This is a genomic window from Plantactinospora veratri (genome assembly GCF_036421995.1).
GTDB classification, from domain to species: Bacteria; Actinomycetota; Actinomycetes; order Mycobacteriales; family Micromonosporaceae; genus Plantactinospora; species Plantactinospora veratri.
In genome coordinates, this window is record NZ_JAZGQL010000031.1 from 1 (window position 1) to 55,984 (window position 55,984).

Genomic DNA, 55,984 nt, shown 5'->3' on the forward strand with positions numbered 1-55,984 from the left:
GAGCCCTTTCCAAGCTGATCTTTGCAGCTCAGGGCGGGTGCAGGCGGCCCGGCATCGATGAGGGCGAGGCTCCAGGTAAGACAGCAGTCGACCAAGATCCGATGCCCCGACCGGGAGCCTCGCCTGTGCTGTCTTACCCCTCGACGATCTCGCTGTCCAGCCGCACCCTGAATCACCTCGCCGAACTCGTCCGCCAGCGCCGGAACCAGCGCCGCTCCCGGTGGAGGCGCCTCGCGCCGGGACGGCAGGCACTGCTCGCGCTGGCCCACCTGCGCAACGGCGACACCTATACCCGACTGGCCGCCGGGTTCGAGGTCGGCGTGGCCACCGCGTGGCGGTACGTACAGGAAGCGATCGCCCTACTCGCCGCCGCTGCCGAGGACCTGGCCACGACCATGCAGCGGGTCCGAAGCCTGGCCTACGCGATCCTGGACGGCACGCTGATCCCGATCGACCGGGTCGCCGAGCAGAAGCCGTACTACTCCGGAAAGCACAAGCGGCATGGCGTCAACGTGCAGGTCATCGCGGATGCCGCCGGTCGGCTGGTGTGGGCGTCACCGGCTTTGCCAGGCTCGGCACACGACCTGACCGCAGCCCGCACCCACGGCATCGTCGATGCCCTGACCAGGGCAAGCGTGATGACCTTTGCCGACAAGGGCTACCAGGGTGCCTGCGGCAGCGTGCGGACGCCGTTCAAACGGAGCCGATTCCGACCAAAGCTGTCACGCCGGCAGAAGGCAGTGAACCGGGCGCACGCGAAGATCCGTGCCCGCGGCGAACGCGCCATCGCCACGCTCAAGACCTGGAGAATCCTTGCCAAGCTGCGCTGCTGCCCACGTCGAGCGACCGCGATCGTGCAGGCCATCCTCGTCCTGCACCACGTCGAAGCCGACCGCTACGCAGGATGAAAATGGCTCATAGATGTAGATGGCCGCAGTGGTGACCGGGCTCGCGTGGCCCATGTCGTGCTGGATGATTTTCAAATCTACTCCGGCCGCAGAGGCCACAGCCGCAGCGGCGTGCCGCAGGTCATGCAGCCGCACTGGCGGCAAGTCCATCTGCTTCACTAGCTTCGCAAACCGACGGGTCAGCCAGTCCGGCTGCACCGCGCGGCCATTCGCGTGGGTGAAAACGCGTCCCTTCGGATCCACGCCGCAGCGCCGACGTCGCTGCCCGTGCCACAACTCCCACAACAGCCTCACCGTTGCCTCGTCGAGCGCCAGCGTTCGCACTCCGGCAATCGACTTCGGCGGCCCGAGATGCTCTTGCCCGCCGAGGACGATAATCTGTTCGCGGATCCGCAGTTCACCCGCAGCCAGGTTGATGTCCTCCCAGCGCAGTCCCGCCATCTCGCCCCGGCGTGGTCCCCGCAACGCGACCAGCCACCACAGCACGAACAGCGGGTCATCACGTACCGCTTCAAGAAACCTCGCCAAGTGATGCAGGTCCCACACCGCAACCCGCGGACGGACGCCGGTTGCGCGCCACGCCGCTTCCTGCTCGTCATCCCAGACCACAACATGCGGCCGCGCGCCGTTAGGCAGCCGCAGATTCCGGGCAGGGTTGTGACCTACCATTCCCTGCCGCCATGCCTCCGACAGCGCGCTTCGAAGCACTGCGCGGTGTCGGCTCACGCTCCCCGGCGAAATCAGCCGTCCGCCACGAACCACCGTATGGGAAATCACATCCATCGCCCGCTGGACATCCCGCACACGCAGCTTGCTCAGCCGGTGATGCCCCAGATGTGGGATCAAGTAGGTCCTCACGCTGCTGCGGTAGTTGACCATTGCTGAGGGCCTCAGCCGGCCCTCCATCTCCGATAGCCAGAACTCCAGCCATCGCCGCACCGTCCACATCCGCGCCAACGCCCTTTTACCCGGCACCCGGGCCAACTCCCAGCAAGCCCGCTCTGCTTCGGCAAGCGTGGCGAACCCACCTCGCCGTATTCGCACACGACCACCAGCGGGAGATGGCAATTGCAGGGAGAAGTACCACCGGCCGTGACTAGCGTTAGCCAGTCTGGGACACCGAGAACCGAGCTGCTTACGTGTATCGGCGCTGCGGCAGCCACATCGACGAATCATTTTTCCAGGCCCGTCGGATGCGCCCAACGTGTAGGTGACCTTGCTCGGGAGGCGGCCGCTGGGCCTCCCCTCGGTGCCATAGACGCGACCATCACACCCTGCGGCATCGATGGTTCCGACGCGACGATCGAGGAGGTCCGTCGACGGGCGGGTGTTGCGCTGTTGAGCGTTGCGGCCTTGTTCCCGCAGCGCATCGACGATGGGGCGTGCGACCGGTCCAACTGCCCGAGGCACGGGGTACCGGTGAGCGGCATCCTGCGGTGAGCGGTTGCTTGGCAGTCGCCGCCAAGCGCACCCGCTACGGTCGGTACGCAGAGTGGCCGCGACGATCGCTCGAAGGATGCTCGCCTCTGGCCATCCGGCCCGACGGAGTGCGGGTGGCAACTGCGGAGCGTGCTGCCGCTGCTCGTCGGTCAGATTGAAAAAATGCTCACTCTCATGGGGCATGCCCCCGTCAACGAGAAAATCAAGATCACGAGTCGCACACAGAGTACGCCGTACTGCTTCGAAGCATCTACAGCCCGTCCAACAACCCACCGTAGCCGGACATCCAGACTGTGATCATCTGGTGAACCCGCCGCGCGGGGTTACCAGTCAGCAGCTCAGAGCCTTTGGGGGGCTTGAAATCGTGTGTCCCAGCCCTGACCCACACGTGACTCACACGACTCCAGGGCATATAGCCATCTGGCTATATGCCCTGGTCAAACTTGCGCGCCCGAAGGGATTCGAACCCCTAACCTTCTGATCCGTAGTCAGATGCTCTATCCGTTGAGCTACGGGCGCAGGTGCCGGGTCAGTCTACACACCAACCTCAGCGCGGAGACTCCGGGATTCGAACCCGGGAGGGGCTTTAAGACCCCAACCGCATTAGCAGTGCGGCGCCATAGACCAGACTAGGCGAAGTCTCCCCGTGGTCTCACCAGACCACGTCGGTCGAGGATACAGGGAGGCCACCCGGCGGAGCAAAACGACTTCCCGAGGGTACGCCCGGCCCGGGTCGGCCCGCCCCGCCAGGTTGAACGTTACGACCCTCGCCGATTCCTGTTCGGTGCCGATCCGCCACCGAGACTAGGCTCACGTGATATGGAGGAGCAGCCGCCCACCGAGCCGCCACGACGCCGCCCGGAGCCGAGGTCCACGCGCCGCTCCGGCCCGGCCAAGGCCACCTTCACCCCCGCTCCGGACCCGGAGACGGCCTCGGAGACGGCCGACCGGCCCCCGACGCCGCCCCGCCCCCGTGCCCGCAAGACGCCTCCGACGGTGCTCTTCCAGCCGCCTCCCGAACTCGAGCCACCGACGTCGGGGCGACCGCCCGCTCGACCCGCCCAACCGTCGGGAACGCCCGCCCAGGCGCCAGCGAGCCCCGCGCAGACGTCGGGAACACCCGCGCAGCCGGGTCCCGCCACACCGCCCTCGGCCGCACGACGGGCCGTCCGGGTTCCGCCAGCCACGGTGCCACCGCCGACCCACCCGCAGCCCACCGGCACGACTCCGGCTGAGGGATCCGGCGCGGCGACTGGATCCGGCGCGGCGACCACGGACGCAACGGCCGCCCCAGCAGCCAAGCCTGCCGCCGCCGACAGGGACACCGTCGACGGGGAGACCACGGCGGACGGGCAGACCACGGCCGACGCCGGGTCGCAGGGCGGCACCACGACGGCGCCCGCCGCGTCCAGGGCCGCCGGCAAGAAGACGGCCGGGACCAAGGCCACTGCACAGAAGATCGGCACGGCGAAGAAGGCCGGCACCGCCAAGAAGGCCGGCACCAAGAAGGCCGGCACCGCCAAGAAGGCCGCCGCCGCGAGCAAGGAACCGGTGGAAAAGGTCGGCGGCGTGACGAAGGCCACGGCCAGGAAGGCCGGTACGGCGAGGAAGACCACCGCCGAGAAGGGCGTCGGAACGCCGTCGTCCGAGCCCGCCACCGACGCGGTCGACCCTTCCGTGAACAGGATCACGACTCCCGTGGCAACCGGTACGCCCGCAGAACCCACCGGCATCGGCACGTCACACCCGGTCGGTGCGCCCGACGACACCGTCCCGGCCGACCGGGTGGCTTCGGGGCGTACCTCTGGCCGGGAGGCGCGCCCCTCGACGGTCCGGCTGATTCTCGACCACCCCGGGTACGCACCCGAGCTGCTCGCCCTGGCCGCCGTACGCGGACTGGGTCCGGAGGCCCGCGCCTGGGCGGCCTGGGTCCGGGCCACCTACCCGGGTGCCACCGCCGACGGCCTGGTCCGGCTGGCCACCCGGCGGTACGTCCGGCTCGCCGCCACCGGTGCCGCTCTCTCCACGGCGACCGGGGTACTCGCCCCGCTCGCCGAGCTGGCCGCCGTCTCCTGGGCGCAGGCCGGCCTGGTACTGCACCTGGCCGCCGCCTACGACCATGATCCGACCGGGTCGGAGCGGGCGGCCGACGTGCTGGTGCTGACCCGGGTCCACCCGGACGTGGCCAGTGCCCGGGCCGCGCTGGCGGCCGCCGAGGCGGCGATCGCCGGACGCCGGCAGGACCCCGGCCCGGCTGCGCCGACGGACGACGCCCCACCCGCAACGGACGACGCCAGGCCCGCGAGGGACGACGCCAGGCCCGCAACGGACGACGCCTCGGACGAGGATGTCGACGCGGAGGTGGGCCGGCTGGTCGAGGCGGGCTGGCGGCTGGGTGCGCCGATCGTCGCCCGGACCGCGAACTGGCTTGCGCTGCGGCTGGCCGTACGGCGACTGCCCGGGGCGATGACGTTGGCCGCCGCGTTGCAGGGTTCCGCCGACACCGAACGGCTCGCCGCCCGAGCCGTCGGGTACTACCGCTCGGGAGCGGGTCGCCGGATCTGACCGGACGTCCGGCGGTGACCGTCGGGGACGAAGCGGGCGCCTACAGCCAGTCGAACCACTCCTTGGGCAGCAGCGCGTAGCCGACGAAGGCGGCCACGTCCAGCAGGGTGTGCGCCACCACCAGCGGCAGCACCCGCTTGGTGCGCAGGAAGAAGAGCGCGAACACCACTCCCATGACCGCGTTGCCGACGAACGCGCCGAAGCCCTGGTAGAGGTGGTAGGAGCCGCGCAGCAGCGCGCTGGCGGCGACAACGGCACCGATCCGCCACCCCAGCTCCCGAAGTCGGGTCATCAGGTAGCCGACCACGACGACCTCTTCGAGGATCGCGTTCTGCGCGGCCGAGAGGACGAGCACCGGGACCGCCCACCACAGGTCCGGCAGGCTCGCCGGGACGACACTGGCGTTGACTCCGAGGTGCGCGGCGATCCAGAAGAGGCCGAGCCCGGGCAGGCCGATCGCGGCGGCCAGCGCCGCGCCCCAGGCCAGGTCCGGGCCGGGCCGGCGGGCGTCCAGGCCGAGTACCTCCCGGGCACCGCCCCGGCGCTGCTCGGGCACGGCGTCCGGGGCGAGCAGCCCGTCGCGGTCCAGGATCCGGTCCCGGTCCAACAGGTGTACGGCGAGCAGCACCGGCACGAGGGCGAAGGAGATCCCGAGGAGCTGGTACGTGAGGTCGAGCCAGGGCCGCGCCGACTGCGAGGCGTTCAGCGTGGCGGTCTGCTGGGAGAGCGGCCGGTCGGCGGTGAGCCGGGCGACGATCGTCACCGCCGAGTAGACCGCGGACTGTCCCAGGGACAGCCCGAGGACCAGGAGCACCTCGGTGCCGAGCACCCGGCGGGAGAGCGGGCGGGCGAGATCAACCGTCACCCGACAACTGTGCCCGATCCGACCGCCCGCCGGGAGCGTCCGACCGGTGTCCCGGCACCGCCGTTTCGGACCCGGTCTGGTCTGGTCCCGCCCGTCCCGCCTGGCCGGGTCCGGCCGGGTCCGAGCCGAACCACATTTCCGGCCGGCTCGCAGCCATTCCGGTCCCGATCGGAGTCGGTTCTCCGACAACGACCGATCGAGCGTCAATCGCACACTCTGTGCGACCGGCACTGACTCACGGTATTCATTCTTATTCGCGCAGTGGCCCCGACCGAGAAGGTGTCATGGACAACCTCGCGCAGCTGTTGAAGGAGAGCTGGACCCTCGTCGAAGACCGGCGGGACAAGATCGGGGAGTACTTCTACGCCCGGATGTTCCTGTCCGATCCCGCCCTGCGCACGTTGTTTCCGGTGCAGATGAGCGGCCAGCGGGACCGCCTGCTGGAGGCGATCGTGACCGCCGTCCAGACCATCGACGATCCGGAGAACTTCGACGACTATCTCCGGTCGCTCGGTCGTGACCACCGCAAATTCCACGTCCGGCCGGCGCACTACGACACCATGGGCACCGCGCTGCTGGCCGCGCTGGCCGAGGTCGCCGGTGAGCAGTGGACCGTCGAGTACGACCAGGCGTGGCGGGACGCCTACCGGGTGATCGCCGAGCGCATGCAGGCCGGCGCGGCCGACGACCCGAACCCGCCGTTCTGGCACGCGGAGGTGATCGGCCACGAACGCCGGGGCAGCGACGTCGCCGTACTCAGCTGTCGGGCGCTCCAGCACCCGCTGCCCTACCGGGCCGGGCAGTACGTCAGCATCGAGGTGCCCCGATACCAGCCCCGCCTGTGGCGGACGTACTCGATCGCCAACGCCCCGCGCCCGGACAACACGCTCGACTTCCACGTCCGGGCGGTCGGTGCCGGCTGGGTCTCCAGCGCCCTGGTACGCCGGGTCAAGGTCGGTGACCTGCTGCGGGTGGCCGCCCCGATGGGCGGGATGACGCTGGACCGGTCCTCCACCCGGGACGTGCTCTGCGTGGCCGGCGGTGTCGGTCTCGCCCCGATCAAGGCGCTCGCCGAGGAACTGGCCGGCTACAACCGCACCCGCTGGATGCACGTCTTCGTCGGCGCGACCAGCCGTGACGAGTTGTACGGGCTGACCGAGCTGCACGAACTCGCCGCCGCCCACCCCTGGCTGTCCGTCATCCCGACGTGCAGCGCGGATCCCGGCTTCTCCGGTGAACGGGGCGAGATCGCCGAGGTCTTCGCCCGGTACGGCCCGTGGACCACCCACGACTGCTACGTCTCCGGATCGGCCTCCCTGGTCCGGTCCGCGCTCCGCGCGCTCGCCGCCGACGACGTGCCCCCGGAGAACATCCGGTACGACGCCTTCGGCGACCTCTAGACACCCTCCCTCTCCCCCCAAAGCCGGGTCTCCGTGCCCTCCTCTCCGTAGGGCACGGAGACCCGGCTCCCGTTTCGGGGGCTGCCGCCGGGCGGGTCAGTAGCGCCAGGGGTTGCCGGTGTCCCGGTATTCCTCGATCGGCACCAGCGGGACCTCCGGGTCCATCCGGTCGACGTAGAGCCGACCCTCCAGGTGGTCGATCTCGTGCGCGACCAGGCGGGCCATGGCGAGTTCGAACGATGTGATCATGCGCCCGCCGTCCCAGCGCGCGTGCTCGACGTCGAGCCGCAGCGGCCGGGCCACCAGGCCACGGAGGTCGAAGAGGGAGAGGCAGCCCTCGTACTGCTCGTCGGTATCCAGCGCGGCGTCGACCACCCGGGGGTTGAGCAGTACGACCGGTTCGGCGTCCCGGTCCGGTGGGCGTACCACGGCGGCGGCCCAGGGCAGCCCGATCTGCGGTGCGGCGAGCCCGACCCCCTTGCTGAACGGGTGCAGCTCGTCGAGGCGTTCCAGGGCGGCCCGGAGCCGGGCCACCACGTCCCGGGCGTTGGCGTCGTCCCGGGGCAGGTCGAAGTGCCGGGCCGGCTGGCGGAGCAGGTCCGCGCCGAGCTGCACGATGCCGGCGGCCCGCATCCGGTCGCTGGCCCGGCCCTCCGCCGATTCGGCGGGCGCGGTCGCGGGGGTGGCCGGCTGGGCCCGGTAGCGCCACTCCAGGCGGTAGCGGGCGTTCAGCGGCGGGTCGTCGGTCGACCACTCGAAGAGCGCCCGGCCGCCCTCGTCGTGCCGGACCAGTGGCGTACGCAGCGGCCCCTCCTCGGCCGAGAGCGACGTCTCCACGCCCCAGACCTGCGGATCGAGGTCGAGCGGCAGGTCGAGCCGGAGCGCGAGCCGGCGGGTGGGCAGCCGTACCGCCCGCTGGAACCACTGCCCCCACTTGTCCTGGTTGACCCGGTAGGAGTATTCGGTGGTGACCCGCTCGCCCGGGTACAGCGGAAACCGGCCGTCGCCGTTCTCGAAGAGCAGCCACACCTCCTTGAACGCGTCCCGGTCGTGCTTCTTGCGCCACTCCATCGGCTCGCGGCTGCCCTGGTCGTCGCAGAACGCCTGGAGGTCCAGCTCGGCGAAGGTCAGCGGGTTCTCCCGGTGGTGCCGGTTGGACCGGGCCGGGTCGTTGGGATAGCGGTCCACGGCTATCCGCACCAGGTAGCGGGTGACCGGCTCCGTACCGGCGTTGTAGAGCGCCCGCCGGATCACACAGCGGTACGCACCCTCGTGGTAGGCGAGCGTCGCGGTCTCCTGCTCCACGATCAGGCCGGTGCCGGGCGGCATCCACTGCTCGGGTACGGGCGGGTCGCGGTGCGCTACCGCACTGGAGCGGGCCTGCCGCAGCTCGTCGTACTCCTGGAAGCGCTGCCAGATCGCTCCGGCGGCGCCGAGTACCGCCTCCGCGCGCCGGGCGAAGTCCTCGGTCGGCCGGTGTCGCCGACCCTCGACATGGCTGACGTAGGAAGGGTCGAACCCCATCCGGGCCGCGAGCTGTTTCTTGGTCATGCCCCGCTCGACCCGCCGACGGGAAAGCTCGGCCGCGAACGAGTCGGCAGCCCGCTCGATTGGCGTGGTCATCAGGTTCCTCTGGCCGGGAATCTCAGTTTGCTGGCCGAGCCGGCCAGTCTGACAGAACTGGCGCGTTAACGACAATGGCTTGACATTCCGGTCTCCGTGGATGATCCTCCACCGCCCGCTCCTGGCGTACCGGTCAGATCTTCGACGTGTCGAGGGCGAACATCGCGGGTCGGGATGCGCGAGCCCCCTACTCTGGTTAGCCTTGCCTTAGTAGGCTATGGTGACGGTCGGTGTCAGACATGGGGGGTTGATCCAGGTGTTCCCGAGGCAGACCAGTCCGGTTGCGGCCGTCGTGCCGGGCGCCTGCCCGTCGACCGGAACGCCCCGAGACGGCGACCCAGCGTGACCATCCTGATCGGCGACCGCGCCGCCGCGCCGCTGGCTCCGGTCAGCGCGACCCTGCGGGCCGCCTTCGGCACCGACGAACTGCCCGGCCTCGCGACCGGCCTGCTGGTCTCCGACGAGACCGGCTGGTCCTCGGCGACCGAGCTGGTGGACGGCACCCGGCTGCCCGAGCTGTTGGCCGTCACCCGGCAGCGCTGGGGTGCCACCTCGCACGCCGCCGCCGCACTGGCCTGGAAGTCCTACACCTACTGGCTGCTGCTGCCCGTGGTGCTCGGCTGGGCCTCCGCACGCCGGGTGCCGCTGCTGCGCCCCGCCGACGTGCTGGTCCGGTTCGAGGACCATCGGCCGCTGCTCACGCTAGGCATGCGCCGCAGCACCGAGATCGCGGTGCTCCCCTCGGACCCGCTGGCCCTGCACGGCCTGCCCGAGGTACGCGTGGTGCTGGGCGAGGCCGAACTGCTCGCCGCGCTGCGCGCGTCCCTGCTCGACGCCCACCTGACCCCGATGCTCGACTCGCTGCACCAGCAGGTCCGGGTCGGCGCCCGGACGCTGCTCGGTTCGGTCGCCTCGGGCGTGGCGCACGGCGTGCTCCGGGCCGCCGACGCGCTGCCCGGCGGCTCGGCCGAGACGATCGGGACGCTGCTGGAGACCCTGGGCGTGGCGGACCTGGTCGAGCTGGTGCCTGGTCCGACCGGCGAGCTGACCGTGCAGCGCAAGACCTGCTGCCTGGCCTTCACCCTGCCACAGCCCAAGGTCTGCGCCGGCTGCTGCATCCGTACCCCCTGAGCCCGCCGTCAGCGCTCCGACCCGGCTCCACCGCCCCGACGAGCCGAGCCGTCACCGGAGGATCCCGGAGCGTGGCGGCCGATCGGGAGATCGACACTGGACCGTTATCCCCGCGTCACGCCGGACGAACGTCCTGGGGCTATGTTCGGGTGGTCTGGAACGAAAACGCCCCCGAACTGGTCACAACCGATGCCTGAAGTCACGAGTTCGGCTCGCACGAGTGCCCCAATTTCCCTACGGTCGTCGTAGATGGTTCACTCTGTCGGTCCAGTGCAGGTCGAGTCAGAGCGTGAGGGATCTACGCATGGCAGAAATAACTGGAGATCAACGTATTCAGGAAGAGGTGCTCGAAGGCCTCGCCACCGCCGTCAACCACCGACGCTGGTTCGTCGAGCTGGCGCTGCCCTACCTGGGCAACAACCCGATCGAGATCGGCAGCGGCCTGGGCGACTACGCCATCGAGTGGGCACCGTTCCTGGAGCGGTTCACCGCGACCGAGGCTGACCCGGACCGGCTGGTCGCGCTGAAGGAGCGTCTCGCCAGCGAACCGACCATCGAGGTGCGGCAGATGCTGCTGCCCAACACCGAGCAGGGTGACTACAGCGCGGCCGTCTCCTACAACGTGCTGGAGCACATCGAGGACCACGTCGGTGCGCTGCGGAGCATGCGCAACCTGGTCCGGCCCGGCGGGGCGATCGTGCTGATCGTGCCGGCCTTCCAGTTCGCGATGAGCCCGGCCGACATCGCCACCGGGCACGTCCGGCGCTACACCAAGAAGACCATGCGGGCCGCGCTCGAAGAGGCCGGCCTGGAGGTCGAGACGCTGCACTACGCCAACGCGCTGGGCCTGATCGGCTACTACATGGCGACCAGCGTCTTCCGGCTGATGCCCAAGGAAGGGCCGATGGTCAAGGTGTACGACAGCCTCGTACTGCCGGTGACCAAGGCCGCCGAGCGGGTGGTCCGGCCGCCGTTCGGCCAGTCGGTCTTCGCGGTCGCCCGAGTGCCCGCCTGAAGCCACCGCGGGCCACGGGCCGGCATCGGCTCGTCTCGCCGGATGCCGGCCCCGCCGCCAGCCTCAGCCCTTGACCTGGTACGTCGGCCGGATCACCGCCCGAGCCAGGGTGTGGAAGGTCAGGTTGAACCCGACGTACGCCGGACTCGCCTCCGGGGTGAGGTCGAGCTTCTCCACGTCGAGCGCGTGCACGGCGAAGACGTACCGGTGCGGGCGGTCTTCGGCCGGCGGCGCGGAACCGCCGTACGTCTGCTCGCCGTAGTCGTTGCGCACGCTGAACGCGCCCTGGACCCCGGCCGACGACTCCTGCCCGGCCCCCCTGGGCAGCTCGGTCACCTCGGCCGGCACGTTGACCAGCACCCAGTGCCAGAATCCGCTGCCGGTGGGCGCGTCGGGGTCGTAGCAGGTGACGGCGAAGCTCCTGGTCTCGGCGGGGAAGCCCGTCCAGGCGAGCTGCGGCGAGAGGTTCCCGCCGCCGACGCTCGGGTGGACGAACTCGGCCGCCATCGGCTCGCCGTTCTGGACGTCGTTACTGGTCAACGTGAATGCCGGAACGCTCGGCAACATCTCGTACGGGTCGGGTGGAACGGGTCGGTCGAGAGTCATCGCGATGTCCTTTCCGCACAGCGGGTGGCTCGGGCCGGGCAACCGGCACCGTGCCCTTTCTACCCGTTCGACGGGTAACCACCCGCGCGGACCTCACCGGGACCGGTACGCCGGCCGCCGTGCCGCCGCTACGGCTCGGTGTCCTGCGGCACCGCGTCGGCGGCGATCCGCAGCGCGGTGGCGGTGACCCCGGGCGGCGGTACTGCCGCGCGGCGGTGGATCTCCACCACCATCGGGCGGCGCGGCTCCTCGACCCGGGCCAGATAGCCGCGTGCCGCCGCCAGCGCCTCGCAGTGCAGGACACCGCAGATCCGGCAGATTCCCTCGGCGTCCGAGGCGTGGTCGGCGACGATCCGCCGGGCCACCAGGATCAGTCGGTTCCGCACCTGCACCGGGGTGAGCCGCAGCTCCATGGCGCCCTCGCTTCGCTCCGTACGCCCACTCGGGCTTGACTGTCGCCAGCGGCCCCGTACCGCCGATTTTCGTGGAAGATGTGCACGAAGAATCACCGCGCGATTACTACGCGTAGAGCGTAGGGGTACGCCCCGCGTAGTCGTCAACAGAGTGTGGAACATCTCCCAGGTGGCGGACCAGGCCCCACACGGACAGATCCACAGCGGCAGAAAACGGAGACATCGGAGGTCCTCCTCGAGCGCCCCTCGACGAGGAGGTGCCGTACGCCGAGGTTGTGTACCGTCCGAAGTGGTGCTCCGGGGTTAGGGCCCGGACCACCCACCCAGCTCTAACCTGGGACGGTTCCCATGTACGACGTCGACCCGTACCTCGCCCCGCTTCTCCGCCGACTACGACAGGAGCGAGGACTCTCGGTCCGTGCCCTCGCCCAGCTCGCCCACCGGTCGAAGAGCCACCTTCACGAACTGGAGACCGGCCGCAAGTTGCCGACGATCCACGTCGCGCAGCACCTCGACCAGGTGCTCGGTGTCGGCGGCGCGCTGGCCGCCTGCCTCACCCCGGCACAGTCCGCCCGAGACGAGACCGAGGCCGCGTCCCTCGCCCACCTCGTCGACGCGACCGACGTCAGCACGGAGGTGCTCTGCGCCGTTTCGGCCAAGCCGGCGCGGTTCTGAACCTCTAGACGTGGCGAGCGAGCGCAGTCGCCGGTGGACGGCGTCAGGGCTGGTACTCGCCACGGGTGCGGGGCAGCCATTGCGGATGGGTGTTCCGCAGGTAATGGATCAGGCCCTCGCGAAGGTCGCAGCGGAGATCCCAGGCGCTCGGCCCGTCTGCGGCGGAGGCCTGGACCTGGATGACCACGGTCTGCGGGGTGGCGTCGACCATCTGCAACACCCACTGGTGCCGGTCCCACAGCGGCGACGACTCGACGAGCCGTCTGGTCACCTGCCGGAGGTCGTCCAGGTCGGCGGTGTGATCCACGTGGATACGGATCTCGCCGACCACCCGGGTCTCGTGCCGCGTCCAGTTCTGGAAGGTGTGTTCGGTGAAGTAGGTGGTGGGCAGGACGAGCATCCGGTCGTCCCAGAGCCGGATCACCACGTTGGTCAGCTTCACCTCCTCGACCCGTCCCCATTCGCCGTCTATCACCAGCACGTCGTCGACATGCAGACTGTCCGCGAAGGCGACCTGGATGCCGGCGAAGGCGTTGCCGAGCGCGGTCCGGGCGGACAGGCCGATCACCGCGCCGATCACGCCTGCCGAGGTCAGGAAGGTGAGCCCGAACGAGCGTACGGGCCGGAAGGTGACCAGGATCAGGCCGACCGCCACCACTATGACGACAGCCGACGTCAGCCGGCGTACCGGGCGGATCTGGGTACGGGCACGGCGGATTCTGCGGTCGGCGACCGTTTCGCCCGGCAGCCGGCTAAACGCGACGCCCTCGGCGACGTGCAGCGCCTTGACCACCAACCATCCGGCGCTAGCGATCAACAGCAGCAGGATGACATGGCGAACCACGCGGACCCACTCGTTCCCACCCGGTGGCAGCGCGATGTACACCGCCGCGAGCAGCAGCACCACCGTGGTCGGGCGGCGGCAGGCCTGGCGCAGTGGGGTCAGCAGCCACCGGTAGCGGCCACGGGCGAACCGGCGGACCAGCACGCCGGTCAACAGGTCCACCACCACGGCCGCGCCGACCGCGGTCAGGACGATCAACGCTGCGCGCAAGAGGTCCCGTCCGCTGCGGTCCTGGTCCCCATCCTTCGCGGCTCCTCACTCCGTGGTACCGCATCAGCTTGACACCGAGCGGTGGCGACGGGGCGCGTATCGCCAACGGTCGCGCCTTCCGTGGACCGACCGTGCCGCCGGGTCGGCGAGAAGTCTGGCTGATCAGGACCCGCCCAGGCCGGTCACCAGGTTCACGGCCACGGCGAGGATGACCGTGCCGAACAGGTAGGACAGCAGTGCGTGGCCGAGGGCAGTCTTCCGGATCCGCGTACTGGCCGGTTCGCTCTCCGACACCGCAAAAGACATGCCGACGGTGAACGCCAGGTAGGCGAAGTCGGTGTAGGCCGGTAGCTCGCTCTGTTTGAAGTCGATCCCGCCATCCTCAAGGTAGAACATGCGTGCGTACTTGAGGGCAAATACGGTGTTCATCAACCCCCAGGACAGGATCGCCGTGATCACACTCACGATGACCAGAGTGACCGCGAGCGCGTCCTGATTGCTTGACGAGTGAACGAGGGCCCAGGCCACGGCGCCGAGGCTGGCCACCGCGGCGATCAACACCGCGCCGTCGGTGGAGCGTGACCGGCTCTCCTCCTCGGCGAGTCGTTCAGTGCCCTCCGGCCCCTGATGCCAACTGATCCGCCAGACCCAGAACAACACGACGGTAGCGGCCACGTTCCAACCGACCAGCGGAAACAGTTCGGGGAACCCGAACACCGCGACGACCGCGGCGACGACGGCGCCGGCGGCCAGCGAGATCGACAGGCGCCGTACGGAGAGGATCCGGTCCGGCGTTCGCATTTTGTCCTGACCCATGGGGCTCAGGATTCCAGGCGGTCGGAGGAAGGTCGGCCAGCCATGCCGCGCTCCGCCCGGATCGGTCGGAGCGCGGCACTCCCGGCACCGCTTGCGCCCTCGCCTTGGCCGCCCCACCATCCTCGCGATGTGCGCCGCCGCCGACGTAACCACCAAGCGCGGAGACCTCACCGAGCAGGACATGATCCGACTGACCGTCAACGGAATGCCGCCCGATCAACACCCATCTCCGAAGCACTGATCCGCTGGGCCGCCATCAACGCCATGACCCGCAGCCTTACCCGAGGCGCACCAACCACCCACCAGCAACGCCGTACCGACCATCAGCGGCCCTGATGGCTCCTTCTCAGACACCCTCTTAGGCAGAGGAAGAACTAGGGGGGCCTAAACTACGATACGACTCCACCATTGATAACTGTTCCCCAAGCAGTCATTAAGTCGAAGCCCCTGCGAAACGCTGTAATCGAGGCATAGCCCACTCTGCGGATGGAATAGCAAGTCATCCAAGTCAGTCAGGTGTCTCCACTGCTGCTAGGGGTTGCCGACTTCACACAGCACCAGGCGCACACCCTGCGAGACGCTGGCATCAAGACATAATCCCGTGCTCGGATGAATGAGGTACCAAGTAATAAGTGCTTCGCTAGCTGATCCCGGTCTCGCGTCACGTTGCTGCTCGGACGATGCCTGAGAGGGCGCAGCGACGGCAACTACCCCGGTCAGGGTTATCGCCACAGTGATAGAAGATCGTTTCAGGACGTGCTTGATTCGCGTCATGCCCCGTTCTCGCGTCGGATCGAACTGTACGATGAGGTTGATCAACGCTCGGACTTAGAGTATGCAGGTGATTCCTACTCGTCAATGGGTAGCTATCGTGGGGTGACTAGTTGTTACCGTGGTAGCTAGACAAGACCGCTAAGCTCTGCTAGGTCAGTCGCCGCGAGCATGTGGTGGAGCAGTCGGACTTTTCCGCAACGCTGCCGAACGGCTCGGCTTGCCGGTGATCACCCTGCACATGGGTCGGCACACGGCGGCGACGCTGGCGCTGGCGGCGGGGTGCCGGTGAAGGTCGTCAGCGACCAGGTGGGTCACGCCACGACGACGATCACCGAGAACCTGTACCAGCACGTCCGCCGGGCCATGCACGACGGGGCGGGCGGAGGCGGTCGTGGCGCTGTTGCCGGACCGTGAGCGTCGGGATGTGGCCCAGTGACGGCGCGTCGTGTCCATGGCGTGTCCAGAGCAAAGGGGCACCGGCCGGGCGGTACCCCTCGGGTCCTCGACATGATCTGTATTGCCGCAGGTCAAAGCGGAGGGCGTGGGATTCGAACCCACGAGGACGTTGCCGCCCTACCGGTTTTCAAGACCAGCGCCATCGGCCACTAGGCGAGCCCTCCCGGACCGTGGCCGTCCTGGGACGGCGCTGCACGGCCGTGCCTAGTGTGCCATGACCGGCGGCCGGCCGGGCGTACCAGCCCGGGGACCGCCGACGGATCGACGGGCGTACCCGGCCGAGAGCCACGGGACCACCGGAACGATCACGGGCTCGCGGGTCGAGTCTTGGGGCGGAAGGGAGATCGGGTAAGACTGGAGCGATGAAGGCGATCACGATTCCCGAGCCGGGTGGACCCGACGCGTTGGTCTGGGCCGACGTGCCCGAGCCGACCCCCGGGCCGGACGAGGTGACGCTCGACGTCCGGGCGAGTGGGGTCAACCGGGCGGACCTGCTGCAACGCCAGGGACACTATCCGCCGCCGTCGGACGCTCCGCCGTACCCCGGTCTGGAGTGCGCGGGCGTGGTCAGCGCGGTCGGCGCCGAGGTGACCGGCTGGAGCGTCGGCGATCCCGCCTGCGCGCTGCTCAGCGGCGGTGGCTACGCCGAACGGGTGGCGGTGCCGGCCGGTCAGCTCCTGCCGGTACCGGAGGGGGTCGACCTGGCCGACGCGGCGGCACTGCCCGAGGTCGCCTGCACGGTCTGGTCCAACGTGGTGCAACTGGCCCGGCTCGGCATCGGGGAGACGCTCCTCGTGCACGGCGGCGGCAGCGGCATCGGCACCTTCGCGATCCAGCTCGGCGCGGCCCTCGGCGCCACCGTGCTGGCCACGGCCCGGGGCGGCAAGCACGACCAGCTCCGCGAGCTGGGCGCCAGCGGTCTGGTCGACTACGCCGAGGAGGACTTCGTCGAGGCGACGAAGCGGCTCACCGACGGCCGGGGCGCCGACGTGATCCTGGACATCATGGGCGCCTCCTACCTCGGGCGTAACGTCAAGGCGCTGGCCACCGGCGGCCGGATCGTGGTGATCGGCCTCCAGGGTGGCCGCAAGGGCGAGCTGGACCTGGCGGCGCTGCTGGCCAAGCGGGGTTCGGTGGCCGCGACCGCGCTGCGCTCCCGGCCCGCCGCCGAGAAGGCCGCGATCGTCCGGGGCGTACGCGAGGAGGTCTGGCCGCTGATCGAGTCGGGCTCGGTCCGCCCCGTGATCTACCGCCGGCTGCCGATGTCCCAGGCGGCCGAGGCGCACCGGGTCGTGGAGTCCAGCGACCACGTCGGCAAGGTGCTGCTCACGGTCGACTGAATCACCCGGTCCCGTCGGCCGGGTCCGGCTCCGGGGACGGGAGCGGGGACGGGGCGGGCAGCATCCGGCGCGGGCCGCTGCCCTCGGCGGCCAGCTCGTCGCCCGGGTTGTAGAGGTTGCAGCTGCGCAGCGAGAGGCAGCCGCAGCCGATGCAGTTGGTCAGGTCGTCGCGCAGCCGGGTCAGCAGCTCGATCTTCTCGTCCAGCCGGCGACGCCAGCGGGCGGAAAGCCGTGCCCAGTCGGCCTTGGTCGGGGTACGCCCGTCCGGCAGCTCGGCGAGGGCCTCCCGGATGTCCTCCAGCGAGACGCCGAGCTGCTGCGAGATCCGGATGAACGACACCCGGCGCAGTTCGGCCCGGTCGAAGCGCCGCTGGTTGCCGCCGGTACGCCGGGCCCGGATCAGCCCGAGCCGCTCGTAGTAGCGCAGCGCCGAGGTCGCCACGCCGGAGCGGGCGGCCAGTTCCCCGATGGTCAGCCCCTCCTGCCGCACGTCGATCCTCCCCCGTCCCGAAGGGCTTGAGTTGAAGCGCACTTCAACTTGCAGGGTAGAGGCATGACGACCACAGCAGCCCCGCCGGGGCGTACCCGCCGATCCGCGCCGAACCTGCGGCGCTCCGAACTTCCGGCCGAACTCTGGCCGCTGCTACGCCGGCTGACCGGCGACGAGAAACACGCGCCCAGCGCACACTCGACCCTCGACGTGCTCTGGGTGCTCTACGACCGGATCCTGCGGGTCTCCCCGGCGACCGCCGACGAGCCCGACCGGGACCGCTTCCTGCTCTCCAAGGGGCACGGACCGGCCGCCTACTACGCGGTGCTCGCCGCCAAGGGCTTCATCCCGGAGCACTGGCTCGACGACCTCGCCGGCCCGGAGAGCCGGCTCGGCCACCACCCGGACCGGGTACTGGTCCCCGGAGTCGAGATCGGCACCGGCTCGCTCGGCCACGGCCTCGGGCTGGGCGTCGGCACCGCGCTGGGGCTGCGCGCCCAGGGCCTGGACCGACCCCGGGTGTACGTCCTGCTCGGCGACGCCGAACTCGACGAGGGGTCGAACCACGAGGCGATGGCGTACGCCGGGGCGACCGGGCTCGGCACGCTCACCGCGATCGTGATCGACAACCAGTCCGCCAGCCACGGCTGGCCGGGCGGGATCGCCAGCCGGTTCACCGTGCACGGCTGGTCCGCCAGCACCGTCGACGGCCGCGACCACGACGCGATCGAGACCGCCCTCACCGCCGCCGGACCGGATCGGCCGCACGTGGTCGTCGCGGTCGTCGACGCCAAGGAGTGACCGACGATGCGGGACACCTTCATCGACACCGCCACCGCGCTGCTGGACGAGGAGCCGCGCACCGCCGTCGTGCTCGCCGACATCTCGGCGTCGAGTTTCGCGCCCGCCGCCCGGGCGCACCCGGACCGGGTGCTCAACGTCGGCATCCGGGAGCAGTTGATGGTCGGGGTGGCCGGCGGGCTCGCCCTGACCGGACTGCGCCCGATCGTGCACTCGTACGCCACCTTCGCCGTCGACCGGGCGTACGAGCAGCTCAAGCTCGACCTCGACCACCAGGGGGTGGGTGCGGTGGTGGTCAGCGTCGGCGCGTCGTACGACGGGGCGAGCATGGGCCGCACGCACATGTCCCCGGGCGACGTGGCCCTGCTGGACACCCTCACCGACTGGACCGTGCACGTGCCCGGGCATCCGGCCGAGGTGCCGGGGTTGCTGCGGGCCGCCGTCCGGCACGACGACCGGGTCTACCTGCGGCTCTCCACCCAGGTCAACGAGGCGCCGCTGCCCGGGGCGGGGCGGCTGACGGTGCTTCGCCGGGGCTCGGCCGGCTCCGCCCTGGTGGTGGCGGTCGGCCCGATGCTCCGGCCGGTGCTGGCGGCGGTCGCCGGGCTGGACGTGACGGTCGCGTACACCCACACCCCGCGCCCGTTCGACGTGGTCGGGCTGCGGGAGCTGGCGGGTGCCGCCACCTCGGCCGGCACCGCCCCGGCGGTGGTACTGGTCGAGCCGTACCTGGCCGGTACGTCGAGCGCGCTGCTCGGCGCGGCGCTGGCCGGGGTACCACACCGGTCGCTCTCGCTCGGCGTTGGCCGCACCGACCTGCGGCGTTACGGCGAGCCGGCGGACCACGCCCGGTGGCACGGCCTCGACCCGGCGGGGCTGCGCCGGTCGATCGTCGAGTTTCTGGGCTGACCACACGCCACGGCCACAGCCGCGCCCCTGACCGCGCCCTGGTCGGGGGCGGGTGCCGGGCGGGCGGTCAACGCCGGCCGGAGGTCTCCCGTCGGCGGGTACGCTCCCGGCCGAGGATCAGCAGCGCCTCGACGCCGTCCTTCCAGGTGATCTTCTTGCCCTCTTCCCGGTTGCGGGCCCGGTAGCTGATCGGCACCTCGTAGGGGCGGATCCGGCGGCGCAGCAGCTTGCCGGTCACCTCCGCCTCCATCCCGAAGCCCCGGGACCGGACGTCCAGCGAGCGGTAGAGCGCGACCGGCATCAGCTTGAAGCAGGTCTCCAGGTCGCCGATGTAGGAGTTGAAGAGCACGTTGGCGGCGGTGGTGACGGCCTTGTTGCCCATCACGTACCAGAAACTGTAGGCGCTGTGGCTGCCGAACGTCCGATTTCCGTAGACCACCGTGGCCCGGCCGTCCAGCACCGGGGCGAGCAGCTTCGGGATGTCCTGCGGGTCGTACTCCAGGTCGGCGTCGAGGATCACCATGTACTCGCCCTCGGCGTTGTCCACCGCCGTCCGGATCGCCGCACCCTTGCCGGCGTTGCGGGGATGGGTGATCACCCGGAGCCGGGTGTCGTCGGCCCGGCCGAGGATCTCTCCGGTACCATCTCGGCTACCGTCATCGACCACGACGAGTTCGATCTCGCACGGATAGTCGACCGCGAGGGCCTGCTTGAGGGCGTCCGCGATGCGTTCTTCCTCGTTGTAGACCGGCATGAGGATCGAGAGCTTCACGGGAGTCTCCACGGTGCCGACGACAAATCGGCCCTAGCCTAGCCTGATTACCGGCCTGGGCCATGCCTGGCATCCGCACCCGGCCTCGCCGGTCACGCGTGTTCGGCAGGATCGGCGCGGGCCGGCGGCGGGGTCGCCCGAGCCACCGGCAGGCCCGGGGTAAGGGGCGCCGACCCCTGCGACCGGTGACCGGTCCAGTGTCCGGCCGGTAGCCGGACGGTGAACCGGGCGCCACCCTCCGGCGCGTGTCCGGCGGTGATCCGGCCGCCCAGCCGGCGCACCAGACCAGCGGCCAGGGCCAGCCCGAGACCACTGCCGACCTTGCGTACCCCCTGGTAGCGCTGGCGCAGCGCGCCGCGCTCGAAGGCCACCGCCAGATCGTCGTCGGTCAGCCCCGGCCCGCCGTCCCGGACCTCCAGCACCCCACCCGGCGGCTCGGCCGGCCCCGCCGGGCGTACCGCGAGCACGATCGCCGCGCCCGGCGGTACGACCCGGAGCGCGTTCTCCAGCAGCCCGTCCACGACCTGCCGGATCCGGCCCGGATCGGTGTACGCCGAGATCGGCCCGGCCGACGCCTCGACGCGCAGTACGACGCCGAGCGCGGCACAGCGGGCGCTCCACACCTGCGCCGCGTCGGCGGTCAACTGGTTGAGGTCCACCGTCACCGGCTCCAGGGCGAAGTCGGCCGCCTCCAGCCGGGCCAGCGACAGCAGGTCGCCGATCAGCCGGTCGAGGTGTTCCGCCTCGGTCAGCATGGTCTGCCCGGCCCGCTGGGCACCCTCCGGGCCGACCACCCCGTCGGCCAGTGCCTCCGCGTAGCCACGGATCGCGGTCAGCGGGGTGCGCAGCTCGTGCGAGACGGAGAGCAGGAACTCCCGCTGCCGCCCCTCGCTCTGGGCCAGCGCGGCGGCCAGCTCGTTGAGCGCGTACGCCAGGTCGGCGGCCTCCTCCGGCGGTTCCACCGGCAGGCGTACCGCCCGGTCGCCGGAGCGCAGCCGGGCCGCCGCTGTCGCCGCGTGCCGGATCGGCCGGGCGAGCCGGCGGGCCAGCAGCGCCCCGGCCACCACCCCGGCGGCCAGCCCGGCGAGCAGCGGCAGCCAGAGCAGCCCGGCGACGTCGCCCCAGAGTCCGGTGGTGGCCGGCCGGGCCAGCACGACGCCGTTGCCGCCGGGCAGCCAGCGCCCCTCGACCATCGCCGGCTGACCGGCGACGGTCCGCCGCCCGGAGAAGTTCCGGCCGGCGGCGACCCGCTCGACCACCTCGGCGGGCAGGCCGGGCCGGTCGGGGCTGCCGGCCCTGATCAGGTACGCGTCGATGCCCTGGTTGCGCAGTTGTCGGACGATCCGTTCCTCGTCGGCGGCGCGCCCCCGGTCCAGCCGGTTGCGCAGTGCCTCGGCGGCGAGCCGGGCCTGGGCGGTCAGCGCGTCCCGGGCCTGCCGTTCCGCCGAGCGGGCGGCCAGCGGTACCGCGACGACGGCGGTGACCAGCACCGACACCAGGGCGACCGCGCAACTGACCGCGACGGCGCGGGCGGTCAGGGTACGCCCGAACCGGCGCGGCCGGTTCTGCTGCGGCGGGTCGCCGGTCGGGTCTGCCACCGGCTGGCCCGCCCCGGGCAGCGGGTCAGCCGACACAGGCGTACCCGACGCCGCGATGGGTCCGGATCACGTCGGCGGCCGGGCCGAGCTTGCCGCGTACCTGCGCGACGTGCACGTCGACGGTGCGGGTGCCGGTGTGCGCGGCGTAGCCCCAGACGCTGGCCAGCAGCTCCTCCCGGGTGAAGACCCGGCCCGGCCGACCCATCAGGTGGGCCAGCAGGTCGAACTCGGTCGAGGTGAGCTGCACCGGGGCGCCGGCCACGGTGACCTGCCGGCGTACCGGATCGAGGGTGACCGGGCCGACCACCCGGGGTTGCTCGGCGGCGTCCGGCGCGCCGCCGGTGCGGCGCAGCACCGCCCGGATCCGGGCGACCAGCTCGCGCGGGCTGAACGGCTTGGTCACGTAGTCGTCGGCACCGAGTTCCAGCCCGACGATCCGGTCCACCTCGTCGTCCCGGGCGGTCAGGAAGATCACCGGCGTCCAGTCCCCGGCCGCGCGCAGCCGGCGGCAGACCTCGGTGCCCGGCAGGCCCGGCAGGGCGATGTCCAGTACGCAGGCGACCGGCCGCAGCCGGCGGGCCGCGGCGAGTCCGGCGTCGCCGTCGTGTTCGACGTGTACGCCGTAGCCGTCCCGGGTCAGATAGAGCCGGACCAGGTCGGCGATGGACCGCTCGTCCTCGACCACCAGGACGAGACCCCGGTGCGGGGAGGTACCGGGTTGCGCGGTGTCGACGGCCACCGGCCAATGATGTCCGATCGTCGGCCCGGTGCCCCCGCCGGCAACGTTCGGATCCGGTACGGATTGCCGTGGGCTCGCCGGGAGGCCGGGTGCGAGGCCGGGCCGGCCGGCGACGGTGGTGCTGACCGGCGACTCAGACGGCTACGGCGGGGCTGAGTCGCGGGGCGCGGGCCGGGGCGGTGAGTCGGGCCGGCGGGGTCGCCGCCACCGCCGTCGGGATCGGGTGCTGGTGCAGGGTGCCGGGCACGACCGGGCGGTCGAGGGGTGCGGCGGGGTCCGCCACCCGGGACCGGGCCGCCATCTTCGGCCGGAAGACCTGGCTGAACAGGGCGTCGAGCTGCCACAGCTGGCTGGGCCGGTCGGCCCGGATCAGGAACCGCTCGCGTACCCCGTCGACGGCGGTCGCGGCCAGCTCGACCATCGAGGCCCGGGGGTCGGGGTTCCAGGCGACGTTGTTGAGGTGCCGCAGCTCGGTGTTGAGGTGCAGCCGCAGCCGGTGCAGCAGCCAGGTCTGCTCGGTCACCACCAGCCGGCGGGTGGTGAGCAGCAGCAGGCAGCCGTTCGTGGGCTGTTCCGGGCGGGTGCACCGGGTCACCAGGACCGTGACGTCGCCGGCCGGTACGCAGTTGCGCAGCACCGGCAGGTGCCGACTCACCGTCGGGCTGGCCACCCCGGTCTCGGCGGCGGCCGGTAGGAACGTTCGACAGAACACATCCACGCCTCTTCCAACGAGATCCGGCCGGGGATGACGCGGCCGAGGCATGGATGAGAATGAAATTATAGAAGTTCCACGATGGTTGCGTTGGCCATCCCGCCGCCCTCGCACATCGTCTGGAGGCCGTACCGGAGGCCGTGGTCGCGCATGTGGTGCAGCATCGTGGCCATGATCCGGGCACCGGAGCCGCCGAGCGGGTGACCGAGGGCGATCGCCCCGCCCCGGGGGTTGAGCCGGGCCGGGTCCGCCTCGGTCTCGGCCAGCCAGGCGAGCGGCACCGGGGCGAACGCCTCGTTGACCTCGTACACCCCGATCTCCTCGATGCCGAGCCCGGCCCGGCGCAGCGCCCTGGCGGTGGCCGGGATGGGTGCGGTGAGCATCACTACCGGGTCGTCGCCGGTGACCACGGCGGTGTGGATCCTGGCCAGCGGCCGCAGCCCGTTGCGCCGGGCCCACTCGGAGGTGGTCACCGCGAGCGCGGCGGCGCCGTCGGAGATCTGCGAGGCGGAGCCGGCGGTGACCACCCCGTCGGCCCGGAACGGGGTCTTCAGCCCGGCCAGCCGCTCCAGGCTGGTGTCCCGGCGGATCCCCTCGTCGGCCCGCACCTTGGCACCGTCCGGTACGACCACCGGGACGATCTCCGCGGCAAAGGCACCGGCGTCCTGCGCGGCGGCCGCCTTCTCGTGGCTGGCCAGCGCGTACTCGTCGAGCTGCCGCCGGGTCAGCCCCCAGCGCTGGGCGATCAGCTCCGCGCCGACGCCCTGGTTGAACGGCACCGGATCGTCGGCGGCGAAGCCGGGCGTACCCCGGTAGCGGTCCCGGACCAGGTCGCCGTAGGGCAGGCCGGTGCCGGTCGAGCCGCCGGGGGCGATGCTGCTGCCCATCGGCACCCGGGTCATCGACTCCACGCCGCCGGCGACCACCAGGTCGGCCTGGCCGGAGGCGACCGCCGCCGCCGCGAAGTGCAGCGCCTGCTGGCTCGACCCGCACTGCCGGTCGAGCGTGGTGCCGGGCACCGACTCCGGCCAGCCGGCGGCGAGTACGGCGTTGCGGCCGACGTTCCAGGCCTGCTCACCGACCTGGGAGACACATCCCCAGATCACGTCGTCCACCTGCGCCGGGTCCAGTCCGGCGCGTTCGGCGAGCGCCGTGAGCACCCGCGCCGACAGGTCGACCGGGTGTACGGCGCCGAGTGCTCCGCCGCGCCGCCCGACCGGGGTACGTACCGCACCGACGATGACCGCGTCCGCCATGTCTACTCCCCAGTAACTTGGCTGACCCCGATACTACGTCGTCGCCGGGCGGTCTTCCGAGGAGGTCCCGGCCCCGCCCCGCCGGCAGCCCGGCGACCGGGGCCCCGGACGGTCGCACCGGCAGCCGAACCGGTGGCGGTGGCATCCTGGACCCGTGCACTCCGAACCGGACACTTCCGTACGCCACTGGCGGGTCGAGACCGCGCTGCCGGTGTGCAAGCTCGGCGTCGCCGCCCTCTTCGTGGCGCTCGGCGTCCTCTTCGCCGACGGCGACCCGGTACGCCTCGGCGCCGGACTGCTGGTCGGGGCCGTCCTGCTCGGCTGGGGCGTACGGGACCTGGTGGCGCCGGTCCGGCTCGCGGTGGACCCCACCGGGATCACCGTGATCCAGGGCTTCGCCGGACGGCGGCACATCCCGTGGTCGCAGATCGACCGGATCACCGTGGACACCCGGTCCCGCCTCGGGCTGGCCACCGAGACGCTGGAGATCGACCGGGGCGCCTCGCTGCACCTGTTCAGCCGGTACGACCTCGGGGTCGCGCCGCGCGAGGTCGCCGAGGTGCTGCACGCCGTACGCCCGGGCGGCCCGGCGTACTGAGCCGCCGGGCCGAGGCGGATCAGGCGAGCAGGGCGGCGGACTGCATCAGGGTCAACCCGGCCAGCACCAGGCCGATCAGCGCGGCACCGCCGACCTGGAAGAGGGTGCGGCGGGACCGGGGTGCGTAGGCGAGCACCACGGCCATCGCCGCACCGGCGGTCAGCCCGCCCAGGTGCCCGGCGATGGAGATCCCGGGTACGGCGAAGGTGAAGACCAGGTTGATCACGAGGATCGGGATCACCGACGAGGTGTCCCGGCCCAGCCGACGCATGATCACGAAGAGCGCGGCGAAGAGCCCGAAGATCGCGGTCGACGCCCCGACCGTCCTGGCCTGCGGCACGCTGAACAGGTATGCCGCGACGTTGCCGCCGAACCCGGCGACCAGGTAGAGCGCCAGGAACCGCAGCGGCCCGAGGGTGGCCTCCAGGGAGCGGCCCAGCACCCAGAGCGCCCACATGTTCATCAACAGGTGCAGCAGCCCGTAGTGCAGGAACATCGCGGTGAAGAGCCGGTAGTATTCACCGGCCGCGATGCCCTCCTCGACACCGAACGGGCCGACCCGGTCCAGGCCGAGCACGGCACCCCAGTCGGTCAGCGGCGTCGCCCCGCCGAGCAGGCCGCCGAAGCCGGCCCCGGCCACCGCGTCGCCACCCCGGGCGGTGTAGATGGAGAGCAGGATCAACGCGACGTTGATCGCGATCAGCGCCCTGGTGACGTAGCCGCGGTGGCCGGCGGCACCGCCACCGAAGACGGTGCGCGCCGGCCGCTGGCCGCGGCGGCCCACCGCGACGCACTCCGGGCACTGGTGCCCGACCGATGCCTCCCGCATGCAGTCCGGGCAGATCGGCCGGTCGCACCGGGTGCACCGGACGTAGGTCTCCCGGGACGGGTGGCGGTAGCAGACCGGCGTGGTCGGCGGGGACTCGCTCATGCCGGCACTCCGCGCGGTCCCACGCCGGCACCGGACGCGTCGACGCGCAGCCGCCCGATCCGCTCGCTCATGCCGGATCCCCGCCGTGCCCGTTCATTCCCGACCTCCGCCCGCTACGAGTCATGCAGGCAAAGGTACCCGGGATCGACGTCAGCCGTCCTTACGCTCGATCTCGACGCGCTCGATGACCACATCCTGGAGCGGCCGGTCCTGGGCGCCGGTCGGGGTGTTGGCGATCGAGTCGACGACCTTCGCCGACTCCTCGTCCGCGACCTGCCCGAAGATGGTGTGCCGGTTGTTCAGGTGCGGGGTCGGCGCGACGGTGATGAAGAACTGCGACCCGTTGGTGCCCGGGCCGGCGTTCGCCATCGCCAGCAGGTAGGGCCGGTCGAACCGCAGGTCCGGGTGGAACTCGTCGGCGAAGTTGTAACCGGGGCCACCCCGGCCGGTGCCGGTCGGGTCACCCATCTGGACCATGAATCCGCTGATCACCCGATGCGAGATGGTGCCGTCGTAGTACGGCCCGCTGCCCGGCTGGCCGGTGCGCGGGTCGGTGTACTGCCGGGTCCCCTCGGCGAGTTCGACGAAGTTCCGCACCGTCTTCGGGGCGTGGTTGGGAAACAGCTCCAGCCGGATCGGACCGGCGTTGGTGTGCAGGGTTGCGTAGGCGGCCTCGGCCACGGGTACTCCTCGCTCGACAGGCCGCCGGCCGCGAGGTGCCGGCCGGCGGGACGGTCCGCCGGCCACGAGGCGCAGGCCGGCGCTGGTAGGTGGTTCTATGCGGATCCTCCCATGTGCCCGTTCTGGCAGTGCGGGCGCATCCGAGGGTGCAGGATGACGGGGGAACAACACCCAAGGAGGTGGGGACCGGTGTTTGGATTCGGGGGGCGCAGATCCCACAGGAAGCTCGTCAAGGCCGAACTGGGCGAGAGCTTCGATCACCTGATGCGCGCGGCCACCCACGCGGCGTCCGGGGTCGGGGCAACGGTGGGACCGCGGGCGTACGCCGCGCAGGCCTATCTCGCGCCGACGGCGACCAGGGTGCGGGCGACGGCGTCGGACGGCTGGGAGTCGGCGATGACCAGGTTCGCACCGCTGGCCACGGCCGCCACGGACGGCGCCCGCCAGGCCGGCTCGGTCGCCCGTAAGGCGAGGTCGAGGAAGATGAGAGCGATGCGGAAGAAGAACTCGATGATGCGTCGACGCTGGCCGGTCCTGACCGGGCTGTTGGTCGCGGGGGCGGTGGCCGGCGCCATGGGCGCGGTCGTGGTGCGGCGACGCGGGCAGCGCCCGTGGGACGAGTACGACCCGGCGGCCACGCTGGACGCCGTACGCGACGACGCCGCCACGATCATGGGCAGCTCGGCGGGCGACACGACCCGGGAGACCACCGGGGGCAAGTCCGTGCCGGCGGAGAAGCCGAAGGACCGTGCGGCGACGGCCGGCGAGAAGATCTCGACCGGACCGATCACCGACGGGGCCAGGAAGGCGTCGACGAAGAGCGGCGACAGGTCCGACGGGCTGCTCGGTACGGCCGCGTCCCGCAACAGCGGCAACTGAGCGACCCGGATCGCCCGGACCACCTGCGGGGAGGTGGCGTTCGGGGACCGTCACGGCGGTGTGGGGCGGAAGCGCCCCGCGCCGCCGTGACCGTCCCCGGCGGCGCGATCAGAGCCAGCGGTTGCGGCGGAACCAGCGGTAGAGGCCGAGCGAGATCGCCAGCATCAGCGCGAGTACGACCGGATAGCCGTACTTCCAGCCGGTCTCCGGCATGAAGTCGAAGTTCATCCCGTAGATGCCGGCGATGGCGGTCCAGACCGCGGCGATGGCGGCCCAGGCAGCGATCTTGCGCATGTCGTTGTTCTGGTCGACCGTCACCTGGGCCAGCCGGGCCTGGAGGATCGAGTTGAGCAGGTCGTCGTAGGAGTTGACCTGTTCGACCGTGCGGGTCAGGTGGTCCTGCACGTCCCGGAAGTAGCGCCGGATCTCCTTCGGGATCTCCCGGTTGACCTGGGCGGTCAGCGTCATCATCGGCCGTTGCAGCGGTACCACCGCCCGCTTGAACTCGACGAGTTCCCGCTTCATCTGGTAGATCCGCTGGATCCGGCCGTGCGCCTGCCGGGCGAAGACCTCGCCCTCCAGTACGTCCAGGTCGTCGCCGACCTGGTCGGTCACCTCCAGGTAGATGTCCACCACCCGGTCCATCACCGCGTACGCCACCGCCCACGGCCCCTGGCGGAGGATCTCCTGCCGGGCCTCCAGCTCCGAGCGGACCGGCGCCAGCCGGCAGGCGTCCCCGTGCCGGACGGTGAGCACGAAGTTCGGCCCGATGAAGAGCATCATCTGGCCGGTCTCGATCACGTCGGAGTTCTCGGTCAGCTCGCCGTGCCGGACGTACCGGACGGTACGCAGCACCAGGAAGCTGACCTCGCCGAAGCGTTCCAGCTTGGGGCGCTGCTCCGCCTTGACGGCGTCCTCGACGGCCAGCTCGTGCAGCCCGTACGCCGCCGCGATGCCGGCCATCTCCGCCTGGCTCGGCTCGTGCACGCCCAGCCACACGAAGGCGCCGGGCTGCTGCCGGGCCGCGTCCAGCGCCTCGGCGTAGCCCAGCTGTCCCGGCTGGCGTACCCCGTCGACGTAGAGCCCGCAGTCGACGATGCCCTGCCCGTCCGGCCGGGAGTCGGACGGGGTCCGCTGCCCGCCGGTCTCGGTGCTCAGCATCCGGGTCATCGCCGCCCGGACCGGCGCCGTCCAGGCCCGGGGTCTCGGTCGGCTGTTCCCACTGACCGCCACTCGGTCGGAATCGGTCTGATCCGGCATCGCCACCGCCCCCTTTCGGCCCGTTCGGGTGCGCGTTGCAGCGTACGCCGCCGATGCTCGGCACCGGACATGTCGCGGATCACCCCTGGTGGCGCCGCCGGTGGCGGTTCGGCCCCCCGATGGCGCGGTGAAAAGTGGCGCCGGGTGGACCGTCCACGTCGGGGGGTAAGGTGCGGACGGCCCACCCGGCGCCGTGGGGGCGGGGGTTCTGCTCGTGGGCGCCAGCCACGGCCGGAGAACCGCCGTCCGGTGCCGGAACGGACGGCCTCCACGCGAGTGGCGCTCGCAGCATTGTGGGCCGGCTACCGGCGCGTAGGAAGCCCCGAATTCGCCATCGGCCACTATTGTCGGATATCTGACACAAGATTCCCCAGAAGCGCCTGGTCAGCTAGGAGACGGTCACTCCCGCACCGCCCGTACCGCGTCGGCGAGCCGGCGGACCCCTTCCTCGATCTGGTCGGTGGTCACCCCGGAGTACGCCAGCCGCAGCGCGTGCTGACCCCCCTCGACCAGGAAGTCGCTGCCCTTGACCACCGTGACGCCCCGCTCGGCCGCCGCCGGCGCCAACCGGTCCACGTGCACGTTCTGCGGCAGCTCGACCCAGAGGAAGTAGCCGCCGTTCGGCTCGGTGAACCGGGCGTCCGGAACGTGCTCCCGCAGCGACGCGGCCAGCGTGGCGGCCCGCTCGCCGAGGGCGGTGCTGACGGTCCGGATGGACCGCTCCAGGTCGCCGTTGACGCAGAACTGGTACACGATCGCCTGGGCCACCAGGCCGGGCGAGATGTAGAGGTTGGTCGCCTCCTTGGCGATGTGGGCGATCAGCGGGGCCGGCCCGACCAGGTAACCGACCCGGACTCCGGGGCAGACCGTCTTGGTGAAGCTGGAGGCGTGCACCACGGTCCCCTGCCGGTCCAGCGAGAGCATCGAGGGCAGCGGCTCGCCCCGGAACCGGACGTCCGCGTACGGGTCGTCCTCGAAGACCGTGAAGTCGTACTCGGCGGCGAGGTCGAGCAGGGCCTGCCGCTTCTCCGGCGACAGGGTCACCCCGGCCGGGTTCTGGAAGTTGGGGATGATGTGCGCCAGCTTCGGGCGTACCCCGGACTCGAGCAGTTTGCCCAGCTCGTCGGTGTCGATCCCGTCCGGCTGGATGGTGACCGGGTGCAGCTCGGCGCCCTGGCGTTGCAGGTTGAGCAGGGTCCGGTCGTAGGTCGGCCGCTCCACCACCACCGCGTCGCCGGGGCGTACCAGGTGCTGGAAGAGGAACGCGTCGGCCTGGAGCGATCCGTTGGTGACGAGAACCTGGTCGACCTCGACGCCGTGCTTGTCGGCGATCCACTTCCGCAGGGGCGGGTATCCGACGGATGTCCCGTACCCGGTGATGCCGGCGGGATCGGCGTCGAAGGCGCGCCCGGCCGCGGCCTTCAGCCCCTCGATGTCGACGATGTCCAGCGACGGCGCCCCACGGGCAAAGGAGATCAGCTGCTCGGCAGTCATGACTACCCAGCGTACGGGCGCCGCCAGCGTCCCGGGCGGAGGCACGACAATGTCCGTATCTTGGACGGCCGAAACCGCCCGGCGGGCGATCCGCCCCGGTTGCTGCCGATCCGACGGCCGCCGGACAGCGGGTTGACCCCGGTCAGATCGAGGCGACCGCCGGGGCGCCGACCCAGACCCGGACGATGTCCCGGACCGAGATCATCCCGACCACCTCGTCCTCGTCCAGCACCACCAGATGCCGGAAGCCGCCCCGGGACATCGCCTCGGCCGCCTCGTGCACGGTCCAGTCCGGTCCGGCGTAGACCACCTCCGGGGTGAGGTGCGCGGCGGTCCGTTCGACGTCGACGTCGAGGCCGGCGCCGACCGCCTTCAGCACGTCGCGTTCGGTCATGATGCCGACGCCCTCGGAGTCGGGGTCGACGACGACGGCGGACCCGACCCCGCGCTGCGCCATCATCTCGGCGGCCTGCCGCAGGGTGTGCTCGGGACCGACTATCAGGACATCGCCGGACATCGCTTCACGTACCCGCATCACTCATCACATCCCTGGGACGGGGACACCGGTCAGGGACAGACTGGACGCTCGCCGGGGGAACCACAAGCGGCGGTGTGGGTGACGGGACCGGGGTGGCTAGTCTCGACCCGTGTCCACAGAGCCCCTACGCTGCGCCGGAGCCCTGATCGTCGACGACGAGGGCCGGATCTTCTTCCAGCGACGGTCCCCCAACCGGAAGCTCTTTCCCAACACCTGGGACATCGTCGGTGGTCACCTCGAACCGGGCGAGACGGTCGAGGAGGCGCTGTTCCGTGAGGTCACCGAGGAGACCGGCTGGACGGTCTCGCTCGTGCTGGGCACGGTCGGCGAATACCGCTACACCCCCGACGACGGCATCGAACGGATCGAGACCGACTACCTCGTCCGGGTCGACGGCGACCTCACCCGCCCCCGGCTGGAGGCCGGCAAGCACACCGAGTTCCGCTGGCTCACCGAGGACGAGACCGGGCTGCTCGACGAGCACCGCGACGTCAACGACGGCCTGATCCGGCGGATCGCGGAGGACGGTTTCCGCGCCCTGCACCTGATCGGCCTGTGAACGACCCGGTCCCGCTCGCTGCGCACCAGGCCGCCGCGCTGGCCTGGCCGGCAGTCGACCGGGTCTTCCGCGGCGTCATGGCGACCGCCCGGGTGCGGGGTGGCGCCGAGCTGATCCAGAGCTACGGCGGCCCGGCCGCGACCGGCTTCCTGATCGACTTCCGGACCAGGCTCGCGGCCCCCGGCGGCACCATCGACAGCGCCGGGCTGACCGCCCTGCTCCGCTACGGCGACCCGGCCGAATGCCAGCGCGTGCTGGACAAGCAGGTCGCGCACGGAATGCTGCACCGGCAGCCGGACGGCGGCATCCTGGCCACCGAGCGCGGCCGGGCCTTCCTGGCCGAGCTCGCCGAGGTGCACGCCGAGGTGACCGGGGAGCTGTGGGCGGCACACCCCGAACGGGTACGCCGGCTCGTCGGCACCCTCGGTCTGCTGCTCTCCGCCGCACTCGACGAACTGCGTCCCGCCGAGACCCCGGCACCCGGCATCGGGCAGGGGCACCTCCCACCCGGGCCGGTCGAGACCGGCCCGGTCGAGGGGCCGACCGACGGGCGGGCCTTCGAGGCGATGGCGCCGCCGTACGAGCCGGACGGCAGCCCGCCGGGCGTACTGCTGCTCAACCGGCTCGGCACGCTCCGCTACCACCGGGCGGACGCGCACGCCGCCGCCTGGCAGGCCGCCGGGCACACCGCCCGGAGCATCGCCGAACTCGCGGCCGGGCCGGAACGGCTCGCCATCGAGTTGGAGACGGATCGCCGGGCGGCCGGCCCGTACGCCGTACTGACCCCGCCGGAGCGGCTGCGTCTCCTCGCCGACCTGGCCGCACTGCCCGGCTGACCACCCCGGGTCCGGTAACCGCCCGCACGGGCGGTTTCCGTCCGGCCACCCGCCGTCGCATCGACCTGGGTTGGCCCGGCGTTCTCCGGGAATTCGTACTCCGGACACGCGGCGCTATCCTCCCTGCGTCGGACGTGTCGCGAGGAAGGACCCGGAATGATCGGTGTGGTACTGGCCGCGGGGGCGGGTCGCCGGCTGCGGCCGTACACGGACACCCTGCCCAAGGCACTCATTCCGGTCGACGGCGAGACGACGATCCTCGACATCGCGCTGCGCAACCTGGCCGAGGTCGGGCTGACCGACGTGACCGTGGTGGTCGGGTACGCGGCCGAGGCGGTCGAGGCCCGGCAGTCCGCCCTCGCCGACCGGTACGGGGTGAAGCTCACCCTGGTGCACAACGACAAGGCCGAGGAGTGGAACAACGCGTACTCGCTCTGGCTGGCCCGGGAGCACTTCGCCCAGGGCGCGCTGCTGGTCAACGGCGACACCGTGCACCCGGTCGACGTGGAGAAGACCCTGCTCGCCCGGCGCGGTCCCGGCATCCTGCTCGCGGTCGACACCGTGAAGAAGCTCGGCGAAGAGGAGATGAAGACCGTCTTCGACGACTCCGGCCAACTCGTCCGGATCACCAAGCTGATGGACCCGGCGCAGGCGTACGGGGAGTACATCGGGGCGACCGTGATCGAGTCCCGGGTCGCCGGTGAGCTGGCCGACGCGCTGGAGGCGACCTGGCGGCGCGACCCCAACCTCTACTACGAGGACGGCTACCAGGAGTTCGCCGAGCGCGGCGGCGAGGTGCGGGCGGCACCGATCGGCGACCTGTCCTGGGTCGAGGTCGACAACCACGAGGACCTGGCCCGAGCCCGGGAGATCGCATGCCACTACTAGCCCGTACCGTCAACACCCCGCTGGTGATCGACGTGCGCCGCGGCGCGGTCGCGGACCTCGGCGCGCTCCTGGCCGACCGGCGCATCTCGGCCGGCGGCGAGGTCGCGGTGGTGGTCGGCCCCGGGCAGGGCGAGCGGATCGCCGAGCTGTGCCGGCCCGGCCTCGGCAACGCCGACGTCTTCACGGTGACCGGCGGCACCCTGGACGCCGCCCAGGAACTCGGCGAGAACCTGCGCCGCCGCTCCTACGACGCGGTGGTCGGGATCGGCGGCGGCAAGACCATCGACACCGCCAAGTGGGCCGCCTCGCGCTACGGCATCCCGATGGTGAGCGTGGCGACCAGCCTGGCGCACGACGGGATCGCCTCGCCGACCGCCTCGCTCGACCACGACGGCGGCAAGGGCTCCTACGGGGTACACATCCCGATCGCCATCGTGGTCGACCTCGACTTCGTGGAGAACGGTCCGGACCGGCAGACCCAGGCCGGCATCGGGGACGCGCTGAGCAACCTCAGCGCGATCGCCGACTGGGAGCTGGCACACCGGGTACGCGCCGAGCCGATCGACGGGCTCGCCGTCACGCTGGCCCGCTCCGGCGCCGAGGCGCTGATCAACCATCCCGGAAAGATCACCGACGACGCCTTCCTCACCACCCTGGCCGAGGCGTTGATCCTCGGCGGGATCGCCTCCTCGATCTGCGGCTCGAGCCGGCCGGCCAGCGGCGGCTGCCACGAGATCTCGCACGCGCTGGACCGGCTCAACCCGGGTACGGGGTCGCACGGCGAGCAGGTCGGGCTCGGTGCCCTCTTCTGCACCTTCCTCCGGGGCGACCTGGAACGGTTCGGCCAGTTCGCCTCCTGCCTGCACCGGCACGGCCTGCCCACCACCCCGGCCGAGCTGGGGCTCGCCGACGAGGAGTTCGTGGCCGCCGTCCACTATGCCCCGCGTACCCGGCCGGACCGGTACACGATCCTGGAACACCTCGACCTGCCTCCTGCCGCGATCGGTGAACGGCTGGCAAACTACCTCGATGCAATCCGTGAACATCTCGGCTGACCTGGTGTCCCCACCCACCGCCGCCGACTTCTACCGGGTCAACCGGGGTGGTGGGCTGTTCAGCGAGGCGATCAGCCAGCGGATCGGTGCCGCCCTGGCCCTGGCCGCGCACCGGGCCGGCCTGCCACCCACCGCGCTGACCATGGCCAACCTGGTACTCGGGCTGGCGGTCTCGGTGACCGTGGTGACCCTGGCCGGGCCCGTCGCCGCCGGGGAGGTGCCGGCCTGGGCGGTCGGGCTCGCCGCGCTGCTCGGCTGGCAGTTGGCGTACGCCCTCGACTGCGCGGACGGGCAGCTCGCCCGGGTCACCGGCCAGGGCAGCCCGGCCGGCGCCCGGGTGGACGTGCTCTGTGACGTGGCCGCGCAGATCGCGCTGGTCACCGCGCTGTCGGCGATGGCGGTGGCGCAGCGGCCCTCGGCACCGATCTGGCTGGTCGCGGCGTTCGCCGGCACCTGGATGGTCAACCTGGTGACCTCGGTGATGGCGGCCGGCCCGAACGCGGCCAGCATGGTCACCTCGACCTCGCTGCCGGTCCGGCTGGTGAAGCTGGTCCGGGACTACGGTGCGGTGATCTTCCTGGCCGGGCTGGTGCTGACCGTCGTACCGGAGTGGACGACCTGGCTGGTCGCCGCGTTCACCATCGTCAACGGCGGCTTCCTGCTGGCCAGCATCGCCTTCTCCGCCCGCGCCTCACTCCGCTGAGGTGTAAGGAAGGGCCCCCTCTTATCGTTTTCTGTTGTAGAGGGGGCCCTTCCTTACACACCCTCACAGCTGGGCGTAGACGTCCAGGAGTTGCTTGGTGACCACGTCGGGGTGGAAGGTGCGCTCGTAGCGGGAGCGGGCCAGCGGGGCGACGGCGGCGGCGGCTTCCCGGGCGGCGGGCAGCGCCCCGGCCAGCGCGGCCGGGTCGGCCGGTACCAGCCAGCCGGCCGCACCGGCCGGGTCGTCCGCGCCGACCAGGTACGGAATGCCGCCGAGCGCGGTACCCAGCACCGGGCGGCCGGCGGCCAGCGCCTCGATCACCACCGTGGGCAGTACGTCGTGCCAGGTCGGTACGGCCAGCACCACGGCGGTGGCCCGGAGCGCGGCGGTCACCCCGGCCCGGTCCAGCGGGCCGAGGAACTCGACGTCGGCGCGTTCGGCGGCGGCCGCCTCGGCCAGCGGCCGCAGTTCGCCGTCCCCGGCGATGCGCAGCGGCCCGAGCGCGCCGTCCGGGTGCCGGCGCCAGGCGTCGAGCAGCAGTCCGACGCCCTTCTCCGGGGAGAGCCGGCCGAAGAAGAGGAAGCCCTCGCCGAGCGGGGCCGGCATGCCGGGGTCCGGGATGCCGTTCGGCTTGACCACGATCCGCTCGGCCGGGATGCCGTAGTCGCGCAGGTGCGCGGCGATCCCCGAGGTGAGCGCGATGTAGCGGTCCACCGAGCGCCAGGTCGGCCGGTGTACGGCCAGGGTGGTCGCCATCAGCGCGCTCTGTGCCCGGGAGCCCCGGTAGCAGCGGTGCACGATCGCCGGCACGCCGAGCGCCCGGCCCCGGCAGTCCTGGCAGATCTTGCCGTCCCGGAAGTAGAGCCCGGAGGAGCAGACCTGCCGGTAGTTGTGCACCGTCTGCACCACCGGCACCCCGTGTTTGTGGGCGGTCCGGACCACCCAGGGCGAGAGCAGCGGGTACGGGTTGTGCAGGTGCAGTACGTCCGGCCGGTGTTCCGTGATCAGCCGGCTCAGCTCCTGCTGCGCCTTCGGCGCGTAGATCGGCGAGATCGGCAGCAGCGCCTTGGCGGCCGGGGAGAACTCCGCGATCTCGTCGGAACTGCGCAGGAAGGGCTGGACGGTCACCCCGGCGGCCCGGAGCTGGGTGATCTCCTGGTCGACGATGGTGTTCTCGCCGGACGGCTGCGCCTCGCGGTAGCGGTTGTGCGCCACGATCACCTGCACGCCGGTCGCTCCTCCTCCATGATCACGTCCTCCCCCGTTCCGCGCGTTCCGCGCGGGGCCGGGATTGAACGCTACCGTTTATGTCGTGCCTGAGTTACCTGAGGTGGAGGCGCTCGCCGGCTACCTGCGCGAGCGGGCGGTCGGCCGGCGGGTCGACCGGATCGAGGTCGCGGCGATCAGCGCCCTGAAGACGTACGACCCGGCGCCGACTGCGGCCGCCGGGCGCCGGGTCGTGGACGCGGGCCGGCACGGCAAGTTCCTCGACGTGACGCTGGCCGGTGACGGTGGGCCGGAGCTGCACCTGGTGACCCACCTGGCCCGGGCCGGCTGGCTGCACTACCGGGAGTCGTTCAACTCGGCGGTGCCGCTCAAGCCCGGCAAGGGCCCGATCGCGCTGCGGGTACGCCTCGACGACGGGTCCGGTTTCGACCTGACCGAGGCCGGTACCCAGAAGAAGCTCGCCGTGTACCTGGTGACCGATCCGGCGCAGGTGCCCGGGGTGTCCCGGCTCGGGCCGGATGCGCTCGCCGCCGACCTGCCCACCTTCGCCGAGCGGCTGCGCGGCCGGAAGGGCCAGGTCAAGGGCGTGCTCACCGACCAGGAGGTGCTGGCCGGGGTCGGCAACGCGTACTCGGACGAGATCCTGCACGCGGCGAAGCTGTCGCCGTTCGCGCTGACCAACCGGCTCACCGACGAGCAGCTGGCGGCGCTGCACGAGGCGACCCGGCAGGTGCTCGGCGACGCCGCCCGGCGATCACTGGGGCAGCGGGCGGCGGAGCTGAAGGGGGAGAAGCGGGCCGGGTTGCGGGTGCACGCCCGGACCGGGCTGCCCTGTCCGGTCTGCGGCGACACGATCCGTGAGGTGTCCTTCGCCGACTCCAGCCTCCAGTACTGCCCGACGTGCCAGACCGGCGGCAAGCCGCTCGCGGACCGCCGCCTCTCCAGGCTGGTCCGCTGACCGGCGGTACGCGTTGAGTGATCGGGTTCGCCCGTTGCGTGGTGCTGCTTGTAGGTTGAGCGATCCTGCTTGTACGTTGAGTGATCCCGGTCCGTACACCGGGTCAAAAACGCCCACTGGGCAAGAAACCGGCAACGGCCGGGCTCTACCGCCACGGTTGTCCGTCGGTATAGTGACCCCGGTCTGCGACTCCGCGGCGCTCCGGACCGAATGAGGATCGGGGCCTGCATGGGAGAGACTGAGACGGTGGGCGACCCGAGCCCTTACGGCAAATGGGCGGCACGTGTCACGCGGGAGGACGTGGGTGAGGTGACGACAAGCCTCCAGCGCCCGGTAGGCAGCGGCCGACCGAGTACTCTGCGTCACGTCGACAGCTTCGAGATCCAGCCACCGACCACTCCGCAGACGAACGGGGTACCCCGTTCGGCGTGGGCGCGGGCGCGGCGGCGGGTCTCCCGCTGGCACCGGCCCTACATCGCGATCCTGCTGCTGCTCGACTTCGGCGCGGCGGTGCTGGCGAGCTGGACGGCGATCCAGTGGTTCGACCAGGCGGCGGCCGGTTTCACCGACGCGGACAAGGACCCCACCTGGTTCCACACCGTCTCCTATCTGTTGCTGCCGCTCGGCTGGCTGATCGTGCTCTGGGCCAACGGCGCCTACGACCGGCGCTACCTGGGGCTCGGCACCGACGAGTTCAAGCGGGTCACCCGGGCCGGGGTGGCGGTCGCGGCCAGCGTGTCGTTCCTGGCCTTCGCCACCAAGACCGACCTGTCCCGGTGGACCGTCGGCACCGCGCTGCTCGGCACCCTGCTGCTGGTGCTTTTCGCCCGTTCCGCCGCCCGCCTGCTCCTGCACACCGTGCGGCGCCGCGCCGGCCAGGCCGCGCAGCGGATCGTGCTGGTCGGCACCCTGCCGGAGGCGCTGGAGGTCTACACGGCGATCAACCGGGTGCCGGCGGCCGGGCTGATCCCGGTGGCGATCCACCTCACCGACGGTTACGCCGCGGCCCGGGGCCTCGAGACGCCGATCCCGGTCTACGCCGGCCGGGACATCCTCTCGCTGGTCCGCGAGGTCGGCGGCGACACCATCGCGGTCTGCGGCTCGGCCAGCACCGAGCCCGGCGAGCTGCGTCGGCTGGCCTGGCAACTGGAGGGCTCCGGCGTCGACCTGATCGTGGCGCCGCAGCTCACCGACATCGCCGGCCCCCGGGTGCACATCCGCCCCATCGAGGGCCTGCCGCTGCTGCACGTCGAGGAGCCGACCCTCTCCGGCCCGGCGCTGCTGGCCAAGAACCTGCTCGACCGGTTCGCCGCCGGGCTGGGGCTGCTGCTGCTGATCCCGCTCTTCGTCGCGATCGCGATCGCGATCAGGATCTCCGACCCCGGGCCGGTCTTCTTCCGGCAGCCCCGGGTCGGGCACGAGGGCCGGACGTTCCGGGTCTGGAAGTTCCGGACGATGTACGTCGACGCCGAGCAGCGGCTCGCCAGCCTGGTCGACCAGAACGAGACCGACGGCATGCTGTTCAAGATCAAGCAGGATCCCCGGGTCTTCCCGGCCGGGCGGTTCCTCCGGGCCAGCTCCCTCGACGAGCTACCCCAGTTGATCAACGTGCTCTGGGGCGAGATGTCCCTGGTCGGTCCCCGCCCGCTCCCCGCCGACGACGGCGACTTCCTCGGCGACGTACGGCGCCGGCTGCTGGTCCGGCCCGGCATCACCGGGCTGTGGCAGGTCTCCGGCCGCTCCGACCTCTCCTGGGACGAGGCGGTCCGGCTGGACCTCTACTACGTCGACAACTGGTCCCTGGCGTACGACCTGAGCATCCTGTGGCGGACCGTCGGGGTCGTACTGGCCCGCAAGGGCGCGTACTAGGCACCACCCCGGGCCGGCCGGCGGCGGATCCGGCCGGATCGGTGGCTTGGCGAACCGGCCGACCAACCGTCAGGATCTCTGGGTGGGGTGGCCCAACCTGTCCACGGCGGTCGCCGTGGTGGCGATGATCAGTGCGTTGGCGGCTGCCCTCTTCGCGGTCGTCCGGCTGCGCGCCCGGCAGGGCATCGCCACCGCCACCCAGCGGGCCACCTACGACGTACTGCACACCGCCGGGCTGGCCGCCGAACCGCTGCGCGCCGGCCTCACCCCGGCCGGCGCGGCCAAGGCGGTACGCCACCTGCGTACCCTGGTCGGCTCCGCCGGACTCGCGCTGGCCGACCGGGACCGGCTGCTCGCCCTCGACGGGCGCGGCGGCCACCACGGCGAGCAGCTCCTCGCCGCCGCCGCCAACACCATCCGGACCCGGCGGTCGACCGTGCTCGGCGAGTCGGAGCTGCGCTGCGACCGGGTCGACTGCCCGGTCCGGGGCGCGGTGATCGCACCGTTGACCGGGCCCGACGGCCGGGCCGGGGCGGCGCTGGTGGCGATCGCGGACGACCAGCCGGCCCCCGGCCTGGTGCAGGCCGCCCTGGAGACCGCGCACTGGGCCGGCGCCCAACTCGCGCTCGCCGAACTCGACTCGTCCCGGGAGCGGCTGGCCCGGGCCGAGGTACGCGCGCTGCGGGCCCAGATCAGCCCGCACTTCATCTACAACGCGCTGACCGCGATCGGCTCGTTCGTCCGGACCGACCCGGAGCGGGCCCGGGAACTGATCCTGGAGTTCGCCGAGTTCACCCGCTACTCGTTCCGGGCGCACGGCGAGTTCACCACGCTCGCCGAGGAGCTGCGTTCGATCGACCGCTACCTGACCATCGAGCGGGCCCGGTTCGGCGACCGGCTCCAGGTGAAGTTGCAGATCGCCCCGGAGGTGCTGCCGGTCAGCCTGCCGTTCCTCTGCCTGCAACCGCTGGTCGAGAACGCTGTCCGGCACGGGCTGTCCCGCAAGCCCGGGGTGGGGATGGTCAGCATCGAGGCCCGGGACGCCGGGGCGGAATGCCACATAACGGTCGAGGACGACGGGGTCGGGATGGACCCGGCCGTGCTGGCCGCCGGCATCGCCGACGCCGCCGACCCGGCCGACGACTCCGGCCAGCACGTCGGTCTCTCCAACGTGGACGAGCGGCTCCGGTCGGTCTTCGGGGATCAGTTCGGCCTGGTCGTCGAGACCGACCTCGGATCGGGTACGAAGGTGAGCATGCGGATACCGAAGTTCCACCGCCACGTCCGGGCGAGCGCGTGACCGGCTGCCCGCACCCGCGCCCGGACCGGCGAGCGACCCGGAGGGCTGCCCCGTGACCGGTTTCCTGCGCGTCCTGGCCGTCGACGACGAGCCACCCGCGCTCGACGAGCTGGCGTACCACCTGCGGGCCGATCCACGGGTCTCCCGGCTGCACACCGCCGGGGACGCCACCGAGGCGCTGCGGGTGCTCCGGGACGCCGACGTCGACGTGGTCTTCCTGGACATCCGGATGCCCGGGCTCGACGGCATGGAGCTGGCCCGGGTACTCCGCCGGTTCGCCCGGCCACCGGCGATCGTCTTCGTCACCGCGTACGACGACGGGGCGGTCGACGCCTTCGACCTCGGCGCGACCGACTACGTACGCAAGCCGGTCCGGGCCGAACGGCTCGCCGAGTCGCTGCGCCGGGTGGTCGGCTCCCGGGTCGTCTCCACCCATCCGGCGGCACTGGCCCGGGCCGAACCCGACCCGACGATCCCGGTCGAGCTGGCCGGCACCACCCGGATGCTGCCCCGCTCGGCCGTACGCTGGGTCGAGGCGCAGGGCGACTACGCCCGGCTGCACACCGCCGACGGCTCGCACCTGGTCCGGGTGCCGCTGGCCACCCTCGCCGAGCGGTGGGCCGACGCCGGCTTCGTCCGGATCCACCGCTCCTACCTGGTGCAGCTCCGGCTGATCGCCGAACTCCGGCTCGCCAACTCCGGGTACGTCGTGGTGGTCGACGAGACCGAGCTGCCGGTGAGCCGCCGGCACACCCGGGAACTGAAGGACAAGCTGGTCCGGGCCGCCAAGCAGGACTGGAACCGCTGACGCGCCGCCGCAGTACTGCTGCTGGTGCCGCTCGCGGCCTGCGTACCCGGTCAGGGGTGTTGTCCGGCGGCCAGCTCGGCGGCCCGGCCGGCGAGATAGCGGCGCTCGGGCAGGCTCGCCGTCCGCCGGGCGGACTCCCGGTAGTCGGCCGCCGCCCCGGCCGGGTCACCGGAGAGTTCCCGCAACCGGGCCCGGGTGGCGAGCAGCCGGTGGTGGGTCGCCATCCGCCGGTCGGCGGCGAGGGTCTCCAGCAGGGCCAGCCCGGCGGCCGGCCCCGCCACCATGGCGAGGGCGACGGCCCGGTTCAACGTCACCATCGGGTTCGGTGCGAGCTGTTCCAGCAGGTCGTAGAGGGCGAGGATCTGCGGCCAGTCCGTCTTGTCGACGTGTTCGGCCTCGTCGTGCAGCGCCGCGATCGCCGCCTGCACCTGGTACGGCCCGACCGGTCCCCGGGGCAGCACCTCGGTGATCAACGCGATCCCCTCGGTGATCCGCTCCCGGTCCCAGCTGTCCCGGTCCTGCTCGGCCAGCGGCACCAGCGCGCCGTCCGGACGGGTCCGCGCCGGCCGGCGGGCGTCGGTGAGCAGCATCAGGGCGAGCAGCCCGGCGACCTCGGCGTCGTCGGGCAGCAACCGGCGCAACCAGCGAGTGAGCCGCAGCGCCTCGTCGGAGAGGCCCGGCGCGGTCAGCTCCGGCCCGGTCGACGCGGTGTAGCCCTCGTTGAAGACCAGGTAGAGCACGTGCAGCACCGCCCGCAGCCGCTCGCCCCGGTCCCGCCCGTCCGGCATCGCGAACGGCAGCCCACTGCTCCTGATGGACTGCTTGGCCCGGCTGATCCGCTGCGCCATCGTCGCCTCCGGCACCAGGAACGCGGCGGCGATCTGCCCGGTGGTCAGGCCGCCGACCGCGCGCAGCGTCAACGCGATCTGGCTGGCCTCCGAGAGCGCCGGATGGCAGCAGAGGAAGAGCAGGGTCAGCGAGTCGTCCCGGTCCGTGGCCGGGTCGGCGTCCGCCGGCCGGCCCAGCAGCTCGGCCTGCGGCGTCGCCGCGACCACCGCGTCCTCCCGGCGCCGCCGCGACGCCTCGCTGCGCAACTCGTCCAGCAACCGGTGTACGGCTACCGTCACCAGCCAGCCCCGGGGATTGTCCGGAATCCCCTCGGCCGGCCAGCGCAGGGCGGCCCGGAGCAGCGCCTCCTGGGTGGCGTCCTCGGCCGCGTCGAACCGGCCGTAGCGGCGGACCAGCGTGCCGAGAACCTGCGGCGCCAGCTCGCGCAGCAGTTCCTCGACACTCCGGTCCACGCTCACCCTTCCTCGCCGCCCCGGTCCCCGGTCACCCCTCCTCGCCGCCCGGCCTGCTGTCAGGCCAGGTCGGCGGCGGACTCGTGCAGGATCGGCCAGACCTCGACCGGTTCCTGGTCGGCCCAGGGCATGTCGGCGGCGATCTCGTACGCCCGCGCCTCGCTTTCGCAGTCCAGCAGGTAGAAGCTGGCGATGTACTCCTTCGTCTCCAGGTACGGTCCGTCGGTGACGGCCGGGGCGCCGCCCTCGCGGCGTACCAGCCGGGCAGCGGCGGCGTCGGCCAGGCCATACCCGCCGATCAGTTCACCGGTCTCGTGGTACCGCCGGTTGAACTCGTCCTGCTTGGCGATCTCCGCCGGCCACGACTCGGCCGGCATCGAGTCCCACTTCTCCTGGTTGCCGTAGATCAGCAGCAGGTACTTCACCCCGGGTCCTCCGCTTTCGTCTCCGCGTACCCCGTCGGCACGTCGTCACCCTACGGACGGTGCCGCCGGGGCGTCCTCTACATCGCCTGGCGGGTGAGATCCACATCACCTCGCGGGGTGGCGACCCTGGCCTGTTGCGGGCTGCGCAGGGTACGGACCCGGCGGCCGAGCATCGGCAGGGCGGAGACGACCAGCCCGAACGTGCCGACCGCGACCCCGGTGCGGGCACCGGCCGCCTGTCCCAGCACCCCGCCCAGGGCGCTGCCCACCGGCAGTACGCCGTAGATCAGCAGCCGGTAGCCGCCGTTGGTACGGGCCAGCGAACCGCGTGGCGCCACCACCTGGCGCAGCGTCACGGAGAGGACGTTGGCGCAGCCGAGCCCGACCCCGCTGACGACCTGCACCACGGCGAGCGAGGCCGCCAGCGCAGCGCCCCGGCCGGGCAGTACGGCGATCAGCAGCGGGGCGCCGGTGGAGAGGGCCAGCGAGGCGGCGAAGGCCCGGCCGTAGCCGAGCCGGTCGGCGAGGCGGAGCGCGACCACGGTGCCGGCGAAGGCGCCCACCCCGGCCGCGCTGAGCGCGACGCCGAATAGTCCGGCTCCCAGGCCACGGTCGGTGACGGCATAGACGACCAGGTTCACGGTGACGACCTGGGACGCCCCGTTGTAGATGGTCGCGTGCGCGGTGAGCGCCCGCAGGAACGGACTGGCCGCCACGGTACGCAGCCCGGCCAGGATGCCGGTCGGCACCTCCTCCGGAGGCGGTGCCGGTTCGGGCCGGCGGGCTCCGGCCACCCCGAGCGCGCTGCCGAGATAGCTGAGCGCGTCGACCAGTACGGCGAGCGCCGGCCCGACGAGCTGGGCCAACCCGCCGGCGAGCCCGGGTCCGGCCACCTGGGCGGCGGTGGTCGAGCCCTGGGTGGCCCGGTTGGCGGCGGCGAGATCGGCGTCGTCGACCAGGGTCGGTACGTACGCGAAGCCGCCGATCTCGAAGACGACGCTCGCCGAGCCGACGGCGAACGCGACGGCCACCAGCAGCGGCACCGAGAGGACGTCGGCGAGGTACGCCGCCGGCACCGTCAGCAGCACGGCGGCGCGGACCAGATCGGCCAGCACCATCACCCGACGCCGACGACGCCGCTCCAACCAGTGCCCGACCAGGAGCGGCAGCACCAGGTTGGGCAGGTACGACGCGGTGGCGATCGCGGCCACCGCGCCCGCGCCGGCATCCAGGGTCAGGGTGGCCAGCAGCGGCAGCGCGACGGCGGTGACGTGGGTGCCGGCCACCGAGATGGTGTGGCCGAGCCAGAACCGGCGGAAGTCCTGGTTCCGGCGCAACAGTCCGGGCCTCGTTACCGTCACAGTCCCTCCTTCCGGTAACGGTTACTGGATGATGCTGCCACAGCGGTAACGTGTTGTCATGCGGCAGCCCGGTGACCGCGCTCCCGCCCCGGAGGCGCTGGCCCTCGTCCAGGACCTGGCGAACACCATCGACATCGAGATGGATCGGGACGGTCTGCGTACCGTCGAGGACCTGGCGGCGTTCTGCGCCGCGCACGGACTCGACGGCCTGACCCTCGACGAGGCCGACGTCGCGGGCGCCCGGCGGCTGCGCGAGGCGTTACGGGACGTCTGCCAGGCGCACGCCGGCATCGACGTGCCGCCGGCCACCCTCGGGGTACTCGACGAACTCTTCGGCCGGGCCCCGCTGCGGCTGGTGGTGGACGCCACCGGGCAGGCCGGCGCGCTGCCCGGGCATGGACTCGACGGGCTCTCCGCGCTCACCGCGCAGCTGGCCCGCGGAGTGCTGGTCGCGGTGGCCGACGGCACCTGGGCACGGCTGAAGGCCTGCACCGCGCACGGCTGCCGCTGGGTCTACTACGACCGCAGCCCGGCCGGCCGGAGCCGATGGTGCACCATGAGCATCTGCGGCAGCCGGGCCAAGATGCGCGCCTACCGGCAACGGGCCCGCTGACGGCCGCACCGCACGCGGGCGGTCCGCCGCCCGGGCAACTCAGCAACGGGGGAAAGAAGAATGGCACGATCGCGTCCGACCGTCACCCGCCGAGCCCTGCTCGGCGCCGTCGCGCTAGCGCCGCTGGCCGGCTGCGCGAAGGGCACGACCACGCAACCGCCGCAGGATTCGACGTCACCGTCCGCCACGGCTCCGGCCACCACAGCTCCGGCTACCGCCGCGCCGTCACGCCGTCACGACCAACTGCTCCGGTTGGAGCGCGAGTTCGACGCGCGCCTCGGGGTGTACGCCCTCGCCACCGGCACCGGCACCGTCGTCGCGCACCGGGCGGACGAGCGGTTCGCGTTCTGCTCGACGTTCAAGGGGCTCGCCGCGGCGGCGGTGCTGGCCCGCAACCCGCTGACCCACCTGGACACCGTCGTCCGGTACGGCAGGCGTGACCTGACGGCGAACGCCGTCATCACCAGGCGACACGTCGACAGGGGGAGGATGACGATCCGGCAACTCTGCGACGCCGCGGTCCGGCACAGCGACGGTACCGCCGGCAACCTGCTGGTCCGGGACCTCGGCGGCCCGGCCCAGTTGACGGCGTACGCGCGCAGCCTCGGCGACACGGTCACCCGGATGGACCGGATCGAACCGGCGATCACCCAGGCGACCCCGGGAGATCCGCGCGACACCACCTCCCCACGGGCGATCGGCACCGACTACCAGAAAATCCTGCTGGGCGACGCGCTCGTACCCGAGAAGCGGGCCTTCCTCCGCGACCTGCTGGAGCGCAACGCCACCAGCGTCGGCCCCCGACGCATCCGGGCCGGCGTGCCGAAGGGTTGGACGGTGGCGGACAAGACCGGTACCGGCGGCTACGGCACGGTCAACGACATCGGTGTCGTCTGGCCACCGAACTCCTCGCCGCTCGTCATCGCGATCATGGCCAGCAAGGCCACCCGGGACGCCGACCACGACCAGGCGATCATCGCGAAGGCCACCGAGTACGCCGTGGCGACCCTCAGCCAGGGCTGAGCCGACCGACCGCCGACAACCGCCGGCGCCGGCACCAACCGCGCGACAGCCACCCGCCGGCCGGGCCCGGTCGAGTCGGCCCGCCGAGCGTCCCGCCGGCCCCTTGTCCACTCGCCGGCCTCCTTCGGCAGTTGCGGTGCGGTGCGACAATGCACTACTTCGACCGCGCGAGATGCGCTGCCCCGGACCTGCCGGCGCGCACCCGGCGCGGCGAAACGACATCAGCGTGCCGACCGCACCGTGCGGCGGCCGGCACGCCACACGGGGGAGATTTCACCGATGCTCGACTCCGCGACGACCCAGGTCCTCGAACCTGTGCCGCCACCACCGCCGAAGCGGCGCCGCACCCGCAGCCACTGGCTACTGATCAGCGGGCTGCTGATCGTGCTCCTGGCCGGCGGCACGCTCTTCGCGATCACGCCGCTGCGCGACCCCCTGCCGGCGGCGACCGTCACCCGCACCCTGCCCGAGTCGACCACCATCCCCGGCAGGGCGCCGGTGGTGCCGTGGCCGAGGACCGGGCAGGCGGCGCTCTCGGTCGATCCGGTCGGCTCGCTCGGCACCTCGGGCGGCAGCGAACCGGTGCCGATCGCCAGCGTGACCAAGGTGATGACCGCGTACGTCATCCTCAAGGAGCACCCACTCGACCGGGGCGAACACGGGCCGAAACTCACCGTCAGCGCCGCGCAGGCCGCCGCGTACCCGGCGGAGCTGGCCCGGGGCGAATCCCTGGTCCCGGTCGTCGCGGGCGCGGTCTTCACCGAACGCCAGGCACTCCAGGCGGTACTGCTGCCGTCGGCGAACAACATGGCCCGGATCCTCGCCGCCTGGGACTCCGGCAGCGTCGCGGCCTTCGTCGAGAAGATGAACGCCACCGCCGACGCGCTCGGGATGAAGGACACCCACTACACCGACCCGTCCGGACTCGACCCCGGCACCGTGAGCACCGCCGTCGACCAGGTGATCCTGGCCCGCGCGGCGATGGAACTGCCGGCGTTCGCGGAGATCGTGGCGCAGAAGAAGGCGACCCTGCCGGTCGCCGGCACGGTGAAGAACTACAACTCGCTGGTCGGCCGGGACGGCGTGGTCGGGATCAAGACCGGCTCCACCGACGAGGCCGGTGGCTGTCTCGTCTTCGCCGCCGTCGTCAAGGTCGGCGGCCGGAAGATCACCATCGTGGGCGCCGTCCTCGGGCAACCCGGCGCGAACACCCCCGTGCAGCTCGACCGGGTGTTCAAGGCGACCCGCCCGCTGGTGCGCACCGCCACCGCCGCGCTCGGCGTACATCCGGTCGTCCGGACCGGCGACCAGGTCGCCACCGTGCAGGGGCCGCTCGGCACCGGCACCACGATCCACGCCGGCCAGGACCTGGCCGTGGTCGGCTGGCCCGGCATGCGGGTACGTCTGGACGTCGACCTCCCGGCCGTACCGGACCGGCTGCCGGCGCAGACCGAGCACGGCCAGCTGACCGCGGTCGCCGGCGACGGCGCTCCGGTCACCGGCGCGCTGCACAGCGGGGCGCGGTTGGAGCCGCCGAGCAACTGGGAACGGATCCGCCGGCACCGCTGACCGGACCCGTGCCGCCCGCTTCGTTACGAGCTGACAATCGGATGTGTCAGATCGAAGGCCCCGGTCGGGACTCGCGTCCCGGCCGGGGCCTGCCGTGGATGGATGACGGGATCACTATTTCGGCTGCGTGAAGCGGATGCTGTTGCCGAAGGGGTCGCGCAGGCCGCAGTCGATGCCGTACGGGCGCTCGGTCGGCTCCTCGGTGAACTCGACGCCGCGGGCCAACAGCGTCTCGTACGTCTTGCGGCAGTCGTCGACACTGAAGATGAGCCAGCCGCCCGTGGCCCCCTTGGTGAGCAGCTCGCGGACCTGCTGCGCCGTCTCCTCGCTCAGCACCGGCGGGCCCGGCGTCGTCAGCAGGATCTGCCGCTCCGGCTCGCCCGGGACGTTGACGGTGAGCCAGCGCATGATTCCGAGGTCGGTGTCGGTGTTGACCTCCAGGCCGAGCTTGCCGACGTAGAAGTCAAGGGCCTCGTCCTGGTCGAGGACGTAGATCTGCGAGTGCGTGATGCTGTTGAACATGTCCCTCACGCTACGGCGGGGGAGGGCCGAAAACTTATCCAAAACTGATCAGTGTGCGGGGCTGTACCGGCAGGTCAGCCGGTCAGGCACTCGGCCGCATCCAGGCCATCGTGAAGCATGTCGGGACGTTCGCCGGCACCGCCTCCTTGCGGTACTCCCGGGGCGATCGCCCGACGATGTCCCGGAAAGTACGGCTGAAGGTGCCGAGGCTGCCGAAGCCGACGTCGAAGCAGATGTCGGTCACACTGCGATCGGTCTCCCGGAGCAGGAACATCGCCCGCTCCACCCGACGCCGCTGGAGGTAGCGGTGCGGCGTCTCGCCGAACGTCGCCCGGAAGGTACGGGCGAAGTGCGCCTCCGAGACATGTGCGATCCGGGCCAGCGCCGGTACGTCCAACGGCTGCGCGTACGCCCGGTCCATCGCGTCCCGGGCCCGGAGCATCCGGCGATTGGTGTCTTCCACGGCCCGACCCACGGTTCCATCACACCACGCCCGCCCGCGACCTCCCCACGCTGCGGGTCGCCGGCCTCTGTGAGCATGCCGAATGTGCCTCTTCGTGGTCATCTCGACGGCTCCCGGTCGGGATTTGCCGGTTGACGAATCCGGCCGCCGATCGATGAGTTTCGGGTCGTGTGGACGTCACAATTCGCAGGACCCGCAGGACTTGACGCGTTCGAACCCGGAGGAGACGCATGGCAAAGCTCATCTACTCGATGATCACCTCGCTCGACGGATACGCCGAGGCGACGGAGGGCGGCATCGGCACCGGGGCCGACGACCAGCAGGTGCACACCTTCATCAACGACCTCTTCCGCCCCGTCGGCACCTACCTCTACGGCCGACGGATGTACGAGACGATGGTCTACTGGGAGACCGCGCACACGGAGCCCGACCAGCCGCCGCACATCCTGCAGTACGCCCGCGACTGGCAGGCCGCAGAGAAGATCGTGTACTCCACGACGTTGAAGTCGGTGTCCAGCGCGAAGACCAGGATCGAGCGGACCTTCGACCCGGACGCGGTACGCGAACTCAAGGCCGAGGCTGATCACGATCTCACCGTCGACGGCCCGAACCTCGCCGCCCAGGCCATCGCCGCCGGCCTGGTGGACGAGTACCACCTGTTCATCACCACGAGCGTTGTCGGCGGCGGCAAGCGGTTCTTCCCCGACGGCGTGCGCCTCGATCTCGAACTGGTCGAGGAACGCGCCTTCGACAGCGGACTGATCTACGCGCGCTACCAGACCCGCTGAGCCGCGGTCGTCGCCGCGATGAAGGGCGAGCGGAAGAAGGCGGAAAGGCGGTGGCGACACGACGGCGAGCGGCCGCAACGGACGCTGAGGCTCGCGGGCCTATCGCAGGGCAGCCCGCTCGTCGACGCGGTAGTCCGGTTCGCCAAGGAAGGCGTCTCGTGTCATGGGGCCGAAGCCGATGCTGACGGTACGCAGAACGTAATGCCAGTCGGCCATCCCGGTCATCGAGGAGAAGCGGTTGTTCGTCTGCCACCGCACCCACTCGCCGTGCTGGAGCATCACCACAGGACGATGATTTCGGACCGGTGCCCCGAAGCTTGCGGGAAGCTGCACCCTGAGCACGTCCCGCATCAGGCGAAGGTTCAGCTCGTGTCGTGGCGGCAGGTCGTGAACGCTCCTGACCTCGGGCACGAAGTCGTTCTCTTCCCGCATGACGACCTCGTGGAGCAAGGGGAGAGGGCCGTCCGGTAGATCCGGTAGTGGGAACGCGGTCGGGGCGGAGTTGCGGAGCGCTGCCTGTGGGAAACCCCGGGATCGCTTGCTCCAGGTCGTGCGGATCCGCTGCACGGTCACGTCCATGCCGGTCATGATCCTGTCTGCCATCAACGAGCGGCAACCAACTTCGGCAGGACAAGCCACCGGCGGCACCGGGAACGGATGCGCGTTGACCCCGATCCGGCAGGACCACAACGGAGGTAGGAGGGGCAGGCAGATAGCACGACACCCAGACTGGGGATCAGATACGACGAAGGCCCAGCGTCAGGAAATGTCCTCTGACCTGGGCCTTCGTTGTTGGAGCGGGTGACGGGAATCGAACCCGCACTGTCAGCTTGGGAAGCTGATGTTCTGCCATTGAACTACACCCGCGAGCGGACCCCACTGTACCCGGTCGAGTCCGATCATGCACTCACCCTCCCCCGGGTACGGCTCCGAGCGCTCCGTCGCCCCATCAGATCCCGCGCGAACCACGCCGGGTCGCCTCGTTTGCAACCCTGGCCACGGATAGTAACGTCCGCCTCACCTGCAACTATGGCTCTGTGTCACCGCAGAGCCACTCTCCGAAAGCAAAGGGTCTGGCAATGGCGTTTCGTGGACTGTGTTCGTCGTCGCGTTCCGGCGCGACCGGCATGGCGAGCATGTTTCTCGTCCTGCTGCTCGGAACCGGCCCGGTGGTGGCGGCACCTCCGGGTTCGGCCGGACGATCCGGCGAACCGGATTGCGCCGAGACGACCAGCGGCCACCCGAACCCCGTGGCACCGCACGCCGGGGCAGCGAACGCCAAGGCCAAGCCCGGGGCGGCGCACTCCGCCGAGCCCAACGAGCTGACCCCGGCCGAGGCCGCCGAACTGGACCGAGCGGTCGACTCGGCGTACGCGCAACGGATCGGGATCGCGCCGCTCGGCGTACCGGGCAAGCTCAGGATCATTGTCGACGTGGTGTTCCATGTTGTCAGCGAGAAGCGGACCCGGGCGGACGGGGACATTCCGCTGTCCCTGATCCACGCCCAACTGAAGGTGTTGAACGACGCCTTCGGCGGGCGTACCGGTGGGGCCTGGACGCCTTTCCACTTCAGGTTGAAAAAGGTGAACCGGGTGGTCAACCCGGCCTGGTACCCGATCGTGGCGGAGAGCCCGGCGGAGGCGCAGATGAAGCGTGCGCTGCGGGTCGGCGGCAAGCACACCCTGAACATCTACACGGGACTGCTCGACGACGAGTTGCTCGGCTGGGCCACCTTCCCGCAACGTGACCTCGACCCGTACGACGGGGTGGTGGTGCTCGCCGAGTCGCTGCCGGGCGGCACGGCGGCACCGTACAACGCGGGTGACACGGCGACTCACGAGGTCGGGCACTGGCTGAACCTCTACCACACCTTCCAACAGGGCTGCGCGGGTCAGGGCGACCACGTCTACGACACGCCCGCCGAGGCGGAGCCCGCCTTCGGCTGCCCGGAGCGACGGGACACCTGCACGACGAAGCCGGGTCTCGACCCGATCCACAACTTCATGGACTACTCGGTCGACGCCTGCATGTACGAGTTCACGTACGGTCAGACGTTCCGGATGCTCAAGGCGTGGAAGGCCTTCCGGGAACCGTAGGTCAGGATGTCGGTACCGGCTCCGCCTCGACGGCCCGGCGCCGGCCGCGCCGCTTCGGCCCGGTGGCGGCGCCTGCTCCCGCGGCGCCCTCGGCTGTGGGGACGGCGCCGGCCGGGTCGAGCCAGACCTGCACGGCAGGGCGCTCGGACCGATCTCCGGCGGCGAGCGGGGTGGCGCCGTTGCTGCCGTGCCGGGCCACCATCGCCACGTCGACGGTGAACTCGAAGAGCCGCCAGTCGACCTGCGGCGCGGCCCGCAGGTTGCCGGCGAGCTGGTCCACCCGCGCCTGGTCGGTCACCGGGCGGGCCCGACCGGCGACGTAGGCCTCGTCGTCGCTGTCCTCGGGCGGGAAGGAGTGCAGCGCGTAGCGCCCGTCCCGTTCGAGGTCGCGCCGCTTCGGAGAGTCGACGACGAAACAGAAGAGTCCCTCGTCGGTGATGACCGGGGACACCGGGTGCACCCGCGGCCCACCGTCGGCGCGCACGGTCGCCAGGTAGCCGAGACCCGGACCGTACTGCTGGATGAGAACGCGGATCGCGTCGGCGAGTCGGGGCTCGTCGGAGGCGAATTCGGACCAGGATGCCATGAGCACATTCTATCGAACACCTGTTCGATCACCTACCCCGAACCCACCCTCATCCCACCCATCGGCGAGGTCGTGGCCGGCCGGCTCCGCCCGACCGCTAAGGTGGTCCGGTGCTGCTCTCCGACCACGACCTAGTGATCGAGATCAAGGCGGGCACGCTCGCGCTGGAGCCGTTCGAGCCCGCGCTGGTGCAGCCGTCGAGCATCGACGTACGCCTGGACCGGCTCTTCCGGGTCTTCAACAACCATCTCTACACGCACATCGACCCGGCGGTGCAGCAGGACGAGCTGACCTCGCTGGTCGACGTGCCGGACGGCGAGCCGTTCGTGCTGCACCCGGGTGAGTTCGTGCTCGCCTCCACCCTGGAGGTGATCTCGCTGGGCGACCAGCTCGCGGGCCGGCTCGAAGGAAAATCCAGCCTCGGCCGGCTCGGCCTGCTCACCCACTCGACCGCCGGCTTCATCGACCCCGGCTTCTCCGGGCACGTCACGCTGGAGCTGTCGAACGTGGCCAACCTGCCGATCCGGCTCTGGCCCGGGATGAAGATCGGCCAGCTCTGTATCTTCCGGCTCTCGTCGCCGTCCGCCCACCCGTACGGGTCGGCCGTCTACGGCTCGCGCTACCAGGGGCAGCGCGGCCCGACCCCGAGCCGCTCCTGGCAGAACTGGCGCACCTGGCCCACCCGCTGAGGCCGCGTCCGGGCGTCGACACGGACCGAAGGAGGAACCCCCGCCGCAGTTGCGCGACGGGGGTTCCTCCGTTGACACGGTCGGTCGGCGAGACGTCAGCCAGGTCTGCCGAAGCTGTGGATCTCGCCGTCGTCCATCCGCTTCATCTTCACCGGCTCGCCGGCCCGGGAGGCGTGCACGATCCATCCGCCGCCGACGTACATGCCGACGTGGCTGAGGTCGGCGTAGTAGAAGACGAGGTCACCGGGGCGTAGCTGGGAGCGGCTGACCGACTTCACCTGCCCGCGCTGCGCCCGGGCGTTGTGCGGCAGCCCGACGCCGCCCTTCGCCCAGGCGGCCAGGGTCAGGCCGGAGCAGTCGTACGAGCTGGGGCCTTCCGCACCCCACTTGTACGGCTTGCCGATCTGGGCACAGGCGAACTTGACCGCCTGGCCGGCCGGGCCACCGGGGTAGGTCGCCGGGCAGGGCGCGGGCCGCAGCGGGCCGGCGGAGCCGTTCCCGTACGCCTGGATCCGCAGCTTCTGCAACCGCTCGACCTCGGCGTCGATCTCCTTCTTCTTCGCCGCCAGTTCCGCCTCGGTCTTGGTCAACTGGGTGACCAGCCGGTCCAGCGGGGCCTTCTGGGAGGCGTACTTGTTCTTGAGGTCGACGACCGCCTGCACCTCGCGCTGCTGCTGCCGGGCGAACTGGTCGAGCACCGAGAGCTGGCCGACGAGCGCGGTCGGCGACTTCGTGGTGAGCAGGGCGTTGACCGCGGATGCCTTGTCGCCCTTGTACGCCTGCACGGCGAAGTCGCTCACCCGGTTCATCGCGGCGTCGATCTGCGACTGGAGCGGGGCGATCTTCTTCTGCAGGGCGGCGGCCTGCTTCTTCTTCGCGGTCAGGTCCTGCCGGGTGGCGTTGTGCTTCTCGACGACCGGCTCCAGTTTGCGCCAGGCGGTGTCGATCTGCTGCTCGATCTCGGCCACCGACGGTTCGGCGAGCGCCGGCGTCGTGCCGGTGAACAGCACGGCGGCGCTGGCCAGTGCCGTGAGCGCAATGGCGAGAATGGACCTTCGAGGGCGCGGCTTCGCGTTCCCGGCGTCGGCGGAGGCCGATCGGAGGGATGGCGACCGCGGCGGGGCAGGGGGAGCCACCGGGGTCCGTACTCCTTCTTCCGTAGCCCGCCTACCGGGTTAGCTGACGGGTTCGGGCGGGAAGATTGTCGCCCTACCGCGTGAGACGCGGATTCACCCCATGAACCTCGGGTCCCCGGTTCGCTCAGTGTGACGATTCGGCGGTGTCGAGACGTCGCCGCCCGGCTAGGCGGCCTGCCGTCGGCTCGACGGTCCCCAACACTAGAGAAGGGTGTTATCCAAACGCAACCCCGTGATCTGAGTCGATTCGTTATGTATCGGATCGGTCGCTGACGGTGGGAGCGTTCGCACCCACCGAACCGGAAGCCCGAACCCGCCGATCACGCTCGGTATACGTGAAGGATTCCTACATAGTGACGACCTTGGTCGGCAGGTATTGACCAGCACCGGTCCCGGGTGGAGGGTGATCGGCAGGCCCACCCCCGGCTCATGGAGGTTCGATGCTTCCCACGAAACAGCCGCTGAGCAGGAGAATCGCGATCGGCGCCGCGGTCGTCGGCGCCGCCGCGCTGCTGCCGGCCAGCCCCGCGCCAGCCACCGCCGCGCCCGCCGACACCCGGCAACAGGAGTACGCCGCCGCGGCGGCCGAGTTCGGCGTACCCGAGAGCGTGCTGCTCGGAGTCTCCTATCTGGAATCCCGCTGGGACACGAACGCCGGCACCCCGAGCACCAGCGGCGGGTACGGCCCGATGCACCTCACCGACGTCGCCGGGCTGGCCGCCGAGCCAACGGGGCACCCCGAGCACGGCGAGGACCGACGCGGCGACCCGGCCCGACCCGCCCGACCGGTGCCCGGACCCGCCGGCCCGCACCTCGACCGGAGCGCCGACGCACCGCCCGGCGGGCAGACCCTGGACGCCGCCGTCGCACTCACCGGAGTCGACGAGCACCTGCTCCGCGCCGAACCGGCGGCGAACATCCGCGGCGGGGCGGCGCTGCTGGCGTCGTACCAGAAGGCGCTGGCCGCGCCGACGGGCCGGGCCAGCGACCCGGCGGCCTGGTACGGCGCGGTGGCCCGGTACGCCGGCAGCGACCGCGCGGACGCCGCGGCGGCCTTCGCCGACGAGGTGTACCGGACCATCGCCGAGGGCGCCAGCCGGACCACCGACGACGGCCACCGGATCACCCTGCCCGGCCGGCCGGGGATCGCCCCGCAGCGCTCCTGGCTGGACCGGCTCGGCCTGCCCGGCGCGCCCCGCCCGGACGGGCTGGAGTGCCCGCGCGACATCTCCTGCGAATGGATCCCCGCCCCCTACCAGGCGTTCGGGGACGGCGACTACGGCAACCACGACCTCTCCGACCGGCCCGCCCGGCAGAAGATCGAATACATCGTCATCCACGACACCGAGGGCAGCTACGACACCACCCTGCGGCTGGTGCAGGACCCGACCTACGTGAGCTGGCAGTACACGCTCCGCTCGGCGGACGGGCACATCGCGCAGCACGTGAAGGGCAAGGACGTCGCCTGGCACGCCGGCAACTGGTACGTCAACGCCAAGGCGATCGGCCTCGAACACGAGGGCTTCGCCGCCCAGGGCACCTGGTACACCGAGGCGATGTACCGGACCTCGGCCAAACTCGTCCGCTACCTCGCCGACCGGTACGACATCCCGCTGGACCGCGACCACGTCATCGGGCACGACAACGTACCCGGCATCCTGCCGGCGAACGTGCGCGGCATGCACTGGGACCCCGGCCCGTACTGGGACTGGTCGCACTACTTCGACCTGCTCAAGGCCCCGTTCCGGGGCATCGGCATCCCGGCCGCCGGCCTGGTCACCATCGACCCGGACTTCGCCACCAACCGGCCGGCCTTCACCGGCTGCGACACCGCCGGGGTACCCTGCCCGTCACGCGGCTCCTCCTCGGTGATCCTGCGCAGCGCGCCGGCCGCCGACGCGCCGCTGGTCAACGACATCGCGCTGCGCCCGGACGGCACCCCGAACACCATGCACATCTCCGACCACGGTGCGCGGGCCTCCGCCGGGCAGACCTACGCGCTCGCCGGCCGACAGGGCGACTGGACCGCGATCTGGTATCTCGGGCAGAAGGGCTGGTTCCACAACCCGAGGAGCAACCCCACGGCGAAGTGGACGGTCGGGCTGGTCGCGACGCCGAAGCCGGGCCGGGCCACGATCCCGGTGTACGGCCGGGCGTACCCGGAGGCCGACGCCTACCCGGCCGGCGTGCCGGTGCAGGCGGTCACGCCGTTGCAGTACACCCTCGCCGCCGGGCAGCGCTACGCCGTCGGCAACGTACTGCCCAGCGAGTACTACCGGGCCACCACCTTCGACGGCTCCTCACCCGGTGACTGGACGGTGATCCGGGGCGACCTGCGGTACGTCCAGATCCAGTTCGGCCACCGGATCATGTTCGTGAACGCCGACGACGTACACCTGCTGCCGTCGCCGGTCGGCGCCCCGGGCTAGACCTGGCCGGCGGCCGGCGCGGGCTGCTGTGCGGTGCCGGT

General features: G+C 71.5%; 53 protein-coding genes, 4 tRNA genes, 2 pseudogenes and 1 riboswitch (1 of these 60 cut by a window edge). Of the genes and pseudogenes, 27 read left to right on the plus strand and 32 right to left on the minus strand.

Features of this window, described 5'->3' with window-relative positions:
- Window positions 1–125: 125 nt before the first annotated feature.
- Entirely contained in the window at window positions 126–908 is a 783-nt protein-coding gene (locus V1634_RS29910; protein WP_331211154.1) for a transposase family protein, read from the plus strand.
- Between the two features lie 24 nt (window positions 909–932).
- Here V1634_RS29910 and V1634_RS29915 read toward each other — a convergent pair.
- The 3 genes and pseudogenes from V1634_RS29915 to V1634_RS29925 all read right to left on the minus strand — a co-directional run.
- Window positions 933–2,531 (minus strand): annotated as a pseudogene (locus tag V1634_RS29915) (tyrosine-type recombinase/integrase); the annotation flags it as partial.
- Between the two features lie 263 nt (window positions 2,532–2,794).
- Window positions 2,795–2,867: transfer RNA gene (locus V1634_RS29920), tRNA-Arg, on the minus strand.
- A gap of 34 nt (window positions 2,868–2,901) precedes the next feature.
- A tRNA-Ser gene (locus V1634_RS29925) sits at window positions 2,902–2,992 on the minus strand.
- A 544-nt stretch (window positions 2,993–3,536) separates the two neighbouring features.
- On the opposite strand from V1634_RS29925, the gene V1634_RS29930 reads away from it, so the two are divergent.
- A complete protein-coding gene (locus V1634_RS29930; RefSeq protein WP_331211079.1) occupies window positions 3,537–4,913 on the plus strand; it encodes a hypothetical protein in 1,377 nt (458 codons plus the stop codon).
- A gap of 40 nt (window positions 4,914–4,953) precedes the next feature.
- Here the strand turns inward: V1634_RS29930 and V1634_RS29935 are convergent, their stop codons facing one another.
- Complete coding sequence (locus V1634_RS29935) at window positions 4,954–5,778, minus strand: CPBP family intramembrane glutamic endopeptidase (protein ID WP_331211080.1); 825 nt, start codon at window positions 5,776–5,778, stop codon at window positions 4,954–4,956.
- Window positions 5,779–6,062: 284 nt separating this feature from the next.
- Between V1634_RS29935 and V1634_RS29940 the strand changes: the two genes are divergently transcribed.
- A complete protein-coding gene (locus V1634_RS29940; protein WP_331211081.1) occupies window positions 6,063–7,178 on the plus strand; it encodes a globin domain-containing protein in 1,116 nt (371 codons plus the stop codon).
- A 96-nt stretch (window positions 7,179–7,274) separates the two neighbouring features.
- Here V1634_RS29940 and V1634_RS29945 read toward each other — a convergent pair whose 3' ends face one another.
- A complete protein-coding gene (locus V1634_RS29945) occupies window positions 7,275–8,801 on the minus strand; it encodes a peptide deformylase (RefSeq protein ID WP_407951872.1) in 1,527 nt (508 codons plus the stop codon).
- A gap of 351 nt (window positions 8,802–9,152) precedes the next feature.
- On the opposite strand from V1634_RS29945, the gene V1634_RS29950 reads away from it, so the two are divergent.
- Window positions 9,153–9,932, plus strand: coding sequence for an IucA/IucC family C-terminal-domain containing protein (locus tag V1634_RS29950; protein ID WP_331211156.1), 780 nt, complete (start codon window positions 9,153–9,155; stop codon window positions 9,930–9,932).
- 304 nt (window positions 9,933–10,236) lie between these two features.
- Complete coding sequence (locus V1634_RS29955) at window positions 10,237–10,947, plus strand: class I SAM-dependent methyltransferase (protein ID WP_101368967.1); 711 nt, start codon at window positions 10,237–10,239, stop codon at window positions 10,945–10,947.
- 63 nt (window positions 10,948–11,010) lie between these two features.
- On the opposite strand, the gene V1634_RS29960 is transcribed toward V1634_RS29955, so the two are convergent.
- The gene (locus tag V1634_RS29960) at window positions 11,011–11,553 is read right to left on the minus strand and encodes a YbhB/YbcL family Raf kinase inhibitor-like protein (RefSeq protein WP_331211082.1); all 543 of its coding nucleotides are present in this window, start codon (window positions 11,551–11,553) and stop codon (window positions 11,011–11,013) included.
- Window positions 11,554–11,681: 128 nt separating this feature from the next.
- A complete protein-coding gene (locus tag V1634_RS29965; RefSeq protein ID WP_331211083.1) occupies window positions 11,682–11,966 on the minus strand; it encodes a hypothetical protein in 285 nt (94 codons plus the stop codon).
- Window positions 11,967–12,314: 348 nt separating this feature from the next.
- Between V1634_RS29965 and V1634_RS35565 the strand changes: the two genes are divergently transcribed.
- On the plus strand, window positions 12,315–12,641 hold the full coding sequence (locus V1634_RS35565) for a helix-turn-helix domain-containing protein (RefSeq protein ID WP_407951873.1): 327 nt from the start codon (window positions 12,315–12,317) through the stop codon (window positions 12,639–12,641).
- A gap of 43 nt (window positions 12,642–12,684) precedes the next feature.
- Here V1634_RS35565 and V1634_RS29975 read toward each other — a convergent pair whose 3' ends face one another.
- The 3 genes from V1634_RS29975 to V1634_RS29985 all read right to left on the minus strand — a co-directional run bounded on the left by V1634_RS29975 (window position 12,685) and on the right by V1634_RS29985 (window position 15,905).
- Window positions 12,685–13,695, minus strand: coding sequence for a mechanosensitive ion channel family protein (locus V1634_RS29975; RefSeq protein WP_331211084.1), 1,011 nt, complete (start codon window positions 13,693–13,695; stop codon window positions 12,685–12,687).
- A gap of 162 nt (window positions 13,696–13,857) precedes the next feature.
- Entirely contained in the window at window positions 13,858–14,511 is a 654-nt protein-coding gene (locus tag V1634_RS29980) for a DUF1345 domain-containing protein (protein WP_331211085.1), read from the minus strand.
- A 1,307-nt stretch (window positions 14,512–15,818) separates the two neighbouring features.
- A tRNA-Ser gene (locus V1634_RS29985) sits at window positions 15,819–15,905 on the minus strand.
- 198 nt (window positions 15,906–16,103) lie between these two features.
- On the opposite strand from V1634_RS29985, the gene V1634_RS29990 reads away from it, so the two are divergent.
- A complete protein-coding gene (locus V1634_RS29990) occupies window positions 16,104–17,081 on the plus strand; it encodes an NAD(P)H-quinone oxidoreductase (RefSeq protein WP_331211086.1) in 978 nt (325 codons plus the stop codon).
- Between the two features lies 1 nt (window position 17,082).
- On the opposite strand, the gene soxR is transcribed toward V1634_RS29990, so the two are convergent.
- Window positions 17,083–17,571: a redox-sensitive transcriptional activator SoxR gene (soxR, locus tag V1634_RS29995; RefSeq protein WP_331211087.1), complete on the minus strand. Its 489-nt coding sequence runs from the start codon at window positions 17,569–17,571 to the stop codon at window positions 17,083–17,085.
- A 63-nt stretch (window positions 17,572–17,634) separates the two neighbouring features.
- Between soxR and V1634_RS30000 the strand changes: the two genes are divergently transcribed.
- Together V1634_RS30000 and V1634_RS30005 are read left to right on the plus strand one after the other, a co-directional pair.
- On the plus strand, window positions 17,635–18,372 hold the full coding sequence (locus V1634_RS30000; protein ID WP_331211088.1) for a transketolase: 738 nt from the start codon (window positions 17,635–17,637) through the stop codon (window positions 18,370–18,372).
- 6 nt (window positions 18,373–18,378) lie between these two features.
- Window positions 18,379–19,281 (plus strand): transketolase family protein, encoded by a 903-nt coding sequence (locus tag V1634_RS30005; protein ID WP_331211089.1) that lies wholly within the window; start codon window positions 18,379–18,381, stop codon window positions 19,279–19,281.
- A gap of 67 nt (window positions 19,282–19,348) precedes the next feature.
- On the opposite strand, the gene V1634_RS30010 is transcribed toward V1634_RS30005, so the two are convergent.
- The 5 genes and pseudogenes from V1634_RS30010 to V1634_RS30030 form a co-directional block, all read right to left on the minus strand.
- Window positions 19,349–20,053: a glycosyltransferase family 2 protein gene (locus V1634_RS30010; RefSeq protein WP_331211090.1), complete on the minus strand. Its 705-nt coding sequence runs from the start codon at window positions 20,051–20,053 to the stop codon at window positions 19,349–19,351.
- A gap of 206 nt (window positions 20,054–20,259) precedes the next feature.
- Window positions 20,260–21,651: pseudogene (locus tag V1634_RS30015) on the minus strand (HAMP domain-containing sensor histidine kinase); the annotation flags it as partial.
- Between the two features lie 25 nt (window positions 21,652–21,676).
- Window positions 21,677–22,390 carry a response regulator transcription factor gene (locus tag V1634_RS30020; RefSeq protein ID WP_331211091.1) on the minus strand — a complete coding sequence of 238 codons (714 nt, stop codon included), beginning with the start codon at window positions 22,388–22,390 and terminating at the stop codon, window positions 21,677–21,679.
- A gap of 133 nt (window positions 22,391–22,523) precedes the next feature.
- Window positions 22,524–23,108, minus strand: a complete 585-nt coding sequence (locus tag V1634_RS30025; RefSeq protein WP_407951874.1) for a hypothetical protein — start codon at window positions 23,106–23,108, stop codon at window positions 22,524–22,526.
- Between the two features lie 59 nt (window positions 23,109–23,167).
- Window positions 23,168–24,358, minus strand: a complete 1,191-nt coding sequence (locus tag V1634_RS30030; protein WP_331211092.1) for a thiolase family protein — start codon at window positions 24,356–24,358, stop codon at window positions 23,168–23,170.
- A gap of 154 nt (window positions 24,359–24,512) precedes the next feature.
- Here V1634_RS30030 and V1634_RS30035 point away from each other — a divergent pair, with 154 nt between their 5' ends.
- Window positions 24,513–24,956, plus strand: a complete 444-nt coding sequence (locus V1634_RS30035; RefSeq protein WP_331211093.1) for a PH domain-containing protein — start codon at window positions 24,513–24,515, stop codon at window positions 24,954–24,956.
- 19 nt (window positions 24,957–24,975) lie between these two features.
- Here V1634_RS30035 and V1634_RS30040 read toward each other — a convergent pair whose 3' ends face one another.
- Both V1634_RS30040 and V1634_RS30045 read right to left on the minus strand, forming a co-directional pair.
- Entirely contained in the window at window positions 24,976–25,887 is a 912-nt protein-coding gene (locus V1634_RS30040) for a rhomboid family intramembrane serine protease (RefSeq protein WP_331211094.1), read from the minus strand.
- Between the two features lie 150 nt (window positions 25,888–26,037).
- Window positions 26,038–26,568, minus strand: coding sequence for a peptidylprolyl isomerase (locus V1634_RS30045; RefSeq protein WP_331211095.1), 531 nt, complete (start codon window positions 26,566–26,568; stop codon window positions 26,038–26,040).
- A gap of 264 nt (window positions 26,569–26,832) precedes the next feature.
- Between V1634_RS30045 and V1634_RS30050 the strand changes: the two genes are divergently transcribed.
- Window positions 26,833–27,447 carry a hypothetical protein gene (locus V1634_RS30050; protein ID WP_331211096.1) on the plus strand — a complete coding sequence of 205 codons (615 nt, stop codon included), beginning with the start codon at window positions 26,833–26,835 and terminating at the stop codon, window positions 27,445–27,447.
- A gap of 108 nt (window positions 27,448–27,555) precedes the next feature.
- Here the strand turns inward: V1634_RS30050 and corA are convergent, their stop codons facing one another.
- The 3 genes from corA to V1634_RS30065 form a co-directional block, all read right to left on the minus strand.
- Window positions 27,556–28,617 (minus strand): magnesium/cobalt transporter CorA, encoded by a 1,062-nt coding sequence (gene corA, locus V1634_RS30055; protein WP_331211097.1) that lies wholly within the window; start codon window positions 28,615–28,617, stop codon window positions 27,556–27,558.
- Between the two features lie 489 nt (window positions 28,618–29,106).
- The gene (locus tag V1634_RS30060; RefSeq protein ID WP_331211098.1) at window positions 29,107–30,201 is read right to left on the minus strand and encodes an aminotransferase-like domain-containing protein; all 1,095 of its coding nucleotides are present in this window, start codon (window positions 30,199–30,201) and stop codon (window positions 29,107–29,109) included.
- A 142-nt stretch (window positions 30,202–30,343) separates the two neighbouring features.
- Window positions 30,344–30,736: a CBS domain-containing protein gene (locus V1634_RS30065; RefSeq protein WP_331211099.1), complete on the minus strand. Its 393-nt coding sequence runs from the start codon at window positions 30,734–30,736 to the stop codon at window positions 30,344–30,346.
- 112 nt (window positions 30,737–30,848) lie between these two features.
- Here V1634_RS30065 and V1634_RS30070 point away from each other — a divergent pair, with 112 nt between their 5' ends.
- The 5 genes from V1634_RS30070 (at window position 30,849) to V1634_RS30090 (ending at window position 34,780) form a co-directional block, all read left to right on the plus strand.
- Window positions 30,849–31,298: an NUDIX hydrolase gene (locus V1634_RS30070; protein ID WP_331211100.1), complete on the plus strand. Its 450-nt coding sequence runs from the start codon at window positions 30,849–30,851 to the stop codon at window positions 31,296–31,298.
- Complete coding sequence (locus V1634_RS30075; RefSeq protein ID WP_331211101.1) at window positions 31,295–32,134, plus strand: hypothetical protein; 840 nt, start codon at window positions 31,295–31,297, stop codon at window positions 32,132–32,134. The genes V1634_RS30070 and V1634_RS30075 overlap by 4 nt, the downstream gene beginning before the upstream one ends.
- A 156-nt stretch (window positions 32,135–32,290) precedes the next feature.
- Window positions 32,291–33,022 (plus strand): phosphocholine cytidylyltransferase family protein, encoded by a 732-nt coding sequence (locus V1634_RS30080; protein ID WP_331211102.1) that lies wholly within the window; start codon window positions 32,291–32,293, stop codon window positions 33,020–33,022.
- A complete protein-coding gene (locus V1634_RS30085) occupies window positions 33,010–34,077 on the plus strand; it encodes an iron-containing alcohol dehydrogenase family protein (RefSeq protein ID WP_331211103.1) in 1,068 nt (355 codons plus the stop codon). Before V1634_RS30080 ends, V1634_RS30085 begins: the two co-directional genes overlap by 13 nt.
- Window positions 34,052–34,780 (plus strand): CDP-alcohol phosphatidyltransferase family protein, encoded by a 729-nt coding sequence (locus V1634_RS30090; protein ID WP_331211104.1) that lies wholly within the window; start codon window positions 34,052–34,054, stop codon window positions 34,778–34,780. Before V1634_RS30085 ends, V1634_RS30090 begins: the two co-directional genes overlap by 26 nt.
- A 63-nt stretch (window positions 34,781–34,843) precedes the next feature.
- On the opposite strand, the gene V1634_RS30095 is transcribed toward V1634_RS30090, so the two are convergent.
- The gene (locus tag V1634_RS30095; RefSeq protein ID WP_331211105.1) at window positions 34,844–36,007 is read right to left on the minus strand and encodes a glycosyltransferase family 4 protein; all 1,164 of its coding nucleotides are present in this window, start codon (window positions 36,005–36,007) and stop codon (window positions 34,844–34,846) included.
- Between the two features lie 85 nt (window positions 36,008–36,092).
- Between V1634_RS30095 and V1634_RS30100 the strand changes: the two genes are divergently transcribed.
- The 4 genes from V1634_RS30100 to V1634_RS30115 all read left to right on the plus strand — a co-directional run bounded on the left by V1634_RS30100 (window position 36,093) and on the right by V1634_RS30115 (window position 40,942).
- Window positions 36,093–36,965 carry an Fpg/Nei family DNA glycosylase gene (locus V1634_RS30100; protein WP_331211106.1) on the plus strand — a complete coding sequence of 291 codons (873 nt, stop codon included), beginning with the start codon at window positions 36,093–36,095 and terminating at the stop codon, window positions 36,963–36,965.
- A gap of 300 nt (window positions 36,966–37,265) precedes the next feature.
- A complete protein-coding gene (locus V1634_RS30105; protein WP_331211157.1) occupies window positions 37,266–38,834 on the plus strand; it encodes a sugar transferase in 1,569 nt (522 codons plus the stop codon).
- A 124-nt stretch (window positions 38,835–38,958) separates the two neighbouring features.
- On the plus strand, window positions 38,959–40,134 hold the full coding sequence (locus tag V1634_RS30110) for a sensor histidine kinase (protein ID WP_407951877.1): 1,176 nt from the start codon (window positions 38,959–38,961) through the stop codon (window positions 40,132–40,134).
- A gap of 52 nt (window positions 40,135–40,186) precedes the next feature.
- Window positions 40,187–40,942 carry a LytR/AlgR family response regulator transcription factor gene (locus V1634_RS30115; RefSeq protein WP_331211108.1) on the plus strand — a complete coding sequence of 252 codons (756 nt, stop codon included), beginning with the start codon at window positions 40,187–40,189 and terminating at the stop codon, window positions 40,940–40,942.
- 50 nt (window positions 40,943–40,992) lie between these two features.
- On the opposite strand, the gene V1634_RS30120 is transcribed toward V1634_RS30115, so the two are convergent.
- From V1634_RS30120 to V1634_RS30130, 3 genes are all read right to left on the minus strand, one after another.
- A complete protein-coding gene (locus tag V1634_RS30120; RefSeq protein WP_407951875.1) occupies window positions 40,993–42,249 on the minus strand; it encodes an RNA polymerase sigma factor in 1,257 nt (418 codons plus the stop codon).
- 53 nt (window positions 42,250–42,302) lie between these two features.
- A complete protein-coding gene (locus tag V1634_RS30125) occupies window positions 42,303–42,668 on the minus strand; it encodes a YciI family protein (protein WP_331211110.1) in 366 nt (121 codons plus the stop codon).
- A 77-nt stretch (window positions 42,669–42,745) separates the two neighbouring features.
- Entirely contained in the window at window positions 42,746–44,029 is a 1,284-nt protein-coding gene (locus V1634_RS30130) for an MFS transporter (protein ID WP_331211111.1), read from the minus strand.
- 58 nt (window positions 44,030–44,087) lie between these two features.
- Between V1634_RS30130 and V1634_RS30135 the strand changes: the two genes are divergently transcribed.
- The 3 genes from V1634_RS30135 to V1634_RS30145 all read left to right on the plus strand — a co-directional run bounded on the left by V1634_RS30135 (window position 44,088) and on the right by V1634_RS30145 (window position 47,234).
- A complete protein-coding gene (locus V1634_RS30135; RefSeq protein WP_331211112.1) occupies window positions 44,088–44,642 on the plus strand; it encodes a CGNR zinc finger domain-containing protein in 555 nt (184 codons plus the stop codon).
- A gap of 60 nt (window positions 44,643–44,702) precedes the next feature.
- Window positions 44,703–45,665 (plus strand): class A beta-lactamase, encoded by a 963-nt coding sequence (gene bla / locus V1634_RS30140; protein WP_331211113.1) that lies wholly within the window; start codon window positions 44,703–44,705, stop codon window positions 45,663–45,665.
- A 279-nt stretch (window positions 45,666–45,944) separates the two neighbouring features.
- Complete coding sequence (locus tag V1634_RS30145; RefSeq protein WP_331211114.1) at window positions 45,945–47,234, plus strand: D-alanyl-D-alanine carboxypeptidase family protein; 1,290 nt, start codon at window positions 45,945–45,947, stop codon at window positions 47,232–47,234.
- A 114-nt stretch (window positions 47,235–47,348) separates the two neighbouring features.
- Here the strand turns inward: V1634_RS30145 and V1634_RS30150 are convergent, their stop codons facing one another.
- Window positions 47,349–47,756, minus strand: a complete 408-nt coding sequence (locus tag V1634_RS30150; RefSeq protein WP_331211115.1) for a VOC family protein — start codon at window positions 47,754–47,756, stop codon at window positions 47,349–47,351.
- Between the two features lie 82 nt (window positions 47,757–47,838).
- Window positions 47,839–48,231 (minus strand): AraC family transcriptional regulator, encoded by a 393-nt coding sequence (locus V1634_RS30155; RefSeq protein ID WP_331211116.1) that lies wholly within the window; start codon window positions 48,229–48,231, stop codon window positions 47,839–47,841.
- 218 nt (window positions 48,232–48,449) lie between these two features.
- On the opposite strand from V1634_RS30155, the gene V1634_RS30160 reads away from it, so the two are divergent.
- Entirely contained in the window at window positions 48,450–49,007 is a 558-nt protein-coding gene (locus V1634_RS30160; protein WP_331211117.1) for a dihydrofolate reductase family protein, read from the plus strand.
- 99 nt (window positions 49,008–49,106) lie between these two features.
- Here the strand turns inward: V1634_RS30160 and V1634_RS30165 are convergent, their stop codons facing one another.
- On the minus strand, window positions 49,107–49,586 hold the full coding sequence (locus V1634_RS30165) for a hypothetical protein (RefSeq protein WP_331211118.1): 480 nt from the start codon (window positions 49,584–49,586) through the stop codon (window positions 49,107–49,109).
- Between the two features lie 214 nt (window positions 49,587–49,800).
- Window positions 49,801–49,874, minus strand: a tRNA-Gly gene (locus tag V1634_RS30170).
- 260 nt (window positions 49,875–50,134) lie between these two features.
- On the opposite strand from V1634_RS30170, the gene V1634_RS30175 reads away from it, so the two are divergent.
- Window positions 50,135–51,103: a zinc metalloprotease gene (locus V1634_RS30175; RefSeq protein WP_331211119.1), complete on the plus strand. Its 969-nt coding sequence runs from the start codon at window positions 50,135–50,137 to the stop codon at window positions 51,101–51,103.
- Between the two features lies 1 nt (window position 51,104).
- Here the strand turns inward: V1634_RS30175 and V1634_RS30180 are convergent, their stop codons facing one another.
- Window positions 51,105–51,689, minus strand: coding sequence for a pyridoxamine 5'-phosphate oxidase family protein (locus V1634_RS30180; protein WP_331211120.1), 585 nt, complete (start codon window positions 51,687–51,689; stop codon window positions 51,105–51,107).
- Between the two features lie 110 nt (window positions 51,690–51,799).
- On the opposite strand from V1634_RS30180, the gene dcd reads away from it, so the two are divergent.
- Window positions 51,800–52,378, plus strand: a complete 579-nt coding sequence (gene dcd, locus V1634_RS30185; RefSeq protein ID WP_101368913.1) for a dCTP deaminase — start codon at window positions 51,800–51,802, stop codon at window positions 52,376–52,378.
- 95 nt (window positions 52,379–52,473) lie between these two features.
- On the opposite strand, the gene V1634_RS30190 is transcribed toward dcd, so the two are convergent.
- Complete coding sequence (locus V1634_RS30190) at window positions 52,474–53,388, minus strand: C40 family peptidase (protein ID WP_331211121.1); 915 nt, start codon at window positions 53,386–53,388, stop codon at window positions 52,474–52,476.
- A 138-nt stretch (window positions 53,389–53,526) separates the two neighbouring features.
- Window positions 53,527–53,667: riboswitch (cyclic di-AMP (ydaO/yuaA leader) on the minus strand.
- 287 nt (window positions 53,668–53,954) lie between these two features.
- Here V1634_RS30190 and V1634_RS30195 point away from each other — a divergent pair.
- A complete protein-coding gene (locus V1634_RS30195) occupies window positions 53,955–55,943 on the plus strand; it encodes an N-acetylmuramoyl-L-alanine amidase (protein ID WP_331211122.1) in 1,989 nt (662 codons plus the stop codon).
- Here the strand turns inward: V1634_RS30195 and V1634_RS30200 are convergent.
- Window positions 55,940–55,984 carry the 3' portion of a hemolysin family protein gene (locus V1634_RS30200; RefSeq protein ID WP_331211123.1) on the minus strand. Its footprint extends 1,011 nt past the window's final position, so 45 of the gene's 1,056 nt are visible here — the last part of the coding sequence; its start codon lies off the right edge, out of view; the stop codon is at window positions 55,940–55,942. The genes V1634_RS30195 and V1634_RS30200 overlap by 4 nt on opposite strands.

What these genes read in the sequence shown, in the direction of transcription:
- V1634_RS30110 (WP_407951877.1), top strand. Translation starts at nt 38,959, where the DNA reads ATGATCAGTGCGTTGGCGGCTGCCCTCTTCGCGGTCGTCCGGCTGCGC.
- V1634_RS29980 (WP_331211085.1), bottom strand. Translation starts at nt 14,511, where the DNA reads ATGGGTCAGGACAAAATGCGAACGCCGGACCGGATCCTCTCCGTACGG.
- V1634_RS29965 (WP_331211083.1), bottom strand. Translation starts at nt 11,966, where the DNA reads ATGGAGCTGCGGCTCACCCCGGTGCAGGTGCGGAACCGACTGATCCTG.
- V1634_RS30135 (WP_331211112.1), top strand. Translation starts at nt 44,088, where the DNA reads ATGCGGCAGCCCGGTGACCGCGCTCCCGCCCCGGAGGCGCTGGCCCTC.
- V1634_RS29940 (WP_331211081.1), top strand. Translation starts at nt 6,063, where the DNA reads ATGGACAACCTCGCGCAGCTGTTGAAGGAGAGCTGGACCCTCGTCGAA.
- V1634_RS30175 (WP_331211119.1), top strand. Translation starts at nt 50,135, where the DNA reads ATGGCGAGCATGTTTCTCGTCCTGCTGCTCGGAACCGGCCCGGTGGTG.
- V1634_RS30050 (WP_331211096.1), top strand. Translation starts at nt 26,833, where the DNA reads ATGCGCGCGGCCACCCACGCGGCGTCCGGGGTCGGGGCAACGGTGGGA.
- V1634_RS30040 (WP_331211094.1), bottom strand. Translation starts at nt 25,887, where the DNA reads ATGAGCGAGTCCCCGCCGACCACGCCGGTCTGCTACCGCCACCCGTCC.
- V1634_RS30065 (WP_331211099.1), bottom strand. Translation starts at nt 30,736, where the DNA reads ATGCGGGTACGTGAAGCGATGTCCGGCGATGTCCTGATAGTCGGTCCC.
- V1634_RS30085 (WP_331211103.1), top strand. Translation starts at nt 33,010, where the DNA reads ATGCCACTACTAGCCCGTACCGTCAACACCCCGCTGGTGATCGACGTG.
- V1634_RS29960 (WP_331211082.1), bottom strand. Translation starts at nt 11,553, where the DNA reads ATGACTCTCGACCGACCCGTTCCACCCGACCCGTACGAGATGTTGCCG.
- V1634_RS30060 (WP_331211098.1), bottom strand. Translation starts at nt 30,201, where the DNA reads ATGACTGCCGAGCAGCTGATCTCCTTTGCCCGTGGGGCGCCGTCGCTG.
- V1634_RS30180 (WP_331211120.1), bottom strand. Translation starts at nt 51,689, where the DNA reads ATGGCATCCTGGTCCGAATTCGCCTCCGACGAGCCCCGACTCGCCGAC.
- V1634_RS30080 (WP_331211102.1), top strand. Translation starts at nt 32,291, where the DNA reads ATGATCGGTGTGGTACTGGCCGCGGGGGCGGGTCGCCGGCTGCGGCCG.
- V1634_RS30005 (WP_331211089.1), top strand. Translation starts at nt 18,379, where the DNA reads ATGCGGGACACCTTCATCGACACCGCCACCGCGCTGCTGGACGAGGAG.
- bla (WP_331211113.1), top strand. Translation starts at nt 44,703, where the DNA reads ATGGCACGATCGCGTCCGACCGTCACCCGCCGAGCCCTGCTCGGCGCC.
- V1634_RS29945 (WP_407951872.1), bottom strand. Translation starts at nt 8,801, where the DNA reads ATGACCACGCCAATCGAGCGGGCTGCCGACTCGTTCGCGGCCGAGCTT.
- V1634_RS30165 (WP_331211118.1), bottom strand. Translation starts at nt 49,586, where the DNA reads ATGGACGTGACCGTGCAGCGGATCCGCACGACCTGGAGCAAGCGATCC.
- V1634_RS35565 (WP_407951873.1), top strand. Translation starts at nt 12,315, where the DNA reads ATGTACGACGTCGACCCGTACCTCGCCCCGCTTCTCCGCCGACTACGA.
- V1634_RS30030 (WP_331211092.1), bottom strand. Translation starts at nt 24,358, where the DNA reads ATGGCGGACGCGGTCATCGTCGGTGCGGTACGTACCCCGGTCGGGCGG.
- V1634_RS30150 (WP_331211115.1), bottom strand. Translation starts at nt 47,756, where the DNA reads ATGTTCAACAGCATCACGCACTCGCAGATCTACGTCCTCGACCAGGAC.
- V1634_RS30090 (WP_331211104.1), top strand. Translation starts at nt 34,052, where the DNA reads ATGCAATCCGTGAACATCTCGGCTGACCTGGTGTCCCCACCCACCGCC.
- V1634_RS30195 (WP_331211122.1), top strand. Translation starts at nt 53,955, where the DNA reads ATGCTTCCCACGAAACAGCCGCTGAGCAGGAGAATCGCGATCGGCGCC.
- V1634_RS29955 (WP_101368967.1), top strand. Translation starts at nt 10,237, where the DNA reads ATGGCAGAAATAACTGGAGATCAACGTATTCAGGAAGAGGTGCTCGAA.
- V1634_RS30145 (WP_331211114.1), top strand. Translation starts at nt 45,945, where the DNA reads ATGCTCGACTCCGCGACGACCCAGGTCCTCGAACCTGTGCCGCCACCA.
- V1634_RS30160 (WP_331211117.1), top strand. Translation starts at nt 48,450, where the DNA reads ATGGCAAAGCTCATCTACTCGATGATCACCTCGCTCGACGGATACGCC.
- V1634_RS30000 (WP_331211088.1), top strand. Translation starts at nt 17,635, where the DNA reads ATGACGACCACAGCAGCCCCGCCGGGGCGTACCCGCCGATCCGCGCCG.
- V1634_RS29990 (WP_331211086.1), top strand. Translation starts at nt 16,104, where the DNA reads ATGAAGGCGATCACGATTCCCGAGCCGGGTGGACCCGACGCGTTGGTC.
- corA (WP_331211097.1), bottom strand. Translation starts at nt 28,617, where the DNA reads ATGACCCGGATGCTGAGCACCGAGACCGGCGGGCAGCGGACCCCGTCC.